General features: G+C 63.6%; 46 protein-coding genes. 32 read left to right on the top strand and 14 right to left on the bottom strand.

Annotated features, from left to right (window positions below; all coding sequences use genetic code 11):
• From P0D70_RS25680 to P0D70_RS25585, 20 genes are all read left to right on the top strand, one after another.
• On the top strand, nt 1–296 hold a 296-nt coding region (locus P0D70_RS25680; protein ID WP_408186524.1), incomplete at its 5' end, for a hypothetical protein.
• Between the two features lie 215 nt (nt 297–511).
• Entirely contained in the window at nt 512–4,606 is a 4,095-nt protein-coding gene (locus P0D70_RS25675; protein WP_091796752.1) for a DUF3683 domain-containing protein, read from the top strand.
• 34 nt (nt 4,607–4,640) lie between these two features.
• Nucleotides 4,641–5,069, top strand: coding sequence for an HIT family protein (locus P0D70_RS25670; RefSeq protein WP_408186523.1), 429 nt, complete (start codon nt 4,641–4,643; stop codon nt 5,067–5,069).
• A gap of 78 nt (nt 5,070–5,147) precedes the next feature.
• Nucleotides 5,148–5,561, top strand: a complete 414-nt coding sequence (locus tag P0D70_RS25665) for a gamma-butyrobetaine hydroxylase family protein (protein WP_091800814.1) — start codon at nt 5,148–5,150, stop codon at nt 5,559–5,561.
• Between the two features lie 66 nt (nt 5,562–5,627).
• Complete coding sequence (ubiE, locus tag P0D70_RS25660) at nt 5,628–6,359, top strand: bifunctional demethylmenaquinone methyltransferase/2-methoxy-6-polyprenyl-1,4-benzoquinol methylase UbiE (RefSeq protein WP_091796750.1); 732 nt, start codon at nt 5,628–5,630, stop codon at nt 6,357–6,359.
• Nucleotides 6,360–6,397: 38 nt separating this feature from the next.
• Entirely contained in the window at nt 6,398–7,393 is a 996-nt protein-coding gene (locus P0D70_RS25655) for a Tim44 domain-containing protein (protein ID WP_408186521.1), read from the top strand.
• 153 nt (nt 7,394–7,546) lie between these two features.
• Nucleotides 7,547–8,191 (top strand): ubiquinone biosynthesis accessory factor UbiJ, encoded by a 645-nt coding sequence (locus P0D70_RS25650; RefSeq protein ID WP_091796748.1) that lies wholly within the window; start codon nt 7,547–7,549, stop codon nt 8,189–8,191.
• A gap of 15 nt (nt 8,192–8,206) precedes the next feature.
• A complete protein-coding gene (gene ubiB, locus P0D70_RS25645; protein WP_091796747.1) occupies nt 8,207–9,784 on the top strand; it encodes a ubiquinone biosynthesis regulatory protein kinase UbiB in 1,578 nt (525 codons plus the stop codon).
• A gap of 23 nt (nt 9,785–9,807) precedes the next feature.
• A complete protein-coding gene (locus P0D70_RS25640; protein WP_408186520.1) occupies nt 9,808–10,431 on the top strand; it encodes a class I SAM-dependent methyltransferase in 624 nt (207 codons plus the stop codon).
• A 182-nt stretch (nt 10,432–10,613) separates the two neighbouring features.
• Nucleotides 10,614–11,000, top strand: coding sequence for an FmdB family zinc ribbon protein (locus tag P0D70_RS25635; RefSeq protein ID WP_408186519.1), 387 nt, complete (start codon nt 10,614–10,616; stop codon nt 10,998–11,000).
• Between the two features lie 75 nt (nt 11,001–11,075).
• A complete protein-coding gene (locus tag P0D70_RS25630) occupies nt 11,076–11,729 on the top strand; it encodes a DUF502 domain-containing protein (protein ID WP_091796744.1) in 654 nt (217 codons plus the stop codon).
• Nucleotides 11,730–11,792: 63 nt separating this feature from the next.
• Nucleotides 11,793–13,592, top strand: coding sequence for an aspartate--tRNA ligase (aspS, locus tag P0D70_RS25625; protein ID WP_091796743.1), 1,800 nt, complete (start codon nt 11,793–11,795; stop codon nt 13,590–13,592).
• A gap of 169 nt (nt 13,593–13,761) precedes the next feature.
• Complete coding sequence (gene nudB, locus P0D70_RS25620) at nt 13,762–14,265, top strand: dihydroneopterin triphosphate diphosphatase (protein ID WP_091796742.1); 504 nt, start codon at nt 13,762–13,764, stop codon at nt 14,263–14,265.
• The gene (gene clsB, locus P0D70_RS25615; protein WP_408186518.1) at nt 14,262–15,521 is read left to right on the top strand and encodes a cardiolipin synthase ClsB; all 1,260 of its coding nucleotides are present in this window, start codon (nt 14,262–14,264) and stop codon (nt 15,519–15,521) included. Before nudB ends, clsB begins: the two co-directional genes overlap by 4 nt.
• Before the next feature lie 283 nt (nt 15,522–15,804).
• Nucleotides 15,805–17,373 carry a tetratricopeptide repeat-containing glycosyltransferase family protein gene (locus P0D70_RS25610; RefSeq protein ID WP_408186517.1) on the top strand — a complete coding sequence of 523 codons (1,569 nt, stop codon included), beginning with the start codon at nt 15,805–15,807 and terminating at the stop codon, nt 17,371–17,373.
• Between the two features lie 423 nt (nt 17,374–17,796).
• Nucleotides 17,797–18,396 (top strand): TetR/AcrR family transcriptional regulator, encoded by a 600-nt coding sequence (locus tag P0D70_RS25605; protein WP_091796739.1) that lies wholly within the window; start codon nt 17,797–17,799, stop codon nt 18,394–18,396.
• 99 nt (nt 18,397–18,495) lie between these two features.
• A complete protein-coding gene (locus tag P0D70_RS25600; protein ID WP_408186516.1) occupies nt 18,496–20,283 on the top strand; it encodes an acyl-CoA dehydrogenase C-terminal domain-containing protein in 1,788 nt (595 codons plus the stop codon).
• Nucleotides 20,284–20,421: 138 nt separating this feature from the next.
• Nucleotides 20,422–22,857 carry a 3-hydroxyacyl-CoA dehydrogenase/enoyl-CoA hydratase family protein gene (locus P0D70_RS25595; protein WP_408186515.1) on the top strand — a complete coding sequence of 812 codons (2,436 nt, stop codon included), beginning with the start codon at nt 20,422–20,424 and terminating at the stop codon, nt 22,855–22,857.
• 186 nt (nt 22,858–23,043) lie between these two features.
• Complete coding sequence (locus P0D70_RS25590; RefSeq protein ID WP_408186514.1) at nt 23,044–24,243, top strand: acetyl-CoA C-acyltransferase; 1,200 nt, start codon at nt 23,044–23,046, stop codon at nt 24,241–24,243.
• A gap of 154 nt (nt 24,244–24,397) precedes the next feature.
• Complete coding sequence (locus P0D70_RS25585) at nt 24,398–25,168, top strand: enoyl-CoA hydratase (RefSeq protein WP_408186513.1); 771 nt, start codon at nt 24,398–24,400, stop codon at nt 25,166–25,168.
• 133 nt (nt 25,169–25,301) lie between these two features.
• On the opposite strand, the gene fdhD is transcribed toward P0D70_RS25585, so the two are convergent.
• Nucleotides 25,302–26,141 carry a formate dehydrogenase accessory sulfurtransferase FdhD gene (gene fdhD, locus P0D70_RS25580; protein ID WP_408186512.1) on the bottom strand — a complete coding sequence of 280 codons (840 nt, stop codon included), beginning with the start codon at nt 26,139–26,141 and terminating at the stop codon, nt 25,302–25,304.
• A 149-nt stretch (nt 26,142–26,290) separates the two neighbouring features.
• On the opposite strand from fdhD, the gene P0D70_RS25575 reads away from it, so the two are divergent.
• Nucleotides 26,291–26,767 carry a nitrate reductase associated protein gene (locus P0D70_RS25575; RefSeq protein WP_091796733.1) on the top strand — a complete coding sequence of 159 codons (477 nt, stop codon included), beginning with the start codon at nt 26,291–26,293 and terminating at the stop codon, nt 26,765–26,767.
• Nucleotides 26,768–26,998: 231 nt separating this feature from the next.
• On the top strand, nt 26,999–30,109 hold the full coding sequence (locus P0D70_RS25570) for a sensor domain-containing protein (RefSeq protein WP_408186511.1): 3,111 nt from the start codon (nt 26,999–27,001) through the stop codon (nt 30,107–30,109).
• Nucleotides 30,110–30,128: 19 nt separating this feature from the next.
• Here the strand turns inward: P0D70_RS25570 and P0D70_RS25565 are convergent, their stop codons facing one another.
• Nucleotides 30,129–30,743 carry a glutathione S-transferase gene (locus P0D70_RS25565; RefSeq protein ID WP_408186510.1) on the bottom strand — a complete coding sequence of 205 codons (615 nt, stop codon included), beginning with the start codon at nt 30,741–30,743 and terminating at the stop codon, nt 30,129–30,131.
• Nucleotides 30,744–30,902: 159 nt separating this feature from the next.
• Between P0D70_RS25565 and P0D70_RS25560 the strand changes: the two genes are divergently transcribed.
• Nucleotides 30,903–31,835: a LysR substrate-binding domain-containing protein gene (locus tag P0D70_RS25560; RefSeq protein WP_408186509.1), complete on the top strand. Its 933-nt coding sequence runs from the start codon at nt 30,903–30,905 to the stop codon at nt 31,833–31,835.
• 286 nt (nt 31,836–32,121) lie between these two features.
• Nucleotides 32,122–32,457, top strand: coding sequence for a DUF4148 domain-containing protein (locus P0D70_RS25555; RefSeq protein WP_091796729.1), 336 nt, complete (start codon nt 32,122–32,124; stop codon nt 32,455–32,457).
• Between the two features lie 103 nt (nt 32,458–32,560).
• Here P0D70_RS25555 and P0D70_RS25550 read toward each other — a convergent pair whose 3' ends face one another.
• Nucleotides 32,561–32,956 carry an acyl-CoA thioesterase gene (locus P0D70_RS25550; RefSeq protein ID WP_091796728.1) on the bottom strand — a complete coding sequence of 132 codons (396 nt, stop codon included), beginning with the start codon at nt 32,954–32,956 and terminating at the stop codon, nt 32,561–32,563.
• Nucleotides 32,957–33,240: 284 nt separating this feature from the next.
• Here P0D70_RS25550 and P0D70_RS25545 point away from each other — a divergent pair, with 284 nt between their 5' ends.
• The gene (locus P0D70_RS25545) at nt 33,241–35,130 is read left to right on the top strand and encodes an ABCB family ABC transporter ATP-binding protein/permease (protein WP_408186508.1); all 1,890 of its coding nucleotides are present in this window, start codon (nt 33,241–33,243) and stop codon (nt 35,128–35,130) included.
• Nucleotides 35,131–35,218: 88 nt separating this feature from the next.
• Here P0D70_RS25545 and murU read toward each other — a convergent pair whose 3' ends face one another.
• On the bottom strand, nt 35,219–35,944 hold the full coding sequence (murU, locus tag P0D70_RS25540) for an N-acetylmuramate alpha-1-phosphate uridylyltransferase MurU (protein WP_408186507.1): 726 nt from the start codon (nt 35,942–35,944) through the stop codon (nt 35,219–35,221).
• A 3-nt stretch (nt 35,945–35,947) separates the two neighbouring features.
• The gene (locus P0D70_RS25535; protein WP_408186506.1) at nt 35,948–37,039 is read right to left on the bottom strand and encodes an aminoglycoside phosphotransferase family protein; all 1,092 of its coding nucleotides are present in this window, start codon (nt 37,037–37,039) and stop codon (nt 35,948–35,950) included.
• Between the two features lie 222 nt (nt 37,040–37,261).
• Here P0D70_RS25535 and P0D70_RS25530 point away from each other — a divergent pair, with 222 nt between their 5' ends.
• The 4 genes from P0D70_RS25530 (at nt 37,262) to rsmA (ending at nt 43,065) form a co-directional block, all read left to right on the top strand.
• The gene (locus P0D70_RS25530; RefSeq protein ID WP_091796724.1) at nt 37,262–39,631 is read left to right on the top strand and encodes an LPS-assembly protein LptD; all 2,370 of its coding nucleotides are present in this window, start codon (nt 37,262–37,264) and stop codon (nt 39,629–39,631) included.
• A 67-nt stretch (nt 39,632–39,698) separates the two neighbouring features.
• Nucleotides 39,699–41,060, top strand: a complete 1,362-nt coding sequence (locus P0D70_RS25525; RefSeq protein ID WP_408186505.1) for a peptidylprolyl isomerase — start codon at nt 39,699–39,701, stop codon at nt 41,058–41,060.
• Nucleotides 41,061–41,065: 5 nt separating this feature from the next.
• On the top strand, nt 41,066–42,076 hold the full coding sequence (gene pdxA, locus P0D70_RS25520; RefSeq protein ID WP_408186504.1) for a 4-hydroxythreonine-4-phosphate dehydrogenase PdxA: 1,011 nt from the start codon (nt 41,066–41,068) through the stop codon (nt 42,074–42,076).
• 158 nt (nt 42,077–42,234) lie between these two features.
• A complete protein-coding gene (rsmA, locus tag P0D70_RS25515; protein ID WP_408186503.1) occupies nt 42,235–43,065 on the top strand; it encodes a 16S rRNA (adenine(1518)-N(6)/adenine(1519)-N(6))-dimethyltransferase RsmA in 831 nt (276 codons plus the stop codon).
• Nucleotides 43,066–43,103: 38 nt separating this feature from the next.
• On the opposite strand, the gene P0D70_RS25510 is transcribed toward rsmA, so the two are convergent.
• Entirely contained in the window at nt 43,104–44,039 is a 936-nt protein-coding gene (locus P0D70_RS25510) for a DMT family transporter (protein WP_408186502.1), read from the bottom strand.
• 349 nt (nt 44,040–44,388) lie between these two features.
• On the opposite strand from P0D70_RS25510, the gene P0D70_RS25505 reads away from it, so the two are divergent.
• The 3 genes from P0D70_RS25505 to P0D70_RS25495 all read left to right on the top strand — a co-directional run bounded on the left by P0D70_RS25505 (nt 44,389) and on the right by P0D70_RS25495 (nt 46,412).
• Nucleotides 44,389–45,510 (top strand): porin, encoded by a 1,122-nt coding sequence (locus tag P0D70_RS25505; protein WP_091796719.1) that lies wholly within the window; start codon nt 44,389–44,391, stop codon nt 45,508–45,510.
• Between the two features lie 87 nt (nt 45,511–45,597).
• Nucleotides 45,598–45,984 carry a lactoylglutathione lyase gene (gene gloA, locus P0D70_RS25500; RefSeq protein WP_095417469.1) on the top strand — a complete coding sequence of 129 codons (387 nt, stop codon included), beginning with the start codon at nt 45,598–45,600 and terminating at the stop codon, nt 45,982–45,984.
• A 29-nt stretch (nt 45,985–46,013) separates the two neighbouring features.
• A complete protein-coding gene (locus P0D70_RS25495; protein ID WP_091796717.1) occupies nt 46,014–46,412 on the top strand; it encodes a hypothetical protein in 399 nt (132 codons plus the stop codon).
• Nucleotides 46,413–46,482: 70 nt separating this feature from the next.
• Here P0D70_RS25495 and P0D70_RS25490 read toward each other — a convergent pair whose 3' ends face one another.
• The 8 genes from P0D70_RS25490 to P0D70_RS25455 all read right to left on the bottom strand — a co-directional run bounded on the left by P0D70_RS25490 (nt 46,483) and on the right by P0D70_RS25455 (nt 55,681).
• Nucleotides 46,483–47,385 (bottom strand): M48 family metallopeptidase, encoded by a 903-nt coding sequence (locus P0D70_RS25490; protein ID WP_408186501.1) that lies wholly within the window; start codon nt 47,383–47,385, stop codon nt 46,483–46,485.
• 44 nt (nt 47,386–47,429) lie between these two features.
• Complete coding sequence (locus tag P0D70_RS25485) at nt 47,430–48,188, bottom strand: lysophospholipid acyltransferase family protein (RefSeq protein ID WP_091796715.1); 759 nt, start codon at nt 48,186–48,188, stop codon at nt 47,430–47,432.
• 40 nt (nt 48,189–48,228) lie between these two features.
• Nucleotides 48,229–48,783, bottom strand: coding sequence for a D-glycero-beta-D-manno-heptose 1,7-bisphosphate 7-phosphatase (gene gmhB, locus P0D70_RS25480; protein WP_408186500.1), 555 nt, complete (start codon nt 48,781–48,783; stop codon nt 48,229–48,231).
• A gap of 10 nt (nt 48,784–48,793) precedes the next feature.
• A complete protein-coding gene (gene glyS, locus P0D70_RS25475) occupies nt 48,794–50,893 on the bottom strand; it encodes a glycine--tRNA ligase subunit beta (RefSeq protein WP_408186499.1) in 2,100 nt (699 codons plus the stop codon).
• A gap of 20 nt (nt 50,894–50,913) precedes the next feature.
• Nucleotides 50,914–51,921, bottom strand: coding sequence for a glycine--tRNA ligase subunit alpha (glyQ, locus tag P0D70_RS25470; RefSeq protein WP_408186525.1), 1,008 nt, complete (start codon nt 51,919–51,921; stop codon nt 50,914–50,916).
• A 218-nt stretch (nt 51,922–52,139) separates the two neighbouring features.
• Nucleotides 52,140–53,750 carry an FMN-binding glutamate synthase family protein gene (locus P0D70_RS25465; protein WP_408186498.1) on the bottom strand — a complete coding sequence of 537 codons (1,611 nt, stop codon included), beginning with the start codon at nt 53,748–53,750 and terminating at the stop codon, nt 52,140–52,142.
• A 213-nt stretch (nt 53,751–53,963) separates the two neighbouring features.
• Complete coding sequence (mnmA, locus tag P0D70_RS25460; protein ID WP_091796711.1) at nt 53,964–55,109, bottom strand: tRNA 2-thiouridine(34) synthase MnmA; 1,146 nt, start codon at nt 55,107–55,109, stop codon at nt 53,964–53,966.
• Between the two features lie 80 nt (nt 55,110–55,189).
• A complete protein-coding gene (locus tag P0D70_RS25455; RefSeq protein ID WP_408186497.1) occupies nt 55,190–55,681 on the bottom strand; it encodes an NUDIX hydrolase in 492 nt (163 codons plus the stop codon).
• Nucleotides 55,682–55,943 lie beyond the last annotated feature (262 nt).

Genomic DNA, 55,943 nt, shown 5'->3' with positions numbered 1-55,943 from the left:
GAGGCCATGCGGGTGGCGCGGTGCGCTTTGCGAGACGGGAAAGGGTCAATGATAGCGCCAACGGTGTACGCTCAGGCTTCCGGCTGATGCACCGAAGCGGCGCCGTGAAGTTTCGCCCGACCGTTCGGTCGGTCAATCGGGTGTTGCGGTTTCGTCGAGCGATTTACCGCGAAATTGCTCAAAGCCCCGGCGCAGATCTGATTTCACCCGTCAACGCGTGGTGGGATCATGCGGTAGAATTCCATTTTGGAATAAGGATCGGAAGATGCATTGGCAGCCTCGGATCGCCCACTTGATGCCCGCCCCGCGTGAGTCTTGCCCCGCGGCGGAGCGTCTCGTCCGCCACGCACGATCGTGTAGCTGTATCTGAGCGCCACGAAGCGACCGGTGTGGGTTGACCGTCGGTCGTGCTTCGCTCCCCTAGAAAATTTCCAGCATTGCGCGCCACGCGCACCGTCAGCCGGCGCCTCACCAATGAGCGCGCCGGGTTGACCCACCGAGTCGTCCAAACATGAACGCACCTCAAGTTTTCGATCCGCACGGGGCCGCCGCTGCGGTGGCCGCCGATCCCGAAGCGCGTCTGCGCGAAATTCCCTATAACTACACGTCATTCTCCGACCGTGAAATCGTTATCCGCCTGCTAGGCGACGCCGCCTGGGCCGCGCTTGCCGAACTGCGCGCGGAACGCCGCACCGGCCGTTCGGCGCGGATGCTGTACGAAGTGCTCGGCGACATCTGGGTGGTGCGCCGCAATCCGTATCTGCAGGACGACCTGCTCGACAACCCAAAGCGCCGCGCGATGCTGATCGAGGCGCTGCATCACCGTTTGAGTGAGATCGAGAAGCGCCGCCGCGCCGATCTGACCGAACACGGCGATGAAGCGGGCGTGGATCGCGCCGCGCGCGTCGAAACGCTGGTTCAGGCCGCGCGCCGCGCCGTCGACGAATTCGCTAGCGAATTCCAGAAGACCTACGATCTGCGCAAGCGCGCGACCAAGGTGCTGGGCAAGGTCACGGAAAAGGACAACATCAAGTTCGACGGACTGTCCCGCGTCTCGCACGTGACCGACGCGACCGACTGGCGCGTCGAATATCCGTTCGTGGTGCTCACGCCGGATACCGAAGCCGAGATCGCCGGCATGATCAAGGCGTGTTTCGAACTCGGCCTGACCGTGATTCCACGCGGAGGCGGCACGGGCTATACCGGCGGCGCGGTGCCGCTCACGCCGTTCTCGGCCGTCATCAATACCGAAAAGCTCGAACAGCTGGGCGCGGTCGAAATGACCGAATTGCCGGGCGTCGATCGTAAAGTCGCGACGATTTTCTCCGGCGCGGGCGTGGTCACGCGCCGCGTGACCGAGGCGGCCGAGCAGGCCGGCTTCGTGTTCGCCGTCGATCCGACCTCGCTGGATGCGTCCTGCGTGGGCGGCAACGTCGCGATGAACGCGGGCGGCAAAAAGGCGGTGCTGTGGGGCACGGCGCTCGACAACCTTGCCTGGTGGCGCATGGTCGACCCGGAAGGCAACTGGCTGGAAGTCACGCGCCTCGACCACAACATGGGCAAGATTCACGACATCGAAGTCGCGCGTTTCGAGCTCAAATGGTTCGACGGCAATTACGCGCCGGGCGAAAAGCTGCTGCGCACGGAAGCGCTCGACATCAAGGGCCGCGTGTTCCGTAAGGAAGGCCTCGGCAAGGACGTCACGGACAAATTCCTCGCCGGTCTGCCGGGCGTGCAGAAAGAAGGCTGCGATGGGCTGATCACGTCCGCGCGCTGGGTGCTGCACAAGATGCCCGCGCATACGCGCACCGTCTGCCTCGAATTCTTCGGTCAGGCGCGCGATGCGATTCCGAGCATCGTCGAAATCAAGGATTATCTGTTCGAGACGTCGAAGCAGGGCGGCGCGATTCTCGCGGGCCTCGAGCATCTGGACGAGCGCTATCTGCGTGCGGTCGGCTATGCGACCAAGAGCAAGCGCAACGCGTTTCCGAAGATGGTGCTGATCGGCGACATCGTCGGCGACGATGCGGACGCGGTCGCGCAAGCCACCTCGGAAGTCGTGCGCATGGCCAACGGCAAGAGCGGCGAAGGCTTCGTCGCGGTCAATGCCGAGGCGCGCAAGCGTTTCTGGCTCGACCGCAGCCGCACGGCGGCAATCGCCAAGCACACCAACGCTTTCAAGATCAACGAAGACGTGGTGATTCCGCTCGATCGCATGGGCGAGTACACGGACGGCATCGAACGCATCAACATCGAGCTGTCGATCAAGAACAAGCTGCAACTGGTCGACGCGCTCGAAGCGTTCTTCCAGGCCGGCAAGCTGCCGCTCGGCAAGAGCGACGACGCCAACGAAATCCCGAGCGCCGAACTGCTCGAAGACCGCGTGCAGCAGGCGCTCGATCTGCTCAAGCGCGTGCGCACGCGTTGGGAATTCCTGCGCGACAAGCTCGATCTGTCGCTTCGTGAAGCGCAGCACTATCTGGTCGGTCTCGGTTACGAAGCGCTGGCGGAGAAGTTCGCCGACCGCGCGGACGCGCAGCCCGATGCCACCGTGTTCCATGTCACGCAGGACCGTACGATCCGCGTGTCGTGGAAGCAGGAAATTCGCGCCGAACTGCGGCAGATCTTCAACGGCGGCGAGTTCAAGCCGATCCTCGAGGAAGCTCAGGCGATCCACAAGCAGGTGCTGCGCGGCCGCGTGTTCGTCGCGTTGCACATGCACGCGGGCGACGGCAACGTTCACACGAACCTGCCGGTCAACTCCGACAACTACGAGATGCTGCAGGACGCCCACACGGCAGTCGCGCGCATCATGAAGCTGGCGCGTTCGCTCGACGGCGTGATTTCCGGCGAGCACGGCATCGGCATCACCAAGCTCGAATTCCTGACGGAAGACGAGATCAGCGAGTTCCGCCAGTACAAGCAGCGCGTCGATCCGCATGGCCGCTTCAATGCGGGCAAGCTGCTCGAAGGCGCCGACCTGCGCAACGCCTACACGCCGTCGTTCGGCCTGATGGGCTATGAATCGCTGATCATGCAGCAGTCTGACATCGGCGCGATTTCCGAATCGATCAAGGACTGTTTGCGTTGCGGCAAGTGCAAGCCGGTGTGCGCGACCCACGTGCCGCGTGCGAACCTGCTGTACAGCCCGCGCAACAAGATTCTCGCCACCTCGCTGCTGGTGGAGGCGTTTTTGTACGAAGAGCAGACCCGCCGCGGCGTGTCGATCAAGCACTGGGACGAATTCAACGACGTCGCGGATCACTGCACCGTCTGTCACAAATGCGTGACGCCGTGCCCGGTGAAGATCGATTTCGGCGACGTCACCATGAACATGCGCAACCTGCTGCGCAAGATGGGCAAGAAGAAGTTCAATCCGGGCAACGCGGCCGGCATGTTCTTCCTCAACGCGACCAACCCGCAGACCATCAACCTCGCGCGCACCGCGATGATGGGCGTCGGCTACAAGGCGCAGCGCCTCGGCAACGAAGTGCTGAAGAAGTTCGCGAAGAAGCAGACGGCGCACCCGCCGGCAACGGTCGGCAAGCCGCCGGTCACGCAGCAGGTGATCCACTTCATGAACAAGAAGATGCCGGGCAACCTGCCGAAGAAGACCGCGCGCGCGTTGCTCGATATCGAGGACAACAAGATCGTCCCGATCATCCGCAATCCGAAGACGACCACCGCCGACACGGAAGCGGTGTTCTACTTCCCGGGCTGCGGTTCCGAGCGGCTGTTCTCGCAAGTGGGTCTCGCCACTCAGGCCATGCTGTGGGAAGCGGGCGTTCAAACCGTATTGCCGCCGGGTTATCTGTGCTGCGGCTATCCGCAACGCGGGTCGGGCCAGTTCGACAAGGCCGAGCAGATCGTCACGGATAACCGCGTGCTGTTCCACCGCGTCGCCAATACGCTGAACTACCTCGACATCAAGACGGTGGTGGTGTCGTGCGGCACGTGCTACGACCAGCTCGCCGGCTACGAATTCGAGAAGATCTTCCCGGGCTGCCGGATTATCGACATCCACGAGTTTCTGCTGGAGAAAGGCATGAAGCTCGACGGCGTGAACGGCGTTCGCTACATGTATCACGACCCGTGCCACACGCCGATCAAGACGATGGACCCGGTCAAGCTCGTCAATCAGCTGATGGGCTCGGAGAAAGACGGCTACAAGATCGAGAAGAACGATCGCTGCTGCGGCGAGTCCGGCACGCTCGCGGTCACGCGTCCTGACATTTCGACTCAGGTCCGCTTCCGCAAGGAAGAGGAGATCCGCAAGGGCGCGGCGAAGCTGCGCGGCATTCCTTTGGTGGCCGAAGCCGGCGCGAACGGGATCAATCCGGCCAATGCATCGGCCGGTTCGGCGGGCGCGCCGGACGGCTCCGTCCTGAAGGCCGGCGACGGTCCGCAGCCGAAGGGCGCCACCGACGTGAAGATTCTCACGAGCTGCCCGTCCTGCCTGCAAGGCCTGTCGCGGTACAACGAAGACGCGGGCATCGAGGCGGATTACATCGTCGTCGAGATGGCACGTCACGTGCTCGGTGAAGACTGGATGGTCGACTACGTGCAACGGGCGAACAATGGCGGAATCGAGCGCGTGCTGGTTTAATGGCACGACTGACGATTTTTGCCTGAGGACGACGATGGATTGCGTTTTTTGCCGTGAAGATGGCGGCGATGTGCTGTGGCACGACGACACCTTGCGTGTCGTCCTCGCCGACGAACACGATTACCCGGGCTTTTGCCGGGTGATCTGGAACGAGCACGTGGCCGAGTTTTCCGACCTCGACGGAAACGACCGTGATCGCGTGATGAAGGCCGTGTATGCGGTCGAGCGCGCGATCCGGCGCATCCTTCAGCCGGCGAAGGTCAACCTGGCGAGCCTCGGCAACCAGGTGCCGCACGTGCACTGGCATGTGATCCCGCGTTTTTCGAACGACGCGCATTTTCCACTGCCCATCTGGGCGCCGCGCCAGCGCACGGTGTCCGAAGCCATGCTGTCGTCGCGTCGCGCGCAAGCTACCTTGCTGCGTGAAGCGGTGCGACAGGAAATCGAACAGGCTCTTGGTTGAGCGCCCCTGAACCTGTTGCGTCGCGCGAGGCTCCTGAAGGGCAAGAAAACTCGCGGCGGCGTTCTCTATGAGGTCAACATGAGCGGATTGACTCCCGATACTCCGGTGCCGACCGGCGTGGTCGTGCATTCCAAATCGCGCGTACTCGAATTGCAGTACGCAAACGGCGAATCGTATCGCCTGCCGTTCGAACTGTTGCGCGTGTATTCGCCGTCGGCGGAAGTGATGGGCCACGGGCCTGGCCAGGAAACGCTGCAGACCGGCAAGCGCGAAGTGACCATCACGATGATCGAAGGCGTCGGCAACTATGCGCTGCAGCCGACTTTCTCCGACGGCCACGCCACCGGTATCTATTCTTGGGACCTGCTGTACGACATGGCGGTGCGCCAGGATGAACTCTGGGGCGCGTATCTCGCCAAACTTCAGGCGGCGGGCGTCGATCGCGATACGCCCATGGTCCAGGCCGGCGCTGCGCACGGGCACTGTCACTGATACGATTCGCACCATCGCCGCACTGATGCGGCGCAACATTTCAGAATACGCGAAAGGACAAGCGCGATGAGCAAAACCCACTTCGGCTTTCAATCGGTCGACGAACAGGACAAGGCGCAGAAGGTGGCGGGCGTGTTCCACTCGGTTGCCGCCAACTACGACTTGATGAACGACCTGATGTCGGGCGGGTTGCACCGGGCGTGGAAGATGTTCACGATCGCCCAGGCCAACGTGCGGCCGGGCTACAAGGTTCTCGATATCGCGGGCGGCACGGGCGACCTGTCGAAGGCGTTCGCGAAGCAGGCCGGCGAAACCGGCGAAGTCTGGCATACCGACATCAATGAATCGATGCTGCGGGTGGGCCGCGACCGCCTGCTGGACAAGGGCGTGATCACCCCTGCGCTGCTGTGCGACGCCGAGAAAATTCCCTTTCCGGACAACTACTTCGACGTGGTGACGGTGGCCTTCGGCCTGCGCAACATGACGCACAAGGACGTCGCGCTGGCGGAAATGCGGCGCGTGCTGAAGCCGGCCGGGCGTTTGCTGGTGCTGGAATTTTCGAAGGTGTGGGATCCGCTCAAGAAGGTCTACGACGTCTATTCTTTTAAGGTGTTGCCGTGGTTGGGCCAACGCTTTGCGAAAGATGCCGAGAGCTATCAATACCTCGCTGAATCGATCCGGATGCATCCGGACCAGGAAACTTTGAAAACAATGATGGAACAAGCGGGCCTGGACGGCGTCAAATATTACAATTTGTCAGCTGGCGTGGTAGCTTTACATGTGGGGACCAAATACTAGGGTTCCTAACCCATCGATTTTTAAAGGAAAGTACGAAAATGTCCGATTCAGGTGCGTTATCTCCCCGTAAGGTTAAGCGGTCGCTGGTGAGAAGAATCGGACTGATCGCGATGGTCGGCCTGATCATGGCCGGCTCCCTCGCTTCGCTCGATGCGGAAGCTCGCCGCATGGGCGGTGGCCGCAGTATTGGCCGTCAGTCGAATAGCGTGACGCAGCAATCCGCTCCGTCGCAACCTTCCCAAAGCAATCAGGCCATGCAGCAGCGCGCGCAGCCCGCACCGGCGCCCGCGCCGACGCCGGCCGCGCAGCCTAACCGTTCGCGCTGGCTGGGACCGATCGCCGGTCTGGCGGCCGGTCTGGGCATCGCCGCTTTGCTGTCGCACTTCGGTCTGGGCGGCGCGTTTGCCGGCGCCATGGCCAACATCATCGTGATTGCGATCATCGCGATGATCGGTATCTGGCTGATTCGCCGTTTCATGGGCCGCAAGCGCGACGCGGCGCAACCGGCGTACGCGGGCAGTTCGCCGTCGTTCAATTCGAGCGGCACGGGCTACTCTCCGCAGGAACCGCGTTATAACGCCCCGCCTACCGGCTCGTATCTCGAACCGCAAGGCAATCCGCTGAACACGCCGACCATCAACGCCGCGCCGGTCGTGCCGGCCGGCTTCGATTCGGAAGCGTTTCTGCGTAACGCGAAGGTCTATTTCGTGCGCCTGCAAGCCGCTTGGGACGTCGGCAACACGGAAGACATCCGCGAATTCACCACGCCGGAAATGTTCGCCGAGGTGAAGGTCGATCTGTCTTCGCGCGGTGCCGAGACGAATCAGACCGACGTGGTGCAACTGAACGCCGAGCTGTTGGGCGTGGAAGAGCGCGCCAACGAATACTTCGCTAGCGTGCGCTTCTCGGGCCTGATCCGCGAAGCGCCGGGCGCGGCGGCGGAACCCTTCGTCGAAGTCTGGAACCTGTCCAAGGCGAACCGCACCGGCGAAGGCTGGCTGCTGGCCGGCATCCAGCAGGTGGCGCAGCACTGAGACAACCGCGCGCCGGGGCCGCGGCAGGACCACCCCTCCTGACCGGGCTCCTCGCGTTGGCCGTTCGGCATAGCGAGCCGCGAAGCGAACGGACGTTACAATAGGAACCCGCGCGGGCACCTCGCTCGCGCGGGTTTTTTCTTGCCACTTTCAATGACCCTCGCCGCCAAGCCATTCGCTGCTGCTGTCAATCATCTGCTCGCCCGCGAATCGTGGGCTCGTGAGCGCCTCGCCCCCTACGCGGGCAAGACCGCGAAGCTGTCCTGTCCGCCGGTCGTGCTGATGCTGCTGGTGCAACCGGACGGCTATCTGAGCGCCGTCGCCGCTACCGAGGCGCAACAGTTCGACGTGACCATCTCGGTGCCTTCCGACGCGCTGCCCGCCTTCGTGCAAGGCGGCCAGGCGGCGGTGATGAAGCACGTCAAGATCGAAGGCGACGCCGAATTCGCCACCGTGATCGCCAAGCTCGCCGAACATCTGCGCTGGGAGCCGGAAGAGGATCTGGCGAAATTCATCGGCGACGGCCCGGCGTGGCGGGTGGCGTCAGTTGTGCGCACGGTCGGCGAACATGTGCAGCGCACCGGGCGCAACCTGCTCGATACCGCCGCCGAATATCTGCTCGACGAGAATCCGCAACTGGTGCGCCGCGCCGCGCTCGAGGACTTCAACGTCGAACTGGCCCGCGCACGCGACGCACTCGCGCGCGTGGAAAAACGCATCGAGCGTCTTGAACAGAAGGTCGAAGCCCGCGGCGCTCTTGCGCCGAGCGGCGCCGCCACGTCGCGCGGCACGCGCTAGTCACCGGGCACAACTATGCGTTTTCTGCGTTTCCTCAAGATTTTTTTCACGGTCATCCGCTTCGGTCTCGATGAGATGATGCTCAGCCGCGTCAATGACCGGCGCGTGCGTCTGTTGCTGCGTATCACGACCATCGGCCGCAAGTTCGACGCCCCGCCGGGCGTGCGTCTGCGGCTTGCGCTGGAAAGCCTCGGGCCGATCTTCGTCAAGTTTGGGCAGGTGCTGTCCACCCGGCGCGATCTATTGCCGGTGGATATCGCCAACGAACTGGCCAAGCTGCAGGATCAGGTGCCGCCGTTCGATTCGGCGGTGGCGATCGGACTGGTCGAAAAGTCGCTCGGCGCACCCGTCGACGTGCTGTTCGACGACTTCGAGCGAGTGCCGGTGGCGAGCGCCTCGATCGCGCAGGTGCACTTCGCCACGGTGAAGGCCGGGCAACACGCGGGCAAGGCTGTCGCCGTAAAGGTGCTGCGCCCGAACATGCTGCCGGTGATCGATTCCGACCTCGCGTTGCTGCGCGACATCGCCGTGTGGGCCGAGCGCCTGTGGGCCGACGGCAAGCGTCTGAAGCCGCGCGAAGTTGTCGCCGAATTCGACAAATATCTGCACGACGAGCTCGACCTGATGCGCGAGGCGGCCAACGGCAGCCAGTTGCGGCGCAACTTCGCCGGGCTCGATCTGCTGCTGGTGCCGGAGATGTACTGGGAGTTCTGCACGCCCACGGTGCTGGTCATGGAGCGCATGGTCGGCGTGCCGATCAGCCAGGTGGAAACGCTGCGCGCCGCCGGCGTGGATATTCCGAAGCTGGCGCGCGAAGGCGTCGAGATTTTCTTTACCCAGGTGTTCCGGGACGGCTTTTTCCATGCCGACATGCACCCGGGCAACATTCAGGTGAGTCTCGATCCGAAGCACTTCGGCCGCTATATCGCGCTCGACTTCGGCATCATCGGCGCGCTGTCGGACTTCGATAAGAACTACCTCGCGCAGAACTTCCTCGCGTTCTTCAAGCGTGACTACCATCGCGTCGCCACGCTGCATCTGGAGTCGGGCTGGGTGCCGCCCACTACCCGCGTCGAGGAACTCGAGAGCGCGATCCGCGCGGTCTGCGAACCGTACTTCGACCGCGCGTTGAAGGATATCTCGCTGGGCCAGGTCCTGATGCGGCTGTTCTCGACCTCGCGCCGCTTCAATGTCGAAATCCAGCCGCAACTCGTGCTGCTGCAAAAAACCATGCTGAACGTGGAAGGTCTCGGCCGTTCGCTCGATCCTGAACTGGATCTGTGGAAGACCGCCAAGCCCTACCTCGAACGCTGGATGAACGAACAGATCGGGCTGCGCGGCTGGTACGAGCGCCTGAAGATCGAGGCGCCGCAGTGGAGCAAGACGCTGCCGCAGTTGCCGCGCCTGATTCATCACGTGCTGGCCGAGCGCCACGACCACGCGCGCGGTGCAAACGACGAAATGATTCGCCAGATTCTGCTCGAGCAGAAACGCACCAACCGTTTGTTGCAAGGTTTGCTGCTGTTTGGCGTGGCGGTCGGCGTCGGCGCGGCGCTGGCGCGGGTATTTCTTGCGTTCGCCTACGGCGGTTGATTGCATTCTCAACGAGGTATTTGATGAGCGACCCGACCCAGCCTTCCGCGCCCGACTTCGAAACGCGCGATCCCAACTCGCCTGCTTTCTGGGACGAGCGCTTCGAGCGCCGTTTCATGCCGTGGGATCAGGCGGGCGTGCCGTCCGCGTTTCAGGCGTTCGCCGCTCGCCATAGCAACGCCGCCGTGCTGATTCCAGGTTGCGGCAGTGCATACGAAGCGCTTTGGCTGGCCGGGCAGGGCAACCCGGTGCGGGCCATCGACTTTTCGCCGGCCGCCGTCGCAGCGGCGCACGAGCAGCTGGGCGCGCAGCACGCGCAACTGGTGGAGCAGGCGGACTTCTTCGCGTATGAGCCGCCGTTCACGCCCGCGTGGATTTACGAGCGCGCGTTTCTCTGCGCGCTGCCACTGGCGCGCCGCATTGACTACGCACGCCGAATGGCGGAGCTGCTGCCTCACGGCGCGTTGCTCGCGGGATTCTTTTTCCTCGGCGCGACGCCCAAAGGGCCGCCGTTCGGCATCGAGCGCGCGGAACTCGACGCGCTGCTCTCACCGTACTTCGAATTGATCGAAGACGAAGCCGTGCACGATTCGATCGCCGTCTTCGCGGGACGTGAGCGCTGGCTAACCTGGCGCCGCCGCGCTTGAGGGCGTAGCTGCGACGCTCCCCGGCGGCGCGGGCCGCACTTGATTCAACCGCGGCTGCCCCCACTTGACTGGGCGGCGCCTACGTCGGGCGCTCGACCCCAAAATCCGGGGGAGGGGCATCGTTTGCGGCTATAATTCAAGGCTTTGCAAGCGTTTACAAGATTTCAGTAGGGAAAAGGATCATGCCGATCTACGCTTATCGTTGCGAATCATGCGGCTTCGGGAAGGATGTGCTTCAGAAGATGAGCGACCCCCAGTTGACGCAATGTCCCGAGTGCGGGAAAGACACTTTTCGCAAGCAGGTCACTGCTGCCGGCTTTCAGTTGAAGGGCTCCGGCTGGTACGTGACTGATTTTCGCGGCGGCAATGGCGGCACGAGCGCGCCTGCCAAGCCCGACGCCAATGGCGCCTCGAATGGCGCCGCCGGCGAAAATGCGGGCGCCAATAATGGCGCCGCAGCGCAAACCGACACGGCTTCGGCCGGTTCATCGAGCGCGGCCGCAACGCCGTCCGCGCCTGCTGCCGCACCGGCCGCTTCGGCGAGTTCGAGCGGTTCCGGCAGCGCCTAGTGGGACTGCCGCCCTGCGGGGCGGTGCACACGCCGCGCGTTGGGTCTCGGCCAGCGCGGCTTTCTGGCGGTACACATGACGACGAAAAAAACGACGCTCAAATCGGTGTTCCTGACTGGCCTGCTGGTGCTGGTGCCTCTGGCCATCACACTGTGGGTGCTCGGTCTGATCATCGGCACGATGGACCAGACCCTGCTGCTGCTGCCGCGCGCGTGGCAGCCGGAGCGCCTGTTCGGCTTCCGCCTGCCCGGCCTCGGAGCGGTGCTCACGCTGGCATTCATCTTTGTCGTTGGGCTGTTGACGCAGAACTTCATTGGGCAGAAGCTCGTGAAGTGGTGGGAAGTCGTGGTCGCCCACATTCCGGTGGTCGGCCCGATCTACACCAGCGTCAAGCAGGTGTCCGACACCCTGCTGTCGAGCAGCGGCAACGCGTTTCGCAAGGCGCTGCTGATCGAGTACCCGCGCCGCGGCTCCTATACGATCGCGTTTCTGACCGGTATTCCGGGCGGCGACGTGCTCAACCACCTGAAAGAAGATCACGTCAGCGTGTATGTGCCGACTACGCCGAACCCCACGTCCGGCTTCTTCCTGATGGTGCCCAAGAGTGAAGTGATCGAGCTCGACATGACGGTCGACGCTGCGCTCAAGTACATCGTCTCGATGGGCGTCGTGGCGCCGTCCGCGCCTCCGGCGCCGGTGCGCCGCACGACAGTCGAGCCTCCGCTGTAACGCGGCACGTAGCGTTTTAATGCCACGCGCCGTTCAACCAATGCAAAACGAAAGACAAACATCATGTCGATGAGATCTGAATACTGCGGTCTGGTGACCGAAGAACTGCTGGGCCAATCTGTCTCGCTGTGCGGCTGGGTGAGCCGCCGCCGCGACCATGGCGGCGTCATCTTCATCGACCTGCGCGATCGCGAAGGCCTCGTTCAGGTCGTGTGCGACCCCGACCGCGCAGAGATGTTCAAGGCGGCCGAAGGCGTGCGCAACGAGTTCTGCCTGCAGATCAAGGGCGTGGTTCGCGCTCGTCCGGAAGGCACCACGAACGCTGCGCTCAAGAGCGGCAAGATCGAAGTGCTGTGCCACGAGCTGATCGTGCTGAACCCGTCGATCACGCCGCCGTTCCAGCTCGACGACGACAACCTGTCGGAAACCACGCGTCTTACGCACCGCGTGCTGGACCTGCGCCGTCCGCAGATGCAGCACAACCTGCGTCTGCGTTACCGCGTCGCGATCGAGGCGCGCAAGTATCTCGACTCGCTGGGCTTCATCGACATCGAAACGCCGATGCTCACCAAGAGCACGCCGGAAGGCGCGCGCGACTACCTCGTGCCGTCGCGTACGAACCCGGGCCAGTTCTTCGCGCTGCCGCAATCGCCGCAGCTGTTCAAGCAGCTGCTGATGGTGGCGAACTTCGATCGTTACTACCAGATCGTCAAGTGCTTCCGCGACGAAGACCTGCGCGCCGACCGTCAGCCGGAATTCACGCAGATCGACTGCGAAACCTCGTTCCTGTCGGAACAGGAAATTCGCGATCTGTTCGAAGACATGATCCGTCATGTGTTCAAGGAAACGATCGGCGTCGCGCTGGACGAAAAATTCCCGGTCATGCTGTATTCGGAAGCCATGCGCCGCTTCGGTTCGGACAAGCCGGACCTGCGCGTGAAGCTCGAATTCACGGACCTCACGGATGCGGTCCGCGACGTCGACTTCAAGGTGTTCAGCGTGCCGGCCAACACGAAAGACGGCCGCGTCGCGGCCATTCGCGTGCCGAAGGGCGGCGAACTCTCGCGTGGCGATATCGACAGCTACACGGAATTCGTGCGCATCTACGGCGCGAAGGGTCTGGCGTGGATCAAGGTCAACGAAGTCGCGAAGGGCCGTGACGGTCTGCAAAGCCCGATCGTCAAGAACCTGCACGACGAAGCGGTCAAGGCGATCATCGAGCGCACCGGCGCGCAAGACGGCGACATCATTTTCTTCGCGGCGGATCGCGCGAAGGTGGTGAACGACAGCCTCGGCGCACTGCGTCTGAAGATCGGTCATTCGGAATTCGGCAAGGCGAACGGCCTGGTCGAGACCGGCTGGAAGCCGCTGTGGGTGGTTGACTTCCCGATGTTCGAATACGACGAGGAAGACAACCGTTACGTGGCCGCGCATCACCCTTTCACGAGCCCGAAAGACGAGCACCTCGAGTATCTGGAAACGGATCCGGCGCGCTGCCTCGCCAAGGCCTACGACATGGTGCTGAACGGCTGGGAAATCGGCGGCGGTTCGGTGCGTATCCACCGTGAAGAAGTGCAGAGCAAGGTGTTCCGTGCGCTGAAGATCAACGCGGAAGAAGCGCAAGCCAAGTTCGGCTTCCTGCTCGACGCGCTGCAATACGGCGCGCCGCCGCACGGCGGTATCGCGTTCGGTCTGGACCGCATCGTCACGATGATGGCCGGCGCCGATTCGATCCGCGACGTGATCGCGTTCCCGAAGACGCAACGCGCGCAGTGTCTGCTCACGCAGGCGCCGAGCGAAGTGGACGAGCGCCAGCTGCGCGAGTTGCACATCCGTCTGCGTCAGCCGGAACCGAAGGCGTAATGGATTGAAGGCAGTCGGTGCTGTCTGAAAACGACAGCAGAAGCAACCGGAAAAGGCGCTCATGCGCCTTTTTCGTTTTTTGCGTTACAGTCGATGCAACTGTGTTCGACCGCTCGTCGAACCACTCTCCGACCTGTACCGCGCAAGCGTTGCTCCCAGTTTTTACGCCATGCCGAAACCGCCGAAGATTCCGCAATCCGTACTCGTCATCATTCATACGCCCGCGCTCGACGTACTGTTGATCGAGCGCGCCGATCACGCCGGTTTCTGGCAGTCGGTTACGGGCTCCAAAGATCAACTCGATGAACCGCTCGTCGAGACGGCGGCGCGCGAAGTTGCCGAAGAGACCGGCATTGTGGTGGGCAGCGAGCGCGTGCCGCAGAGCGCGTTGTTCGACTGGCAGTATTCGATCGAATATGAGATTTACCCGGAGTTCCGGCATCGCTACGCCGAAGGCGTGATCCACAACACCGAACACTGGTTCAGCCTGCAGGTGCCCGAGCAACTCGAAGTCACGCTGGCGCCACGCGAGCACACCGCATTTCTGTGGCTGCCCTATGACGAGGCGGCATCGCGCTGTTTTTCCTCGTCGAATGCGGATGCGATCCTGCAGTTGCCTAAGCGGCTCGGTGCGCGTGCTGTCGCCGGGCATCCCACGGAGCGTGGCCGATGAGCGTCGGCGGCGCGCGCCGTTTCGCCCGACTGCGGCAAGCGCTGCTCGGCCGCCGCTATTGGCAACGCTACCGGTTCACCAGCGGTAACGACGTCAAGCTGCTGCGCTCCGGCGAAGAGTTCTTCAGCGCACTGATCGCACGGGTCGACGCCGCGCAGAGCGACGTGGTGCTCGAGACGTATATCTTCTGCTACGACAACGCCGGGCAGGCGGTCAGCGCGGCGCTAAAGCGTGCCGCCGAGCGCGGCGTCAAAGTGCGCGTGATCACCGACGGCATCGGCACCGCGCGCTTGCCGATGTTCAACGAGTGGCCCGACGCCGGCATCGACCATCGCATTTACAACCCGCATCTTTTCGGCCGCTTCGGCTTCTCGCGCACGCATCGCAAACTCGCGGTGATCGACGATCAGTTCGCCTACTGCGGCGGGATCAACATCGTCGACGACTACGAGAACAACGGCGAGAAGCTGCCGTATCGGCGCTGGGACTTCGCTGTCGAATTGCACGGGCCGGTGGTCGGCGATATCCGCCAGGCGTTCGAGGTGCAGTGGCGCCGGATTCGCCTCGGGCATCGGCCGCTCGAGTCCATGGCGCCGGATCTTGGGCCGAGCACCACGGCTTCGCTCGGCAGTCTGCGCCGGCGCCGCCGCCGTCGTAACGAGGAGTTGTGGGCGGGCGGTCAGCCCTGCGTCGCGTTCGTCGCGCGCGACAACCTGATCAATCGGCGCGCCATCGAGAAGGCCTATCTGGCGGCGATCGGGCAGGCGCGCAATGAAGTGCTGCTCGCCAATCCGTACTTCATGCCGGGGCGCAAGCTTCGGCGGGCGCTGGTGTACGCGGCGCGCCGCGGCGTGGAGGTGAAGCTCATTATCGGGCGCAAGGAATTCAAGGCGCTCGATTATGCGGTGCCGTTTCTGTATCGCTCGTTGCTCAAGGCCGGCGTGCAGATCGCGGAGTATGAGAAAACGCTGCTGCATGGCAAGGTCGCGGTGGTGGATTCGAACTGGGGGACGGTCGGCTCGTCGAACCTCGATGCGCTGAGCCTGATGCTCAACAACGAAGCCAATGTCGTGCTGGTGAACGACCCGTCGATCGACGCGCTGCGCGAGGCGATCCTCGTCGCCTTCAAGGACTCGCGCCGCATCGACGAGGCGCGCTACGACGCCCGCCCGGCCAGTGAGCGCGTGCTCAACTGGCTCGCCTACACGACCTACCGCGCGGTGATGAAGCTGCTCACGGTCGGCGGATATGACTGACTGCGTGGCAACGCGCTGAGCCACGCTCGGCAGGCTCAAGTGCAATGCTTGAGCCTTCTTGCCATGCATCGACGCACGGCATGCCACGTTTCGGAACGGTCCTAGAGACGGGCCGCCTCTCTGGCAAACATAATCTGCGCTCCTTATCGATCGGGCGACCCGGCGAATTGCACGCGCCACCCAACTCCCCCCTCGTCAAGCCTCGTTGCCGTTTCGACTGCGCGCTCACGGCAACCGGATCGGCGGCGTAATGCTTACGCATCCGGATACGCATTCGCCAAACATGTCCACTTTCCCTTCATCGCAGGCAGTCGACCTTTCGAGTCTCCATGACGAGGCCGTGCACGCCTATCAAACAGGCCGCCACGATGTGGTGCAGACACTCGTCGAGCGGATCCTCGCCGAGGACGCGGAGCATGTCGGCGCCATTCACTTGCGAGGCCTGCTCGCGCTGGCGTCCGGCGAGGCGCACGACGCGCTGCGCTGGCTCGAACGCGCGATCCGGATTCGGCCGGAGCCGATTCTGTTCAACACGCTCTACGCGATTCGGCTGAACCTGGGAGATTTCGCCGGCGCGGTGCAGACTATTCGGCAGGGACTCGCGATCCAGCCTGACTTTGCCGCGTTCCACTACAACCTGGCGTTGACGCTGCAACATCTCGGTCATATCGAGGACGCCGCGGTGGGCTATCGGCGCACGCTCGAACTCGATCCGGACAACTCGGCGGCGCATAACAATTTGGGTCGCGTTTGCGCGGACCTCGGCGCAATGGACGAAGCCGAGCGTCACTACCGGCGCGCGATCGAACTGGCGCCCGCCAACCTCGTCGCGCGTAATAACCTTGCTATGGCTTTGCTTGCGACCGGCCGCTACGACGAAGCGTGGCCGTATTTCGAGGATCGCTGGGTCAGTTTCAAGCTGCCCGATGGCCGCCCCGCGCCCGCGCCGGTGGAGGTGCCGCTGCCGCGCTGGTCGGGCGAGAGCGTCTCTCACATCCAGGGCGCGCAAGCGGCGGGCGCATCGGCGCAATGCCTTCTCGTGCTTCACGAGCAAGGCTTGGGCGACAGCTTGCAGTTCGTGCGCTACCTGCCGCTGGCGCTTGCGCACTTTGCCCGGGTCGGCTATGTGTGCCCGCCGGCCTTACGGCGCCTCTATGAACGGTCATTGTGTTCACGCTGGCCGGGCCTCGTGTTGCTCGACGCTGTGCCCGTCGATCTGGCGCAGTGGGACCGCCATATTCCGATGATGTCGCTGCCAATGGCGTTCGCCACGCAAGTGGCGACAATCCCGGCCGCGCTGCCCTACCTCCATGCCGACGCCCGGCTCGCCGCCGCCTGGCGCGCGCGGCTCGAAGCGCTGCCGGCCCCGCAGCTGCCGCGCGTTGGCGTCGTGTGGGCGGGCGGTCATTCCGGCATTGCCGTGGACCGTTTGCGCAGCCTCGCTGCCGCGCAAATCGCACCCTTGCTGGCGATGCCTCACGTGCGCTGGATCAGTCTGCAAAAGACCGACGATCCCGCCAAGCTTCCCAACGCCGCCGCACGGGCGCACCTGATCGACTGGACCGATGAAATCGTCGACTTCGCGGACACCGCGGCGCTGATCGACAACCTCGATCTGGTGATTTCGGTCGATACCTCGGTCGCCCATCTCGCCGCGGCAATGGGCAAGCCGGTCTGGCTGCTCAACCGTTTCGCGGGTTGCTGGCGCTGGCTGTATGGCCGGGACGACAGCCCGTGGTATCCCGGATTGCGTCTTTTCACGCAGACGAGGCGCGCCGATTGGCATGACGTGCTGGCGCGGGTTGCCGCCGCTCTTATCCAGACTTTCCCACGGCAAGACAACGCGTCCTGATGCGGTGCATTCCCTTCCCGTATGGTCCTGGCGAGCGACCCTGAGCCGGCAGCCGAAGCAGCGGCAACACTGTGTCGGGCCGACGTCTCACGGAACGATCGCCGGTCGTTGCGCGCTGCGATTCACCCTGTCGCCGCGGCCTTCCTATACTCGTGATATGCCGAATCCTTCTGGATTCGCGCCGACTTGCTGCATGATATCGGCCGGCTGTACTAATCCGGGAAGCGAGCCTTTCGGCAGGCAAAGACCGCCTCAAGGCAAACGCCTCTAAAAAATCTCATTCCTCTGATTGACGGATGCCGCAGAATTGAAACCAGGTTAGAAACCGGTTTCTAATAAAGTCCTTGTTTCGCGGACGGCAGCACTCAATAATAGTACGGCCGTTCGATTTTCTTTCGGTCACATTAGAACGGTAAAAAAGCTATGCGAAAAGGCGAACAGACGCGAGCCGCAATTCTCGAAGCAGCACTTGATCTGGCCAGCCGCGACGGACTCGAAGGTCTGACGATCGGCTTGCTGGCTGAGCGCATGCAGATGAGCAAAAGCGGTGTGTTCGCGCATTTCGGGTCGCGCGAGGATTTGCAGGTTGAAGTCGTGCGCGAATATCACCGTCGTTTCGAAGACGAGGTGTTCTTCCCGAGTTTGCGCGAGCCTCGTGGATTGCCGCGCTTGCGCGCGATGATTTCCCGCTGGATCGAGAAACGCATTCAGGAAGTCACTACCGGCTGCATCTATATCAGCGGCGCCGTCGAATACGACGACCGCGCGGATAACCCGGTGCGTGAACAACTGGTGTCGAGTGTGACGATCTGGCGTGCGGCGCTCACTCGCGCGATTTCGCAAGCAATGGAAGAAGGGCATCTGCGCGCCGACACCGATCCGCAACTGATGCTGTTCGAACTGTACAGCTTCACGCTCGGTCTGCATCACGACGCGCGCTTCCTGCACTTGCCGGATGCGGTGCGTCTCACGTGGGCCGCGCTGGAAAAATTGATTGTTTCGTATCAGAGCGAAAGCCGTTAGCGGCGTCGCCGCCAACTAAGGCGGATTCAGCGGCGCAGAAAGTTCCGATCCACGGACTCAGCTAACGGCCTGGCTTCTTGTCAAACTTGGGAGAGAGTCATGGGACAGTACGCCGCGCCGCTGCGCGACATGCAATTCGTGTTGCACGAACTGCTTAACGTCGAAGCTGAAATCAAGCAGATGCCGAAGCACGCGGATCTCGATGCCGACACGATCAACGCGGTGCTCGAAGAAGCCGGCAAATTCTGCTCCGAAGTATTGTTCCCGCTCAACCACAGCGGCGACCAGGAAGGCTGCACATACGTCGGCGACGGCGTCGTGACCACGCCGAAGGGCTTCAAGGAAGCCTATGCGCAGTACGTCGAAGCCGGCTGGCCCGCGTTGGGCTGCGATCCGGAATACGGCGGCCAGGGTCTGCCCGCGTTCGTCAATAACGCGCTGTATGAAATGCTGAACTCGGCGAATCAGGCGTGGACCATGTATCCGGGTCTCTCGCACGGCGCGTACGAATGTCTGCATGCGCACGGCACGCCGGAATTGCAGCAACGCTATCTGCCGAAGCTCGTCGCCGGTGTGTGGACCGGCACGATGTGTCTGACCGAGCCGCATTGCGGCACGGACCTCGGCATTCTGCGCACCAAGGCCGAACCGAACAGCGACGGCTCGTACGCGATCAGCGGCACGAAAATTTTCATCTCCAGCGGCGAACACGATCTCGCGGAGAACATCGTTCACCTGGTGCTCGCGCGTCTGCCGGATGCGCCCAAGGGCACCAAGGGCATTTCGCTCTTCATCGTGCCGAAGTTCGTGCCCAACGAAGCCGGCGAACCCGGCGAGCGCAACGGCGTGAAGTGCGGCTCCATCGAACACAAGATGGGCATTCACGGCAACGCCACCTGCGTGATCAATCTGGACAACGCCAAGGGTTGGCTCGTCGGCGAGCCGAACAAGGGCTTGAACGCCATGTTCGTGATGATGAACGCCGCGCGCCTGGGCGTCGGCATGCAGAGCCTGGGTCTGACCGAAGTCGGCTATCAGAACTCGTTGGTATATGCGAAAGAGCGTCTGCAGATGCGTTCGCTGACCGGCCCGAAGGCGCCCGAAAAGGCGGCTGATCCGATCATCGTGCATCCGGACGTGCGCCGCATGCTGCTCACGCAAAAGGCCTACGCCGAAGGCGCGCGCGCTTTCTCGTACTGGTCCGCGCTGCACATCGACAAGGAACTGTCGCACGCTGACGAATCGGTGCGCAAGGAAGCCGCCGACCTCGTCGCGCTGCTCACGCCGATCCTGAAAGCGTTCCTGTCGGACAACGCGTTCGAGAGCACCAACCACGCCATGCAGATCTACGGCGGCCACGGCTTCATCGCCGAGTGGGGCATGGAGCAGTACGTGCGCGACGCGCGCATCAACATGATTTACGAAGGCACCAACGCGATTCAGGCGCTCGACCTGCTCGGCCGCAAGATCCTCGGCGACATGGGCGCGAAGATGAAGAAGTTCGGCAAGCTGGTGTCCGAATTCGTCGAAGCCGAAGGCGTGAAGCCGGAGATGCAGGAGTTCATCAACCCGCTCGCCGACATCGGTGAAAAGGTGCAGAAGCTGACGATGGAAATCGGCATGAAGGCCATGCAGAACCCGGACGAAGTCGGCGCCGCCGCCGTACCGTATCTGCGCACGGTCGGCCACCTCGTGTTCTCGTACTTCTGGGCGCGCATGGCACGCATCGCGCTGGACAAGGAAGCATCGGGCGATCCGTTCTACAAGGCGAAGCTCGCCACGGCACGCTTCTACTTTGCGAAGCTGCTGCCGGAAACGGCCATGACGATCCGTCAGGCGCGTGCCGGCTCGAAATCGATGATGGAAGTCGACGAAGCGCTGTTCTAAGTCGCTGTTTTCAGGCGTCAGGCAATCCCATCAAGGCAGGCGCCGCGCGTGTCGAACTCGCGGCGTCTCTCCTCAAACACACAACGCGAAGCGTCCATCGAAGCTTCGCGACCTCGCATAACTCTCCGGAGGAACGACGTGAGCAATCTGATCATTCGCAAGGTAGCCGTGCTCGGCGCCGGCGTGATGGGCGCGCAGATCGCCGCGCACCTGATCAACGCCAAGGTGCCCGTGCTGCTGTTCGATCTGCCGGCAAAAGAAGGCCCGAAGAATGCGATCGCGCTGAAGGCGATCGAGAATCTGAAGAAGCTGTCGCCGGCGCCGTTCGGCGTGAAGGACGACGCGCAATACATCCAGCCCGCGAACTACGACGACGACATCGAGAAGCTCGCCGAATGCGACCTCGTGATCGAAGCGATTGCCGAGCGCATGGACTGGAAGCACGACCTGTACAAGAAGGTCGCACCGCATCTCGCGCCGAACGCGATTTTCGCGACCAACACGTCGGGTCTGTCGATTACCGAGCTGTCGAATGGTTTCTCGGATGAGCTGAAGGCGCGCTTTTGCGGCGTGCACTTCTTCAATCCGCCGCGCTACATGCACCTGGTCGAACTGATCCCGACCGCGACCACGCGTCCGGAAATTTTCGACCAGCTCGAGTCGTTCCTGACCAGCGTGGTCGGTAAGGGCGTTGTGCGTGCGAAAGACACGCCGAACTTCATCGCCAATCGCGTGGGGATTTTCTCGATTCTCGCCGTCGTGACCGAAGCCGCGAAATTCGGCCTGCGTTTCGACGAAGTGGACGATCTGACGGGCGCACGTCTGGGCCGCGCGAAGTCGGCCACCTTCCGCACCGCCGACGTGGTCGGTCTGGACACGATGGCGCACGTCATCAAGACGATGCAGGACACGCTGAAGGACGATCCGTTCTATCCGGTCTACGAAACGCCGGCCGTGCTGGCCGAACTCGTGAAGAAGGGCGCGCTGGGTCAGAAGACCGGCGGCGGCTTCTACAAGAAGGAAGGCAAGGCGATCAAGGTGCTCGACGCGAAGACGGGCGAGTACGTGGACGGCGGCGCTAAGGCGGACGAACTGGTCGGCCGCATCCTCAAGCGCCCGCCGGCGGAGCGTCTGAAGCTGCTGCGCGAATCGCAGCATCCGCAGGCGCAGTTCCTGTGGGCGATTTTCCGCGACGTGTATCACTACATCGGCGTGCATCTGGAGTCGATCGCCGACAACGCGCGCGACGTCGATCTGGCGATCCGCTGGGGCTTCGGCTGGAACGAAGGTCCGTTCGAAGGCTGGCAGACGGCCGGCTGGAAGCAGGTCGCCGAGTGGGTGCAGGAAGACATCGCGGCCGGCAAGGCGCTCTCGAACGTGCCGTTGCCGTCTTGGGTGCTGGAAGGTCCGGTGGCCGAGAAGGGCGGCGTGCATACGAACGAAGGTTCGTGGTCGCCGGCTTCGAAGACGTTCGTGCCGCGCTCGTCGCTGTCGGTGTACGACAAGCAGGTGTTCCGTGCGCCGCTGGTCGGCGAAACCGCGGCTGATCCGAAGACCTACGGCAAGACGCTGTTCGAAACCGACGCCGTGCGCGCATGGGTCGACGATCGCGCCGGCGAGAACGACGTGCTGATCGTGTCGTTCAAGAGCAAGATGAACACGATCGGACCGTCGGTGATCGACGGTCTGACGCAGGCGATCGAACTGGCCGAAAAGGAGTACAAGGGCCTGGTGGTGTGGCAGCCGACGTCGCTCAAGCTCGGCACGCCGGGCGGTCCGTTCTCCGCGGGCGCCAACCTCGAAGAAGCGATGCCGGCCTTCATGATGGGCGGCGCGAAGGGCATCGAGCCGTTCGTGAAGAAATTCCAGCAAGGCATGCTGCGCGTGAAGTACGCGAGCGTGCCGGTGATCTCGGCCGTGTCGGGCATCGCGCTCGGCGGCGGTTGCGAACTGGCGCTGCATAGCGCGAAGCGGGTCGCGCACATCGAAAGCTATATCGGTCTGGTGGAAGTCGGCGTGGGTCTCGTGCCGGCGGGCGGTGGCCTGAAGGAAGCGGCGCTACGCGCGGCGGAAGCGGCGACGCAAGTCGGTGCGACCAACGACCTGCTGAAGTTCGTGCAGAAGTCGTTCGAAAACGCGGCGATGGCGAAGGTCTCGGCCTCCGCGCTCGACGCCCGCGCAATGGGCTACCTGAAGCCGTCCGACACGATCGTCTTCAACGTATTCGAACTGCTCGACGTCGCGAAGAAGGAAGCGCGCGCGTTGTCGGCGGCGGGTTACCGTCCGCCGCTGCGGGTCACGCAAGTGCCGGTGGCCGGCCGCTCGGCGATCGCGACCATCAAGGCGTCGCTCGTCAATATGCGCGATGGCCGTTTCATCAGCGAGCACGATTTCCTGATTGCTAGCCGTATCGCGGAAGCGGTGTGCGGCGGTGACGTGGAAGCGGGCAGTCTGGTCGATGAAGAGTGGCTGCTGCAACTCGAGCGTCGCGCGTTCGTCGATCTGCTCGGCACGCAAAAGACGCAGGAACGGATCATGGGCATGCTGCAAACCGGCAAGCCGGTGCGCAACTGAGCGACCAACGCGATAAGACTGCATGGGACCGGAGTAAGCGCTGAAGCGCTAACTCCGGTCGACCGCGATAAGGCTGCATGGGACCGGAGTAAGCGCTAAAGCGATAACTCCGGTCGACCGCGATAAGACTGCATGGGACCGGAGTAAGCGCTAAAGCGCCAACTCCGGTCGACAAAGGAGATTCAGATGGCAAAGCAACTGCAAGACGCATACATCGTCGCCGCGAGCCGCACGCCGATCGGCAAGGCGCCGCGCGGGATGTTCAAGAACACGCGCCCCGACGAACTGCTGGTGCACGCGATCAAGTCGGCCGTGGCGCAAGTGCCCGGCCTCGACACCAAGGTGATCGAAGACGCGATTATCGGCTGCGCGATTCCGGAAGCGGAACAAGGCCTGAACGTGGCGCGCATGGGCGCGCTGCTGGCCGGCCTGCCGAATACCGTCGGCGGCGTGACGGTGAACCGCTTCTGCGCGTCGGGCCTGACGGCGCTGGCGATGGCGGCGGACCGCATCCGCGTCGGCGAGTCGGACGCGATGATCGCGGGCGGCTGCGAGTCGATGAGCATGGTGCCGATGATGGGCAACAAGCCGTCCATGTCGCCGCATATCTTCGATCGCAATGAAGACATCGGCATTGCGTATGGCATGGGCCTGACGGCCGAGAAGGTCGCCGAGCGCTGGAAGATCAGCCGCGAAGCGCAGGACGCGTTCTCGGTCGAATCGCACCGCCGCGCGATCGCCGCGCAGCAAGCCGGCGAGTTCAACGACGAAATCGCCGCCTACACGATCACCGAGCGCTTCCCCGATCTCGCAACCGGCGAAGTCCGCGTGAAGACCCGCGAAGTCTCGCTCGACGAAGGTCCGCGCGCGGAAACCTCGCTCGAAGGTCTGGCCAAGCTGCGCGCGGTGTTCGCGAACAAGGGTTCGGTGACGGCGGGCAACAGCTCGCAGACCTCGGACGGCGCGGGCGCGCTGATCGTGGTGTCGGAAAAAATGTTGAAGGAATTCAACCTGACGCCGCTCGCGCGTTTCGTCAGCTTCGCCGTGCGCGGCGTGCCGCCGGAAATCATGGGCATCGGCCCGAAGGAAGCGATTCCCGCCGCGCTGAAGGCCGCCGGCCTGAAGATCGACGACCTCGACTGGATCGAGCTGAACGAAGCGTTCGCCGCGCAATCGCTGGCGGTGATTCAGGACCTCGGTCTGGATCCGGCGAAGATCAACCCGCTCGGCGGCGCGATCGCACTCGGCCACCCGCTGGGCGCGACGGGCGCGATTCGTGCGTCGACCGTGGTGCATGGTTTGCGCCGCCGTAACTACAAGTACGGCATGGTGACGATGTGCGTCGGCACGGGCATGGGCGCAGCGGGCATCATCGAGCGGCTGTGAGCGTGCTCGCCGCAGTGTTCAGTCCGGCATTCGCTTCGGTCTATACGGCGAGGCTCGGGGCGACCCTCGGGGCGGCCCGTTAGGCACCGCGCAACGGTTCGCAGGCCATCCGGCTTGCGAACCGTTTTTACATTCTGAGCAGGAGTACGAGGAGATGACGATGGATATTCTGGTCGAGCGCGCCGACGGCGTGCTGACGATTGCCTTCAACCGGCCCGACAAGAAGAACGCGATCACGGCAGCGATGTATCAGACAATGGCCGATGCGCTAGTCGAAGCGCAAGGCGACGCCGCGGTGCGCGCCATCCTGATTCGCGGCAGCGCGGGCATTTTCAGCGCCGGCAACGATCTCGAAGATTTCATGAAGACGCCGCCGATGGGCGAAAACGCGCCGGTGTTCCAGTTCCTGCGCGCGATCAGTTCGGCGGAGAAGCCGGTGGTGGCGTCGGTGGCGGGCCCGGCGGTTGGGATCGGCACGACCTTGCTGTTGCATTGCGATCTGGTCTACGCCGCCGACACGGCGAGCTTCTCACTGCCGTTCGCGCAACTCGGCCTGTGCCCGGAAGCGGCGTCGAGTCTGCTGTTGCAGCGTGTGGGCGGCTATCAGGCGGCGGCGGAGAAACTGCTGCTCGGCGAAGCGTTCGACGCCACCGAGGCACAACGCATGGGCTTCGTGAATCGCGTGCTGCCCGCCACCGAAGTCGACGGGTTCGCCGCTTCGCAAGCCGCGAAGCTGGCCGCGCTGCCGGCCTCGTCATTGCGCGTGACGAAGAGCCTGATGAAGCGCGCGAGCCACCAGGAACTGCAAACGCAGATGTCGGAAGAAGCCGTGCATTTCGGCAAGATGCTGCTCGCGCCCGAAGCACGCGAGGCGTTCAAGGCGTTCTTCGAGAAGCGCAAGCCGGACTTCCGGCAGTTCGACTGAGCGACGCGCCGGAGCGCTTGAACCACTTCGGGCGCGAGCGCTGAGGCGTAGAACGGACTTGCCAGCTTGGGCGGCCTCCAGCTTTTTTGCACGGCTGGACCTTCGCCCGCTCGCAGGTCTGGCGCGTCGCCGTTCAAAGCTGCGTCGGCTGCAGCGTGTCGTAGTCGACGTAGCTCTTCTCGCGGCAGAAGCTCACCAGCCGCACGCCCGCCTTGCGGGCAATCGCAATCGCCAGCGACGACGGCGCCGAGATCGTCGCGACCATCGGCACGCCAACGCGCGCGGCCTTGCGCACCAGCTCATAGCTCGCGCGGCTCGACAGAAACACGAAACCCTCTTTGGTATCCACGCGATCGAGCACGAGCCGGCCGATCAGCTTGTCGAGCGCATTGTGGCGGCCCACGTCCTCGAACGCATAGCGGATCGCGCCTGCCGCGTCGCACCATGCGGCGGCGTGCAGGCCGCCGGTCAGCTGCGTCAATGCCTGATGCTCGGGCAGTTCGCGGGCGGCGCGCGCAATCGCATCCGGTGCGAGCCGTTGCAGGAAACCGGTGTCCGGCACGCGCTCCGGTTCCAGATCCAGCAGATCGATGCTTTCGATGCCGCACACGCCGCAGCCGGTGCGCCCGGCGAGCGCACGGCGCTTTTCCTTCAGCGCGACGAACGCCTGCTGCACGACCTGCAATTGCACTTCGGCGTGCGGCAATTCACCGTCGTCGTGCAGTTCGACCTCGATATCCTGAATGTCGCTGCCGCGTTCCACGATCCCTTCGGAAATCGCGAATCCGACCGCGAACGCTTCCAGATCGCGCGGCGTGCACATCATCACCGCATGCGAAATGCCGTTGAAGACCAGCGCGACCGGCCATTCCTGACCGACGTGGTCGGTCACGGTCTCGACTTCGGCGCCGCGATGCCGGCGCACCTGGCGCTCCACCGCGCCCGGTTGCCCGCCTGTTTCCAGTTCGTCCAAGCTTGTCACTCCTTTGCCATGCCGCGCGCGCCTGAGCGGCAGGTGGGCTCGCGGGTTGCCGCCAGGCCGTGCCGCCGTCGCGCGAATAAGGTTCTAAAATACCTCAAGCTGGGCTTGAGCGTTGCCCGCCATCCACGAGGGACACTGTCATGGGACTCAACGAAGCGCCGCTTCTGTTCAACTTCGAGGTCGAGTCTTCGGAGAATTTCACTTACATCCCGATGTCGGTGCGCTTCAACCTCGACCGGTTCGGGCTGCGCATCTCGCTTCAGCAATGGCAACTGCTGCCGCTGGAAGACCGCAAGCTGCTGGCGCGTTTCCCGGTCGAGGAAGACGCGGAGATCGAGCCGAACTTCGATCACGCCCTGTTCGAAATGCTGCGCACCCATGCGAACGTCGAGCCGGAGTGGTTCACGCCCGAGGAAGCGCCGGCCTGGCGCCGCACGGATAGCGTGCCGGAGGGCATCGCGCATCAGGCGCAACTGGCCGGCATGGTCGCGCCGGGTGTGGCCCGATGGGCCGAACTCGATCCGTTCAAGCGCTACGTGCTCGCCAAGCTGTCGCGCAAGCCGGAGGCCAACCACGACTTCGTCCCGGCCATGAAGGAGTTCGGTGCGGCCGGCTAGGTGCGGCCGGCTAGGTGCGGCCGGCTAGGTGCGACCGGCCCGGTTGCGGTCGGTCAACCGCACCGGCCACGAGTTGCCGGCCACGTTTTTTTCATTCACCACCCTCAACCTGTTCCGAACGCTGCCGTTATCCATGGGTTGGCGCGTAAAGAAAATCCGTATCGATGCGGCCCGATGCATCGAAATCGACCGCGCGCTCCCCGCCCGCAGAACGATTGACGTTCGGAACCCATGACTCCTTTTCTATCGAAGCGGCTGCTGATCAACATCGCGGTCGTCGCCGCGGCGGTCGGCGCGAACGCGTTCGTCGCCTACACGCAGATTTGCGGCCAACGCGACGCGGACGCGCGCATGCTGCGTTCGACGAGCGTGCGCCAGAACCTCGACGCCTACCAGTCGGCGCTCGACGGCGGTCTCGCCGCGCTCGGCCGCTTCGAGGCGTCGGGCGAGTCCGCGCCGGCAGGTTCCGCTGCCGCGATGGTCACGACGCTTGCGCGTCTGGAGCGCGACCTGCGCAGTGAATTTGCCGGCGAACCCGCCATGCTCGACGCGCTCGCCAGGCTGAGCGCGGACAGTCATGCGTTGCAACACGATATCGACGACGCGCTGCTCAGGAGCGCCGGCGCCGGGCCGAACGCCTCGCGCGCGTGGGCGGCGTCGACCTACACCCATCTCGGGCTCGGGCTGGATCGTGTGGAAGCCGCGCTGGCCTCGTTGCGCGGCGAGGAGAATCGCGCCTTGCGGGCCTCGCTCGCGGCGTCGGCAAGCGAAACCCAGCGGGCCATGTTCCTGCTGATCGTGACGATGCTGGCCGGCAGCGTGCTGCTGATCTACACGTTCGGCGTTCGCGAAAACAGCGCGCGCGAGAAGCTGCGCAGCGTGCGCGCGCTCGGTCGCCACGACGAACGCTTTCGCGGCCTATTCGACGAACATCCGGTGCCGATGTACATCGTCGATCGCGAGACGCTGCGCTTTCTCGCCGTCAACGCGGCCGCAATCCAGCAATACGGCTATTCCGAAAGCGAATTTCTCGGCATGACGATTCGCGCGATCCGGCCGCAAGCGGAAATCTCGCGTCTCGAATCGCATCTGCAGCGCAGCGACGCCAGCCAGCATGGCCGTACCATGGCGGGCATCTGGCATCACCGGCGCAAGGACGGCTCGACGATCAGCGCCGACATTTCGTATCACGCGCTGAATTTCATGGGCCGCGGCGCGTTCTTCGTGCTGGCCGACGACGTCACCGACCAGATCAACGCCGAAGCCGAAGCACACCGTTCGAACCAGATGCTCGAAGCGGTGATCGACAATATTCCGCAGCGCATTTTCTGGAAGGACATGGAGTCGCGCTACCTCGGCTGCAACATGGCGTTCGCGCGCGATGCGGGACTCGCGTATCCCGAGCAGGTGGTGGGCAAGAGCGACGCCGACATGCCGTGGCGCGACTTCTCCAGCCTGCTGGGCGACCATGACCGGGAAGTCGTGAGCACCGGCGTGCCGAAGATGAACTTCGAGGTCGATCTGGTGATCGACGGCGTGCACCGCACCACGGTCACGAGCAAGCTGCCGTTCACCGACGGCGACGGCCGCGTGATCGGCGTGCTCGGGTCGTACACGGACATCACCGAGCGCAAGCGCGCCGATCTGGCCTTGCGTCTGCAAAGCCGCGCGCTCGATGCCAGCGTCAACGCGATTCTGATCACGGCGCCGTCGCCCACGGGCAATCTGATCGAGTACGTGAACCCCGCGTTCATGCGCATTACCGGCTACGACGCCGCCGAGGCGATCGGTCACGATTGCCGCCTGCTACAGCGCGACGACCGCGACCAGGAAGGCGTCGCGCTGATCCGTCAGGCACTCGCGGCGAACCGTGAGGTGAGCGCGGTGGTGCGCAATTATCGCAAGGACGGCGCACTGTTCTGGAATCAGCTCTTCATCGCGCCGGTGCCGAATCAGGACGGCGTGATCACGCATCACATCGGCGTGATCAACGACGTGACGGACCTGATGCGCTATCAGGAGCAGCTCGAATATCAGGCCAACTACGACAGCCTGACGCGCCTGCCGAACCGCAATCTGCTGCGCGACCGTCTGCAGCATGCGTTGGTCGTCGCGCAACGGCATCACAAAGGCGTCGCGGTCGTGTTCATCGATCTGGACGGCTTCAAGAACGTCAACGACAGCCTCGGCCACAGTGTCGGCGACCGCTTGTTGAGCGTGGTTGCCGAGCGCCTTGCCCGTTGCACGCGCACGAGCGATACGGTGGCGCGGCACGGCGGCGACGAGTTCGTGATCGTGATGACCGATACCGTCGACGAACAGTCGCTGATCGCGTGGATGGAGCGCGTGCGCGTGTCGATCTCCGAGCCGGTCTGGCTCGACGGCACCGAACTGTATGTCGGCTGCAGCATGGGCGCGAGCCTCTTCCCGCAAGACGGCGAAGATGCCGAAACGCTGATGAAGAAGGCCGATCTCGCCATGTATCGCGCCAAGGACATGGGCCGCAACACGTTCCAGTTCTATCAGCCGGAAATGAACGCGAGCGCGGGCACGCGACTGAATCTCGAACGGCGTTTGCGCCGCGCGTTGCGCGACAACCAGTTCCTGCTGCACTACCAGCCGCAGGTGGACATCGAGAGCGGACAGATCGTCGGCACCGAGGCGCTGGTGCGCTGGTGCGATCCGGAAGTCGGCCTGGTGCCGCCGTCGTCCTTCATTCCGGTGGCGGAAGAAAGTGGGCTGATCGGGCCGCTCTCGGAGTGGGTGTTGCGTGAAGCGTGCCGGCAGAACAAGGCGTGGCAGGACGAAGGCCTGCCACCGGCGCGTGTCTCGGTGAATCTGTCGGCGCGGGTGTTCCAGCAGCGCGATATCGCCAAGCTCGTCATGCAGGTGCTGGCCGAGACCGGCCTCGCGCCGCAATATCTCGAACTCGAGCTGACCGAAAGCACCATCATGCGCAACGCCGAAGAGGCCGTGTCGATGCTCAACGAACTGCACGCGCTCGGCATCGGCCTTGCCATCGACGACTTCGGCACCGGCTATTCGAGTCTCAGCTATCTGAAGCGCTTCCCGGTGGATCGCCTGAAGATCGACCGCTCGTTTGTCTCCGACATTGGCGTGTCGGGCGACGACGAGACCATCACCTCGGCGATCATCGCGCTCGCGCACTCGCTGAAATTGCAGGTGATCGCCGAGGGCGTGGAGACGTCCGCGCAGCTCGACTTCCTGAAAGAGCGCGCATGCGACGAGATGCAGGGCTTTTACTTCGCGAAGCCGTTGTCGACCGACGCGATGTCGGAACTGCTGCAGGGTGGCGTGGGGCGCGAACTGGCGATGGTTTGAGCGTTCGCGCCCGGCGCGCTCACTGTGCCGGCGTGCTCAGGAAAACCGGCAGGTCTTCCGCCATGTCGGAAAACGACTGCAGGAAGGGATGGGCAGTCTTGCTCACCGTGCCTGGCAACATCATCTGCGTGAATTGCCAGGCCACCGCCACGGTGACGTCAGCCGCGTCGAACTGGTTGGCTTCGATCGGCAGCGCCGTTGCCGCGAGGTCGCGTTCGAGTTCCGCGTAAGCGGCGGATAACTGCGTGCTTACGCGGTCGATCCATGGCTCATGTTGCTTTTCCACCGGACGCAGATTGCGCTCGTAGACGATCTGCACGGTTTTCTCGCACGCGGCAAGCGCGAGTCCAGTGAGATGGGCGGTGCGCAAGGCGGCCTCGGGCTGGGTCGGGAAAAGTCGCTGGTCCGGCCCGGCGAGCGTGGCGAGGTACTGGAGAATCACCGTCGAGTCCATCACGGTCTGGCCGTTGTCGGCGATCAGCGTGGGCGCCTTGACCACGGGGTTGATTCTCGCGAACTGGTCATAGGTGCGGAACACCGAGATCGCCTCGTGCTCGAACTCCAGCTTCAGCAATTTGAGGCAGATAGCGACCCGGCGTACGTAGGGCGAATCCAGCATTCCGATCAGTTTCATCTCATTCCCGTTAGAACATCTATCATGAGGCGCCCGGCTCCGCGGCTCCCACGGTTCCCCTGTCTGTAAGGGATAAGGGCGCGTTGAGCCAATAGATTAAGCATCTACGGGCAGCAAAAAAAGCGACAATTAACGACGATTTACGTCAGAATTTCTTACATGAAGCCAATCCCGCCTTTGACCGCGTTACGCTGCTTCGAAGCCGTCGCCCGCCTGGGTGGCGTGACGCAAGCCGCGCGCGAACTGCATGTCACGCACTCGGCGGTGAGCCAGCAAATCAAGGTGCTGGAAGATTCGATGGGCATCGCGCTCTTCATGCGCGAGGCGCGCGGGCTGCGGCTGACCGAGGAAGGGCGGCTTTACGCGCTCGATATCCGCATGGCGCTGCGCGACATCACGCATGCCACGCGCCGTGCGCAGGCCCGCCCGCACGAAAGCGAACTGGTGATCACGACCTTGCCGTCGTTCGCTCAGCATTGGCTCGTGCCGCGCCTCGCTAGTTTTCGCGAGGCGCATCCGTACTACCGGATCCGGCTGCTGACGAGTTTGCAGGTGGAGGATTTCCGCCAGGGCGTGAGCGATATCGGCATCCGCATGGGGCAGGGGCATTGGCCCGACGTCGCGCAGCAGAAGCTGTTCGACGACGACATGGTGGTGGTCGCCGCGCCCCATTTCGCGCTCGCGCCGAACGGCCGCTTTCCCGTCACCGCCCCGGACGTGATGGCCTGTCCGTTGATCTCGAGTCCCGATACACCGTGGCATGACTGGTGTCAGGCGGCGCAGGTGGCGGAGCCGGCCGACGGGGCTGTGGTGTTGTCGGCGAGCGATTCGAATATCGTGATCGGCGCCGTGCTGCATGGCCAGGGTGTCGCGCTGGAACGGCGCAGCCTGGTCGCGAATGCGCTGGCGCGGGGCGACCTGCTGCAGATCACCGATATTCGCGTGCCCTATCGTTACCCGTACTGGCTGGTGTGGCAGCAACGCGAAATTCTCGATGCCTCGCAGGCGCATTTCGCGCAGTGGATCGAAGGGCAGGTCGACGTCTATCTGCGCGGTAGCGGGGCAGCGGTGGTGGCGAATCGTGCCGGTTAGCCCGCGTGGGTTCGCGCTGAGCAGGTCATGACGCCTGGGCTCCGATGCGTGGGCAGTGATGCGCGAGCTTCGACGCACCGCCTTCGACGCTGGCGTTTCGAAAATGCGACGCTTGTAACGACGTTTTCGAAAAGCGCCTCGTCGGATATATTGATGTTTCCCATCTCAGACCGCGCTGGGAACCACGAAGCACCGATTCACGTGGCGTTGCGCCCGCCTTTCGCTGCTTGCACCGGGTGATGGGCGTTTCGCCATCGACTATTCGCCAATCCGACTGGAGAGAACAATGACGTCGTCACCTGCAAAGAAACTGTCTGTGTTGCTGGCATCGGTTGTATTGAGCGTGGCGTGTGCCGCGCCGGCGTTCGCGCAAAGCGGCGGCGGTGGTGGCCCGGCGGGGAACGATTCCGACGCGGCGATACCGTCGGCCGCATCGAAAGCGGCTCCGTCCACCAAGGCTGAGCGCAAGGCCGCGCGCAAACAGGCGCGGGCGAAGAAAAACGCCGAGTTGAAAAAGTTGGAGGCCAACGGCTATCAGCCGTCGCGTAACGATCCGAACTATCCGAACGATATTCAGAACGCGCAGAAGAAGGCGGGAATCGGCGCGGCGGCGAGCCAGTAAGCAGGTTCAGCGCATGACGGTGCAACCGAGGTAGAAGCCAAAGCCAAAGCCAAAAGACAACGAGGCGCTAAAAGCGCCTCGTTTTTCGTTTACCGCGAGCCGCTCAATCCAGCGCCGGCAACGCGCGCGGACGCCGGTCGCTGTCTGTCGCGACATAGGTCAGCGTGGCTTCGGTGACCTTCACGAGGTCTTCGGTCAGGCTCATGCGCTGCGCGTAGACCTCGACCTCGACGGTGACCGAAGTATTGCCCGTCTTGACGATATCCGCGTAAAAGCTGAGCAGATCGCCGACGAACACCGGCTGTTTGAACACGAACGAATTGACCGCGATGGTCGCCACCCGCCCGTTGGCGCGGCGGCTTGCCGGGATCGAGCCGGCAATGTCCACTTGCGCCATGATCCAGCCGCCGAACACGTCGCCGTGGACGTTCGCATCCGAAGGCTGCGGCACCACGCGCAGCGCGCAGTGCTTTTGCGGGAGTTGAAGAAGATCGGTCATCGGGGCACCCTTGAGAAACGTGTTGGTTCGGTCGGCTGGACCAGCGGGCGGGGCAATTCACGACAACGGTACGGCACGCACCGCGCGGCTAACGTGCCACCTACGGCCGGACAACCCATGAAAAGCGGCGCCAGCCGGCTTCTGCGACAATAGAAAGATCAGGAATTGTACGGGAAAGCGCCCAGCCGGGTCGCGCGACAAAATGCAGTGTGCCGGGTCGGCATGCGGCGGTCGGCGCGCCGCTGCGAACTCCGGCCTTTCCACACTCTCCCCAGCCGATCCCCATGCGCCGCTCGCCCTCGTCCGAACCTTCTCCGATCTCCACCCAGCCGCGCAACGACTGGCAGACGATTCTTTCGCTGCTGCCGTACCTCGCCACGTATAAATGGCGAGTCGCCTTCGCGCTGAGCTGCCTGATCGGCGCGAAGGTCGCCAATCTGGGGGTCCCGATCGTCATGAAGCGGATCGTCGACAGCCTCGCCTCGGTGCAGCATCTCACCGCGCTCGGCCGCGCCAACGATTCGCCGGCCATCGTTCTGCTGGGCGGCGTCGGCCTGCTGGTGGTCGCGTATGCGGTGGTGCGGTTGTCCACGTCGCTGTTCACCGAGCTGCGCGAGATTCTGTTTTCGAAGGTGACCGAGAGCGCGGTGCGCCAACTGGCGCTGAAAGTGTTCCGCCATCTGCATGCGCTGTCGCTGCGCTTTCATCTCGAACGGCAGACGGGCGGCATGTCGCGTGATATCGAGCGCGGCACGCGCGGCATCACGCAACTGATCTCGTATTCGCTGTACAGCATTCTGCCGACGCTCGTCGAAGTCGGCCTCGTGCTCGGCTTTTTCGTCGTCAAATACGAGGCGTATTACGCGGTGGTCACGTTCATCGCGCTGGCGGTGTACATCGTCTTCACGGTGAAAGTGACGGAGTGGCGCACGCATTTTCGCCGCACCATGAATGATCTCGATTCGAAGGCGAATTCACGCGCGATCGATTCGCTGCTGAACTACGAGACCGTCAAGTACTTCGGCAACGAAGAGTGGGAAGCGAGCCGTTACGACGAAAACCTGAAGCGCTATCGCACGGCGGCGATCAAGTCGCAGCGCTCGCTGTCGGCGCTGAATTTCGGGCAGCAGGCGATCATCGGTACGGGGCTGGTGTTCATTCTGTGGCGCGCCACGCAAGGCGTGATGGCCGGGCGTCTCACGCTCGGCGATCTGGTGTTGATCAACACCTTCATGCTGCAGCTTTATATTCCGCTGAATTTTCTCGGCGTGGTGTACCGCGAGTTGAAGCAGAGCCTCACCGATATGGACCGCATGTTCACGCTGCTCGGCGCGGCGCGGGAAGTGCCGGACGTGGACGGTGCGCCCGCGCTGCGCGTGAACGGCGCGCAGGTGCGCTTCGAACATGTGAACTTCGCGTACGAGCCGGCGCGGCAGATTCTGCACGACGTGAGCTTCACGATTCCGGCGGGGACCACGACGGCGGTGGTCGGCCATAGCGGCTCGGGGAAGTCGACCCTCGCGCGGCTCATGTTCCGCTTCTACGATCTGGACCGCGTGACGGGCGGCGCGATCACCATCGACGGTCAGGATATTCGTGACGTCACGCAGGATTCGCTGCGCGCATCGATCGGCATCGTGCCGCAGGATACGGTGCTGTTCAACGACTCGATCTATTACAACATCGCTTACGGCCGGCCATCGGCGACGCGCGAGGAAGTGATCGCGGCGGCGCGCGCGGCGCATATTCACGAGTTCATCGAGGGGCTGCCGAAGGGCTATGAGACGCCGGTCGGCGAGCGCGGTCTGAAGTTGTCGGGCGGTGAAAAGCAGCGCGTGGCGATTGCGCGGACCATCCTCAAGAATCCGCCGATCCTGCTGTTCGACGAAGCGACCTCGGCGCTCGATTCACGTTCCGAGCGCGCCATTCAGCACGAGCTCGATCTGATCGCCCGCGAGCGCACCACGCTGATCATCGCGCACCGGCTTTCGACCGTCGTGCATGCACAGCAGATCATCGTGATGGACAAAGGGCGTATCGTCGAGCGCGGCACGCATGCGGAGTTGTTGCGCGCAAACGGCCTGTTCGCGCAGATGTGGGCTTTGCAGCAGCAGCGCGCAAGTGAGGCGCCGGAACAGGTGGAAACGGTCGATGCGGGAGGGCGTGGGCGATAGGCTTGGGTGACGCGTGTTGCGTTGCCGCCTGGCAATTGGCGCGGAGTTAAGGTCGAGAGTTGAGAGCCAAACGCCAAACGCCAAACGCCTAGCGCGCCCCAGCCAGCGCGCGCAAACGCTGATCCAGCTCGCCTAACTGCGCGGGCGTGCCGACGTTCTCCCACAGACCCTCGTACAGCTCACCGCTCGCCAGACCGCGTGCAATGGTGTCGCGATAATACGGCGTGAGCGCGCGCCGCGTGCCGTGCGGCAGATCGCGGAACATGCGGGTGTCGTATAGGCCGATGTTGCCGAACGTGAAGCGCGGCTCGCCCTCGAGCGACAGCGCGCCGTCGGCCAGGCCGAAGTCGCCGGCCGGATGAAACGCCGGATTCGGCACCATCACGAGATGCATGCCCGGCTCGGGCAAGGCCGCGAGTTGTTCCGCGCGAGCATTCAGCGTGGCGTAGTCGAAGTCGGCGTACACGTCGCCGCTGACCGCGACGAACACTTCGCTCGCGCCGTTATCTTCCAGCAACGGCAACGCCTGCACGATGCCGCCCGCGGTTTCCAGCGCCTCGCGTTCGGCCGAGTAGCGCAACGCCACCTGCCAGCGCGAGCCGTCGCCGAGCGTGGCCTCGATCTGCTCGCCGAGCCACGCGTGATTGATCACGATGGTGCGAAAGCCCGCCTGCGCGAGCCGTTCGATCTGCCAGACGATCAGCGGCTTGCCGCCCACTTCGAGCAAAGGCTTGGGACGCGTATCGGTCAATGGACGCATGCGCTCGCCGCGTCCGGCGGCGAAAATCATCGCTTTCTTCAGGGACATCGTCATCGGTCAGAAGGTGTAGCCGACTTCATTCGCGCGGCCTTCGAGATCGTCGAGCAGCTTCGCGAACGGACGCAGTGGTGCATAACGATCGGCCACCTTGCGCGCATAGCCGATGAAACGCGGCAGGTCTTTCATGTAATGCGGTTTGCCGTCGCGGTAGTTGATCCGGCAGAAGAGGCCCAGCACCTTGATGTGCCGTTGCAAACCCATCCACTCCACCTGGCGGTAGAACTCGCCGAAATCGGCATCCACCGGCAGGCCGGCTTTTTTCGCCCGCTCCCAGTAGTACACGAAGCAATCCAGCTCGAACTCCTCGTCCCAGCTCAGGAACGCGTCGCGCAACAGCGAGGCGACGTCGTAGGTGATCGGGCCGTACACCGCGTCCTGGAAGTCCAGCACGCCGGGGTTGACCGCGGGGTGTCCAGGCTCCGGCCCGGTTGCGATCATCAGATTGCGCGGCATGAAGTCGCGCAGCATGAACACCTGCGGCTGCGCGCGGGCGCTCGCGATCAGCAGCGCGAAGGTGCGATCCAGCACGCCGCGGGTCTTTTCGTCGGCCTCACGGCCCAGATGCCGGCCGAGAAACCATTCCGGCATCAACTCCATCTCGCGGCGCAGGAACGCTTCGTCGAAGGGCGGCAGCACGTCTTCGCGCGACGTGAGCTGCCAGCGGATCAACGCGTCGAGCGCGTCACGCATCAGCGTGCGGGCGCGGCGCGAGTCGCCTGCGCTTTGCGCTTCGGTCAGCGCGCCGAGGTACGACGCGGTGCCCAGATCCGTGACCAGCATGAGGCCGGCCTCGAAATCGACCTCCAGCACGCGCGGCACGTACACGCCGGCGGCCTCGAGCAACTGCGCGACCTGCACAAATTCGCGGCACTTTTCGGGCGGCGGAGCGTCGACGGCGATCAGGGTGGCGCGGCTTTCGCCTTCCGCCGCCTTACCGGCGAGCCGGAAATAACGCCGGAAACTGGCGTCTGACGAAGCCGGAACGAGGGTGTCGAGCTCGAGCGCATAGCGCGCCGCATGGCCTTTCAGCCAGGCTTTGAGCAGTTCGAGACGGGGATCGGTGGAGTCTTGGAGTGGGGGCAGCGTCATGAAAACCGGCGGCAAATTCAGAGGGGCAACGTCTTGCCATATAATACCCCACGACTTTTTTGACGCGGCTCACGCCGGCTTTCGCGACTTCCGCTTTACCGCCCGCCTCATCGTTCGACAGATTGTAAATATTGATGTGCAGCCGACTGTCACGGTCGGGGTGTGCAGGCGGTAGACCGTGACTGCAGAAGCTGACGGACGAGCCGATTCGCCAAACGATACATGCCGCCTAGACAGCTTTCCCAAACGATTCCCTCTTGTGCCCCAGCGCCGCGCAAAAGGCGGCTCGTCGCGGCGTTGATCGCCGTTCCGGGCCTGATGCCCGCGCTTGCGCACGCCCAGCTGGTGGGGGAAGCTGCGCAGCCGCAACCCATCGACGCGCCCTGGGGCATGCAGCTCGCCCCGCAGCTCGAAGAGCGTCCGTTGCAGCCGGGCCAGAAGCCGGCCACGTTCGTGCTCGGCGATACGACGAGCGGCACGACCGACCAGGACATGGCTGCCAAGGGTTCGGCCGAGGTGCGCCGCAATACGGTCGTGATCAAGGCCGACGCGCTGCACTATGACCAGGACACGGACATGGCCGACGCGTACGGCTCGGTCCACGTGGTCAACAACGGTAATTCCTTCGTCGGGCCGGAAGCGCATATGCGCGTGGATTCGAGCGAAGGCTTCATGACCGCGCCGAAGTACCACTTCAACGTGACGGGCGGCTCGGGCAGCGCGGAGCGCGTCGACCTGCTCGACAACGAGCGCTCGGTTTTCACGAAAGGCACCTACACGGCCTGCGCATGCGCGGACGATCCGGCCTGGTACATCAAGGGCAGCGAGTTCGATTTCGACACCGGCGCGGACGAAGGCGTCGCCCATAACGGCGTGCTGTTCTTTCAGGGCTTTCCGGTGTTCGCCTCGCCGTGGCTGTCGTTCCCGCTTTCGGGCGAACGGCGCAGCGGGATTTTGCCGCCCACGTTCTCGGTGAGTTCGTCGAACGGCTTCGAACTGTCGGTGCCGTATTACTTCAACATCGCGCCGAATCGCGATCTGACGCTCACGCCGCGTCTGATCTCCAAGCGCGGCGTGCAGTTGCAGTCCACGTTCCGTTATCTGTCGCCCACGTATTCCGGCTCGATCACCGGCGAATTCCTGCCTGACGATCACCTGACCAAGACCAACCGCTACGCGCTGTACATCCAGCACAACCAGAACTTCGGCAACGGGTTCGGCGGCTACATCTACTACAACAAGGTTTCGGACAACACGTATCCGGAAGACCTGTCGTCGTCGGTCAATCAGTTCATGAACGGCACCCAGCTCCTGTATCAACAGGAAGCCGGGTTGACCTACAACAACGGCCCGTGGTCGGTGCTCGCGCGCGAACAGCACTGGCAGACGCTCACGCCGTCCGTGGCGCCGTACGGCCGCGAGCCGCAGTTGAACGTGAAGTACGCGAAGTACAACGTCGGCGGCTTCGACTACGGCGCGGAAGCCGACTACACGAATTTCCGCATCACCACCGCGGACATGACCGAAGGTCAGCGGGTGATGTTCAACCCGTACCTGTCGTATTCGGTGGTCGGGCCGGGTTACTTCGTCACGCCGAAGGTGCAATGGCACTTTGCGTCGTACAACCTGAACCACCTGAGCGCCGCTGACGTCGCGGCCGGCACGCCGAAAAACTTTACCGAATCGATCCCGACGCTCTCCTTCGATACGGGACTGATCTTCGACCGCTCGGTGCGGCTCTTCGGTCAGGATTACATCCAGACGCTCGAACCGCGCCTGTACTACGTGTACACGCCGTATCGCAACCAGCAGTCGGCGCCGCTGTTCGACACGGCCGAGTCCGACTTCGGGCTCGCGGAAATCTTCACGCCGAACACCTTCGTCGGCAACGACCGGATCGCCGACGCGAACCGTCTGACGGCCGCCCTCACCACGCGTTTCATCGACGCGGCCACGGGCGACGAACGGGCGCGTTTCGTGATCGCGCAGCAGTATTACTTCCAGGATCAGCGGGTCACGCTACAGTCGACCCAGACCAGCGCGCAGGCCACGCATTCGGACCTGATCGCGGGTGCGTCCTTCAAGCTCGGCGCGGGTTTCGCTTCGGAAACGGCGTTCCAATATAATGCCGACAACAACCAGTTGGTGAAAACGAGCGTCGGCTTCGGATTCAGTCCGGCGACCGGCAAGGTGATCAACGTCGCGTATCGCTACACCCGCGCGAACACCACGCTGGACAACACGCCGATCAACCAGGTGCTGATTTCGGGGCAATGGCCGCTCGCCCACCGGGTGTACGGGGTGGGCCGTTTCAATTACGACCTCGGCGGACATCGGATCGTCGACGGTCTGGTCGGCCTGCAGTACGACGCCGACTGCTGGACGCTCGGCGCGGGGATTCAACGCTATGCGAACGGCCTGAACACCTCGGGGCAGAATCAGTCGAGCACGCGGTTTCTCGCGCAGTTGACGTTCAAGGGCTTGTCGAGCGTCGACAACGGGCTGATGACCGCCTTCCGCAGCAGCGTGGCGGGCTATACGCCGTTGCCGCCGCCGCCGGCGCCGGAATCGCGTTTCACCAACTACGAATGACGCTCACCCGATCATTCATAAAGTGCGAAAAGACGGGCCAGGCGCGCCCGACATCATTGGAGTATCTGTGGCAATCATGAAAAAGCTTCGCTTGGCAACGCTTGCGGCCGGTCTTGCCGCCGCGGCGTCTTTCCTGTCGGTTGCGCCGGTGCAGGCGCAGGCGCTCTCCGGCAGTGGCGGCCAGACGGTCGACACCATTGCCGCAGTGGTCAACAACGGTGTCATCACGCGGCGCGAACTCGACGAACGCATGGGCCTGATCACCCGCCGCCTGAACCAGCAGAACGCGCCGGTCCCGCCGATCGATCAGCTGCGCCAGCAGGTGCTCAACCAGATGGTGCTGGAGCGCATCCAGTTGCAGAAGGCGAAAGAAGACGGCATCAATATCGACGACGCCACCGTGCAAAGAACGCTCGAACGGCTTGCCGCGGCGAACAACCTGACGCTCGACGTGTACCGCTCGCGGATCGAAGCGCAAGGCGTGCCCTGGAGCACCTTCACCGGCGACGCGCGGACCGAGCTCACGCTCTCGCGCCTGCGCGAGAAGGAAGTGGACAGCAAGGTCACGGTCTCGGACGCCGAGGTCGCGAACTACATCGCCAGCCAGCGCGGCCCGAACGCCGGCCAGACGAGCGACCTGCATCTGCAGCACATTTTCATCAAGGCGCCGCTGAACGCGTCGGAGACCGATATCGAGGCGGCGCAGAAAAAGGCGCAGGCCCTGCTTGCCGAAGCCAAGGGCGGGGCCAACTTCGAAAAGCTGGCGAAGTCGAATTCGCAGGCGCCGGATGCATCGAAAGGCGGCGATACGGGTTTCCTTTCGCCGGCCAAGTTGCCGCCTGAATTCGTCACGGCTGCCGCGACATTGCGCCCCGGCCAGATCAATCCGGATCTGATCCGCACCAACGACGGTTTCGAAATCGTGCGTCTGGTCGATCGTCGCGCCGGGCAGGGCACCAGTTCGGATGCGCCGAAGCTCGTGCAAACGCACGTGCGCCACATTCTGCTGCGCGTCGGCGACGGCATGTCGGAGCCGCAAGCGCGTCAGAAGCTGCTCGAAATCAAGAACCAGATCGCCGCGGGCGGCGACTTCGCCAAGTTCGCGCACACCTACTCGCAAGACGGTTCGTCGTCGCAAGGCGGTGACCTCGGCTGGATCAGCCCGGGCGAGACGGTGCCGGAATTCGAGCGCGCCATGAACAGCCTGCAGGACGGCCAGATCAGCGACCCGGTTCGCAGCGAATACGGCTACCATCTGATTCAGGTGCTGGGCCGCCGCGAATCCGAAGGCTCGGTTTCGCAGCAAATGGATCTGGCGCGCCAGGCCATCGGTCAGCGCAAAGCGGAACAGGCCTACGCCGACTGGTTGCGCGCACTGCGCGACACTGCCTATGTGGAAGTGAAGCCCACGCTGTCGAGCACGCAATAACCGTTATGACAACCGCCGCCCAGTCCGCCCGCCCACCGTTGCAGATCGCGATCACGACCGGCGAGCCCGCTGGCGTCGGCCCCGAGCTGACGGCGCAGGCGCTCGCCGGCGCGGCGGCGCACTGGCCGCACGCGCAGTTCACCGTGCTCGGCGACGCGGACCTGCTCGCCGAACGCGCGCGCGCCGTGGGCGTCGATTGGAGCGCGCTGGTGGCGGATGGCAAGCGCGTGCGTCTGCAACACCGGCCGCTTGCGGCGCCTGCTGTCGCGGGCAAGCTGGACGCGGCCAACGGCCGCTACGTGCTCGATCTGCTCGACAGCGCAATAGACGGAGCGCTGGCCGGCACGTTCGACGCGATCGTTACCGCGCCGCTGCAAAAGAGCACCATCAACGACGCCGGCGTGCCGTTCACCGGCCACACGGAGTATCTGGCCGAGCGCACGCACACGCCGCGCGTGGTGATGATGCTGGCCGGCACCGGCAAGCGCCCGTTGCGCGTCGCGCTGGCCACCACGCATCTGCCGCTCAAGGATGTCTCCGCGGCGTTGTCGATTGAAGGCATTCTGGAGACGCTGCGCATCATCGATCACGATTTGCGGCATCACTTCGGTTTGCCGGCGCCGCGCATTCTCGTGACCGGGCTGAATCCGCACGCGGGCGAAAACGGCTATCTTGGCCGCGAGGAAATCGAGGTCATTTCACCGGCGCTGAAGCTCGCGAACGAGCAGGGCATCGACGCGCGCGGTCCCTACCCGGCTGACACGCTGTTCCAGCCGCGTTACCTTGAGCAGGCCGACTGCGTGCTGGCCATGTTCCACGACCAGGGCCTGCCGGTGTTGAAGTACGCCACGTTCGGCGAAGGCATCAATATCACGCTCGGTTTGCCGATCATCCGCACCTCGGTCGATCACGGCACCGCGCTCGATCTGGCCGGCACGGGGCGTGCCGACGCGGGCAGCCTGATTGCCGCGATCGAGACAGCGGTGTCGATGGCGCAGCACCGCCGCGCGGGCTGATCCGGCGCCACCGCACGGGCTTCTTGCGCGCGCCTGGCGCGTTTTTTACCATGTGCGCTGCCGCCGGCAGCGGGCGCGGCATGGCGGGCGCCCGCGAGAAAGCGCGTCGGGCAGCAAGTTCCTTTTCTTAAGCAGTTCTCTTTCTTAGCGTTTCTTCGATGTCCACCAGCAGACAGCAACAGGGCCGGCACCAAGGTCATATCGCGCGCAAGCGTTTCGGTCAGAATTTTCTGGTCGACATGGGCGTGATCGACTCGATCGTCGACGTCATCCGGCCGCAGCGCGGCGAGCGCATGGTCGAGATCGGACCGGGCCTCGGTGCGCTCACCGAACCGCTGATCGAGCGTCTGGCGACGCCGGAAGCGCCCTTGCACGCGGTCGAACTGGACCGCGATTTGATCGGCCGCCTGAAGACGAAATTCGGCGACCTGCTCGAACTGCATGCGGGCGACGCGCTCGCGTTCGACTTCGGCTCGCTGGCCGCGCCGGGCGACAAGGCGTCGCTGCGCATTGTCGGCAATCTGCCGTACAACATTTCGAGCCCGCTGCTGTTTCATCTGACTTCGTTCGCGCATCGCGTGATCGATCAGCATTTCATGTTGCAGAACGAAGTGGTCGAGCGGATGGTGGCGGAGCCAGGCACCAAGGCGTTCAGCCGTCTCTCGGTGATGCTGCAATACCGTTACGTGATCGACAAGCAACTCGACGTGCCGCCCGACGCATTCAACCCGCCGCCGAAAGTCGATTCGGCGATCGTGCGCATGATCCCGTACGAACTGCATGAACTGCCGCCCGTCGACGAGCGTGTGCTCGGCGAAGTGGTGACGGCCGCGTTCTCGCAGCGCCGCAAGATGCTGCGCAACACGCTCGCTGCGTATCGCGATTCGGTGGATTTCGAAGCGCTCGGCTTCGACCTGCAGCGCCGCGCCGAAGACGTGCCGGTGGCCGAATATGTGCGCGTCGCGCAGATCGTGGCGGGCAAGGCCTGAGCGCCAAAGCCAAAGCCAGGCCCTGGTAAACTCGAACGCTAGGCCGTCACACGCTTTGCCGGTGCATTGACCAGCGCGATGCCGGTCAGCACCAGCACTGCGGCCATCAGAAAGCGCACGCTGAATGACTCGCCGAGCAGCAGCACGCCGAAGCTCACGCCGAACAGCGGCGTGAGAAACGAGAATACCGACAGGCGTGACGCGATATAGCGCGTCAGCAACCAGAACCACACCAGATAGCTGACGAACGCCACAATCACGGCCTGATACGCGAGGCTCACCACCGCCAGCGGCGTGACGGTTTCCACGCGCGCCTGGCCAAGCCCGAGGGCAAGCGCGAGCAGGACTACCGCCGACACCGTCAGTTGATAGAACAGCGTCTTGCTGGCGCTCGATTGAGCGAGGCGCGAGGCGCGCACCACCACGGTCGTCGCGGCCCACGCAATACCGGCCAGCACGCCGAGCGCGTCGCCGGCGACGCCCTTCAGCACCGAACCTTGCGCGGCGTGGCCATGCAGGAAGCCGTCCGCGAAAGCGAGCGCCATGCCCGTGAACGCGACGAAGATACCGAGCCACTGAATGCGCCGCATGCGCTCGCCGTCGACGAACCAGTGCAGGCCGAGCGCCGTGAAGCACGGCGCGGTGTAAAGAAAGACCGCCATGCGCGACGCACTGGTCAGCGTCAGGCCGAGAAAAATGCACACGAACTCACTGGCGAACAGCACGCCCGCGAGCACGCCGGCGGCCAGGGTGCCGTCGTCGCGAAAGAGCGGCGTGCCGCGTGAGCGCGCCCAGCCCCACACGAGCACGGCCGCGATCGCCGAGCGCACGCCGGCCTGAAAGACCGGCGGCAGCGCTATGTTGGTGCTCTTGATCGCGACTTGCTGAAGCCCCCATATCGCGCACAGGCCGATCATCAAGAGGATGGCGAAGCTATCCGGGGCGCGACGTGCGGGCAGGGCGGAGGTGCTCATGGGCTGAGTGGAGGCGGGGACAGGTCGTACGATAGCAAACCCGTCCGCTCAGCCGCCCGATGACCCCACTGCCTACGCGTGCTTCTTACAGGCCGCAAGTTTTTTGCCGATTTCACGACACCCGCGCAACACCCAGGTCAGACTAATTTCGCACTATTGCCGTTTCGCGCTAAGGTTCAGCCACTACCGTTTCGTCAGGACATTCGCGCCGGCTGTATGCGGTGCGGCGCAAGGCTTCTCAGTACGAAGAATGCGAAGAACAGGCGGACAGCGTAACGGACTGATTCGTTGCTCCGCCGAAGCAGACTGACCCTCTCCGCGCAACGCGGAACCTGTACGAGGAAAAGCGATGAAGAACGTAGGCAGGTGGGCAGCGGGCGCAGTGCCCGCGGCGTTGGCGTCGTTGGCGTGCCAGATGGCGCACGCGCAATCCAGCGTGACGCTGTACGGCGTGGTCGATGAGAGCGTGCGCTATCTGACTCACGTCAACGCGGCCGGCGATTCGTCGATCGGACTCGGCAACGGTGGCATGACGCAAAGCCGTTGGGGCCTGAAAGGCGTCGAAGATCTGGGCGGCGGCTGGTCTACTTTCTTCAAGCTCGAAAACCGCATCTATATCAACAGCGGGCAAAGCGATCCCACGCTGCCGTTCTTCAACGAAGCGCAGGTCGGCGTGCGTTCGGACTCCTACGGCCAGATCATCCTCGGCCGTCAATACAACGTGGTGATCGAAGGCGTCACGGTGGCCGGCTACGGCAGCAACTCCTGGATCCCGTACGACTTCAGCTTTCAACCTGAAGTGACAATGACGGGCGGCATCTGGACCAGCAACCAGGTGCAATATCAGGCGAGATATAACGGCTTTACGTTCGCGGCCGGTTACGCGTTCGGCGGCAACGCGGGCAATTCCTACGGCAGCCAGATCGGCGCGGCCGCGGCTTATAAACCGGAAGGCGGGCCGTTCAGCGTGGGCGGCGCGTACGAAGAGTCGAAGGACTCTGTCAACGGCGCGGCCGCGAAGACATGGACATTCGGCGGCGCGTACACCTGGAATCTCACGCGCTTTTCCGCCGGCTACATCGTCAACCAGAACGATGCGGGCTTTTCGAATTTCGCCAACGGGCCGTTCACCGCACCGGTGCTGGCCGCGCTCAAGTACACGGACTTTGCGCGGCGCCGCATGATCCTGGGCGGCATCACGCAGCAGGTCAGCAACAAGTGGCACTTCGCCGCGAATGTCTGGCGCACGCTGCAGGACGGCAAGACCGCCGCGCAGGACGGCTCAGCGTGGCAGTATCAACTGGTCGCCGACTACAACCTCTCCAGACGCACCGACATCTATCTGGAAGGCGACTATGCGATCTATCGGGGCGGTCTGATCGGAGCGCAACTGCAAGGCGTCAACGGCGTCGGGCTCGCGCAGAAGGGCACGCAGATCGGCTTGATGGCAGGCGTGCGGCATCAGTTCTGAGCATCGGTTCACGAGCGGCGCGCTCTGCAGCGGTGCGTGATTCCGGGTACATTGACGGTCTCGCTATCATGCAACAGGGAGTGCACCATGCGCCTGCTTCACACCATGCTCCGGGTCGGCGACCTGGATCGTTCCATTGCCTTCTACACCGAACTGCTCGGCATGAAACTGCTGCGCCGCGAAGATTATCCGGACGGCAAATTCACGCTGGCATTCGTCGGTTACGAAGACGAGCGCGACGGCACCGTGCTCGAACTCACGCACAACTGGGACACGCCCTCGTACGATCTCGGCACCGGTTTTGGCCACCTCGCCGTCGAAGTGGACGACGCCTATGCCGCATGTGACAAGATCAAGGCACAAGGCGGCACGGTCGTGCGCGAAGCGGGCCCGATGAAACACGGCACGACCGTGATCGCATTCGTTACCGACCCGGACGGCTACAAGATCGAGTTCATCCAGAAGAAGAAATAAGAGAGCAGGCCGTGGGGCGAGGTTAGACGATGAATAACAGCAATCCCTACTTCAACGAACTCGACGAGATCCACGTCGAAATCGAGGCCCTGTTCGACGGTTCCGCGGATGAAGGCGCGCTGCAAAGAATCATGGCGCGCTTCGCTCCGCAGTTCACGCTGGTCATGACTTCGGGTGCCGCACTCGATCACGCCGGTTTGCGCGAGACATTTTCGAAGCTGCGCGGCGCGCGCCCAGGCGCGCACATCACCATTCGCGACAAGGAGATCGTCGCCGAATACCCGTCAGGGGCGGTGGTGAAATATCGCGAGTATCAGCGCGACAACACCGGCAACGCGAACGTGCGGCGCTCCACGGCGGTGATGGATCTCGACGCGCACGGCAAGGTGACGTGGCGTCATTTGCAGGAAACTTTCTGCTCGGAGTGAGCGGAAGAATGTGACAAGCCGGCGCTTCAGTCTGAAACTGAAGCGCCGGTTTCAATGCGCAAGGAAGGGGCTAAAGCGTCGGCAGCAATTCCGGCGGATGCGACTTCAACGTCTGCCGCGCCTCGCGGAATTCCGGAAAAATCGATTCGACTGTTTGCCAGAAACGCGGGCTGTGATTCATTTCACGCAGATGCGCGAGTTCGTGAGCGACGACGTAATCGATGATGGAAAGCGGAAAGTGAATCAGCCGCCAGTTCAGGCGAATCTTGCCGTCACTCGAACAACTGCCCCAACGCGTGGCCGCTGAAGAAAGCGCATACGCGCGATAGTTCACGCCCAGCTTCTCCGCGTAGATCGCAAGGCGCTCGCCGAACAGGCGCTTCGCTTCGCCTTGCAGCCACCCTTGCACGCGGTCCTTGATCTGCTGCGGGTCCGCTTGCAACGGCAGCGGCACTTGCAGCGCCGCGTCGTTCGCGCTGAACGCGAGCGTGCCTTGCGGCGAGCCGAGCTTCACGCGCACGGGCTGTCCCAGATAAGGCACCTCGGCGCCATCTTTCCAGTCGACCTTCGGCAACGCGCGTTGCTCGACACGCGTTTGCCATTCGATCAGCTTCGTGAAAATCCAGCGCTGTTTTTCGGTGATCGCGGTTTCGATATCGGCGAGCGTAACCCAACGCGGTGCCGTGATCGTGAGACCCGTGCTGTCGATCGCAAAGCCGATCGAGCGTCGAGCCGAACGCTTGAGCACGTAATGCAGCGTGCGTGAGCCGATCGCGAGGCTGCGCAGCTTGCTGCCATCTGGCGCGAGCAGCACGGCCGGTTGCTGGCTCCCCGGCGAGCCCTGCAAAGAGCCAGGCGACGGTGCGGAAGGTGAAGGGGACGACGACGTCGACCCCGGCTCGGCAAAGAGCGGGAGATCGAGCTGCCGGTTATCGAGCGCCGCAGCGTGCTGCGGCGTAGGAGACTTCTGCATCGGATTCGGCTTCGCGCTAATACGCCTTCTAGGGCGTGGGCGCGTCAGATTGGTGCGGCGGCGGAACTGCTTTCCGCCGCGCGGTACGCGGTAGGATCGATGCGACGCATTTCAGCTTCGATCCACCGTTCGACGCGCGTGTTCACTTCATCGGGCGTGAGCCCCGTCGTGTCGATCGGCTTGCCGATCGACACTGTGACTATACCCGCATATTTGAGAAACGAGTTGCGCGGCCACACGCGTCCTGCGTTGTGCGCGATCGGTACGACCGGCGCGCCGGTTGCCGTCGCGAAGCGCGCGCCCCCGGTTTTGTACTTGCCTTGCTTGCCGGTCGGCGTGCGCGTGCCTTCCGGAAACATGATGACCCAAGCGCCTTCCGCCATGCGCGCTTTGCCTTGTTTGATGACTGATTCGAACGCGTACTTGCCTTCCTTGCGATCGATGTGAACCATCTTCAGCATGCCGAGCGCCCAGCCGAAGAACGGTACATACAGCAGTTCGCGCTTGAACACATAGCACAGCGGCCGGGGCATGAGCGCCGGAAACGCCAGCGTTTCCCATGCCGACTGATGCTTGGACAGCAGCACGGCGGGACCGTTGGGCAGGTTCTCCATGCCCTCGATCCGGTAGCGGATGCCGTTGAGCCAACGCACCGTATGCAGCGTCGCGCGGCACCAGCCGGCCGCCATCCAGTAGCGCTTGTCGGCGCGCATGAACGGAAACGCGATGAAGCATGCCGTCGCGTACGGCACCGTGAAGAGAACGAAGTAGATCAGCAGAAGCAAAGAACGGATGAAGCGCATCGGCGTGGTCAGTGAGGGATGGGGACGCGCGTGGCGCGCGTCACTCTTGAGCGTCGGCGAGGAAGTCGAGCGCGAAGGCACGCAGATCGTCGTGCACGATCGTGCCTTCTGGCAAGTTGCCGGCCGCGAGCGTTTTGCGACCCTTGCCGGTCAGCACCAGATGAACCGGATGGCCGAGCGAAGCGCCCGCTTGCAGATCGCGTTTGGAGTCGCCGACCACCGGCGTATGTTCCGGATCGACTTCGAAACGTTCGGCGATCATCTTCAGCATGCCGGGCTTCGGCTTGCGGCACTCGCAGTGGTCTTCCGCCGTGTGCGGGCAGAAGAACACCGCGTCGATGCGCCCGCCGACCGCGGCCGCCATGCGGTGCATCTTCAGATGCATCGCATTGAGCGCGTTCATGTCGAACAGGCCACGGCCGATGCCCGACTGGTTGGTCGCGATCGCCACGCGATAGCCCGCCTGATTCAGACGCGCGATGGCTTCCAGCGAACCGGGCAGGGCAACCCATTCGTCCGGCGACTTGATGAACGCGTCGGAGTCGACGTTGATCACGCCGTCGCGGTCGAGGATCACCACTTTTTTGGTCGGCATGGCGCGGTGCTCAGGCGGCGAGTCGGGAAATGTCGGCGACGCAGTTCATCTGCTGATGCAGTGCGCCGAGCAGGGCCAGACGGTTGGCGCGCAACGCCGGATCTTCGGCGTTGACCATCACGTCGTTGAAGAACGTGTCGACCGGTTCGCGCAACGCGGCGAGCGCGGTGAGCGCACCCGTGTAGTCGCGTGCGGCCAGTTGCGATTGCACGCGCGGCGCGACCTGTTCGAGTTGCGCATGCAAGGCTTTTTCCGCCGCTTCGACGAGCAGCGTGACTTGCACACCGCCGGTCGCCGCGCCTTCCGACTTCTTCAGGATGTTCGAGATGCGCTTGTTGGCCGCCGCGAGCGAAGCCGCTTCAGCCAGCGACGCGAATTCGCGCACGGCATCCAGACGCGCGACGATGTCGTCCAGACGCGTGGGATTCAGCGCCAGCACCGCGTCGATTTCGCCGGCTGCATAGCCACGCTCGCGCAGCAGACCGCGCAGGCGGTCCATGCTGAACTCGTAGATCGCTTGCGTCGAATCGGCGACGTTCGGCACCGCGGCGAATTGCGCGTAAGCCGTGCGCAGCAGTTCGACCAGATCGACCGGCAGTTGCTTCTCGACGAGAATGCGCAGCACGCCGAGCGCGTGACGGCGCAGCGCGAACGGGTCTTTCTCGCCGGTGGGTTGCAGGCCGATCCCCCAGATGCCGACCAGCGTTTCGAGCTTGTCGGCGAGCGCGACGACGGTGCCGGTTGCGGTGGTGGGCAACGCGTCGCCGGAGAAACGCGGCTGATAATGTTCTGAGCACGCGAGCGCGACTTCTTCCGGCTCGCCGTCGTGGCGCGCGTAGTACGTGCCCATCGTGCCTTGCAGCTCGGGGAATTCGCCCACCATGTCGGTGATCAGGTCGGCCTTGGCCAGACGCGCGGCGCGCTTTGCAAGCGCCACGTCCGCGCCGATCAGTTCGGCAATCGCGCCGGCCAGCGCTTCGACGCGCTCCACGCGTTGCAGCGCCGAGCCCAGTTTGTTGTGATACACCACGTTCGCGAGCAGCGGCACGCGATCGGCGAGCGTCTTCTTCTTGTCCTGCTCGAAGAAGAACTTCGCGTCGGCCAGACGCGGACGCACCACGCGCTCATTGCCTTCGACGATATCGCCCGGCGTGGCCGTCTCGATATTCGATACGATCAGGAAGCGCGAACGCAGCTTGCCGTGCGCATCGGTCAGCGCGAAGTACTTCTGATTGGTCTGCATGGTGAGGATCAGGCATTCCTGCGGCACTTGCAGGAATTCGTCCTCGAAACGGCACGCGTAGACCACCGGCCATTCAACCAGCGAGGTCACTTCGTCCAGCAGCGATTCCGGCATCACCACTTGGTCGCCGTTGGCTTGCGCGAGCAGATGCGTGCGGATGGTGGCCTTGCGGTCGGCGAAATTCGCGACCACGCGGCCTTTGTGCAGCAGCGTCTCGGCGTACGAATCCGCGTGCTGGATCTGCACGAAGCCTTCGGTGAGGAAGCGATGGCCGAGCGTGGTGTCGTCGGCGTCGATGCCGAGCGCGCTCACCGGCACGACCTGTTCGCCATGCAGCGCGGTCAGGCGATGCGCCGGACGCACGAACTGCACATTGGTGCCGTCCGGGCGCTGATAGGTCATGACCTTCGGAATGGGCAGCTTGGCGAGCGTTTCGTCGAGCGCGCCTTGCAGGCCTTCGGCGAGCGTGGCGCCGGGCGCGGCGTAACGCAGGAAGAAGGCTTCGGCCTTGCCGTCCTGCGCGCGCTCCAGGTCGTTCACCGAGAAATCGGGGAAGCCGAGCGCGGCCAGTTTCTTGGCGAGCGGCGCGGTGGGCTGGCCGTCATTATCCAGCGCGACAGAAACCGGCAGCACTTTTTCGCGCAGGTGTTTTTCCGGCGCGACCGCGCGCACGTTTTTGATCGTGACTGCGAGGCGGCGCGGCGTGGCATAACGTTCGAACGACAGTTCGCCTTCGACCAGGTCGCGCGCCGCGAGGCGCTGCGCAATGCCTTCGGCGAAGGCGTCGCCGAGACGCGCGAGCGCTTTGGGCGGCAGTTCTTCGGTCAGCAGCTCGACGAGCAGGGTAGCTTGATGGGGTTGAGTCATTTCCTGGTGTTCTCGTCTCGTCAGTCTTGGTCGATCTTGCGTTCGACTTTCAGCGGCGGCGCCCATGCGGGCATCGCGGCGTCCTGTTCGTCAGTCGTGAGGCCCGGCACGCCGTGCACGGGATTGCCGAGCATCGGGAAGCCGAGCTTTTCGCGCGAGTCGTAATAAGCCTGGGCGACCAGCTTCGACAGTGCGCGAATGCGGCCGATATACGCCGCGCGTTCCGTGACCGAAATGGCGCCGCGTGCGTCGAGCAGGTTGAACGTGTGGCCGGCCTTTAGCACGAGTTCATACGCCGGCAGCGCGATCTGCGCTTCGATCATGCGCTTGGCTTCGGCTTCGTAGCTGTTGAAGATCGAGAACAGCAACTCGACGTTCGCGTATTCGAAGTTGTAGGTGGACTGCTCGACTTCGTTCTGATGGTAGACATCGCCATAAGTCAGGCGACGCAGTTCCGGGCCGTTCGGGCCTTGCTCTTCCCACTCCGTCCAGACGAGGTCGTAGACGTTCTCGACCTTCTGCAAATACATGGCGAGGCGCTCGAGGCCGTACGTGATTTCGCCGAGCACTGGCTTGCAGTCGAGACCGCCGACCTGCTGGAAGTAGGTGAACTGGGTCACTTCCATGCCGTTCAGCCACACTTCCCAGCCGAGGCCCCAGGCGCCGAGCGTGGGATTTTCCCAGTCGTCTTCGACAAAGCGCACGTCGTTCTGCTTCAGGTCGAAGCCGAGGGCTTCGAGCGAGCCGAGGTACAGGTCGAGGATATTTTCCGGCGCCGGCTTGAGCACCACCTGGTACTGGTAGTAATGCTGCAGACGGTTCGGGTTCTCGCCGTAGCGGCCGTCTTTCGGGCGGCGCGACGGTTGCACGTATGCCGCGCGCCACGGCTCGGGACCGACCGCGCGCAGGAAAGTATGGACGTGGGAGGTGCCCGCGCCGACTTCCATGTCGATCGGCTGGAGCAATGCGCAACCCTGCTTGTCCCAGTAGGACTGCATTGTCAGGATGATTTGCTGAAACGTGAGCATGAAGTGCCTTTCGGGCATGGGGCCGCGCCGTGAGCGCCGAAGCGCGCCGGGCTGGCCGTGGAGCGAAGTGCTAAACCAGAGATTTTAACGGAAAGGGAGGGGGGTGTCCGTTTTGCGGGGTCGGACGGGAGTTCAACGGTTCTCTGAATGACGAAGGGCCGCGTGGTGCGGCCCTTCGTCAATAGTGTCGCGTCATAGCGCGCGCATCGGCAGGCCGGTCACGTCGCCGCCAGCTCCACCTTCGGCGAGAACGAATCGCTTTGCGCCACCGGCCAGTACTTTTCGAACAGCGAGTAACGGTAATTGCCGTTGAGCAGGTCGTTCGGATCGAGATACTTCAGCAAGTCCGACATGAGGCGCACCTCATGCGACGACACGCGCCGCACGATGTGATGCGCGCGCAGTTCCGCCGGATGCTTCAGGCCCGCGGCCTGAATGATTTCCTTCAGCGCATGCAGCGTGTTGTGATGGAAATTGAAAACACGGTCGGCCTTGTCCGGCACCACCAACGCGCGCTGGCGCACCGGGTCTTGCGTCGCGACGCCGGTCGGGCAACGGCCCGTGTGGCAGGTCTGCGCCTGAATGCAGCCCACCGCGAACATGAAGCCGCGCGCCGCATTGACCCAATCGGCGCCGATGGCGAGCGTCTTGGTGATATCGAATGCGCTGATCATCTTGCCGCTGGCGCCGATGCGGATGCGCTGGCGCAAGCCGATGCCCACCAGCGTGTTATGCACCAGCAGCAGGCCCTCTTGTAACGGCACGCCGACGTGGTCGGTGAATTCCAGTGGCGCCGCGCCGGTGCCGCCTTCAGCGCCGTCCACCACGATGAAGTCCGGCAGGATGCCCGTTTCCAGCATCGCCTTCGCAATGCCGAAAAATTCCCATGGGTGCCCGATGCACAGCTTGAACCCGGTCGGCTTGCCGCCCGACAGCGTGCGCAGACGGTCGACAAATTCGAGCAGACCGCGCGGTGTGGAGAACTCCGAGTGCGTGGCCGGCGAGATGCAGTCGCGGCCCATCGGCACGCCGCGCGTTTCGGCGATTTCCGGCGTGATCTTGGCCGCCGGCAGCACGCCGCCGTGACCCGGCTTCGCGCCTTGCGAGAGCTTCACCTCGATCATCTTCACTTGCGGCTCGGCGGCCTGTTTCGCGAACTTCTCCGCGCTGAAAGTGCCGTCGTCGTTGCGGCAGCCGAAGTAGCCCGAAGCGATTTCCCAGATGATGTCGCCGCCATGCTCGCGGTGATACTTCGACATCGAACCTTCGCCGGTGTCGTGCGCGAAGTTGCCTTTCTTCGCGCCGAGGTTCAGCGCCATGATCGCGTTCGCCGACAGTGAGCCGAAGCTCATTGCCGAGACGTTGAAGATCGACATCGAATAAGGCTGCGCGCGGTCCGGTCCGACGACGACGCGAAAGTCGTGGTGATCGAGCACGGTCGGCGCGAGCGAGTGGCTGATCCATTCGTGCGAGACGGCCTTGACGTCGAGCTCGGTGCCGTACGGTCGGCTGTCGACGTCGTTCTTTGCGCGCTGGTAGACGATGCTGCGTTGGGCGCGCGAGAACGGCTTTTCGTCGGTATCGCCTTCAACGAAATACTGACGGATTTCCGGCCGGATGAATTCGAACAGGAAACGGAAGTGCCCCCACAGCGGATAGTTGCGCAGGATCGCGTGACGCTGCTGCGTCAGGTCGAACAGGCCCAGCGCCACGAGCGCGAGCGGTACGATGATCCAGAACCACGAAATGTGATGCGTGGCGGCGAGCGCCGCGCAGACCGCGAGTAGCGCGGCTGCGCACCACATGGCGAGATAACGTCGAGAAAACATGGGGACTCCGTTGCGGTGAGGATCGTCACGGCGGGATCGCCAACGCCGTTGGCGCAGGCGGAATCCGTCGTGAAGGAAAACGGGCGACTGCTTGTCATGGCGAAGCGGGCTGCCGTTGGAAGTGCGAACGCATGAATGCCGCGACCGGGTTCAGACGTGAACGTACGGCGCGTACGGCGACGCGCTGTATGACTCATCGATTGAAAGCATGGATCAGCGGGTGGTCAGCAATGCCGCTTGTTGCGGCTGGCGCGAGACCGGCTGGCCGGTTACCGCATGTTCGATGATGCCGCCGCCCAGGCACACGTCGCCATCGTAGAGCACGGCGGATTGCCCCGGTGTGACAGCCCATTGCGCCGTGTCGAAATTCAGCTCGAAGAGGCCTTCGCCGGCCCCCGCCGAACTGAACGTGCACGGCGCGTCCGCTTGCCGGTAGCGGGTCTTCGCGCCGCACGCGAAGCCGTCCGCCGGCGGCTCGCCTGCCACCCAGCTCGTGTTGCCCGCGGACAGCGTATGGCTCAGCAGCCACGGATGATCGTGGCCCTGCGCAACGTACAGCGTGTTCGACGGGATGTCCTTGCCGGCCACGAACCACGGCTCGCCGCTGCCGTCCTTGCTGCCGCCGAGGCCGATGCCCTTGCGCTGGCCGAACGTGTAGAACGCGAGGCCGATGTGTTCGCCGACCACTTTGCCTTCGGTGGTTTTCATCGGGCCGGGCTTGGTCGGCAGATAGCGGTTCAGGAAGTCGCGGAACGGCCGTTCGCCGATAAAGCAGATGCCGGTCGAGTCTTTCTTCTTCGCATTGGGCAGCGCGATCTGTTCGGCGATTTCGCGCACCTTGGTTTTCGGAATCTCGCCGAGCGGAAACAGCGTTTTCGACAACTGCGCCTGATTCAACCTGTGCAGGAAGTAGGACTGATCTTTCGTATGGTCGAATGCCTTCAGCAGTTCGAAGCGGCCATTGTTCTCGCGCACGCGAGCATAGTGGCCGGTTGCGATGGTTTCCGCGCCGAGCGACATGGCGTGATCGAGGAACGCCTTGAACTTGATTTCGGCGTTGCACAACACGTCCGGATTCGGCGTGCGGCCGGCCGAATATTCGCGCAGGAATTCGGCGAACACGCGGTCCTTGTATTCGGAGGCGAAGTTGACCGCTTCGACGTCGATGCCGATCAGGTCCGCCACCGAGACCACGTCGATCCAGTCCTGCCGCGTCGAGCAGTACTCGCTGTCGTCGTCGTCTTCCCAGTTTTTCATGAACAGGCCGACCACGTCGTAGCCCTGTTCCTTCAGCAGCCACGCGGTAACCGACGAATCGACGCCGCCCGACATGCCTACTACGACTTTCTGCTTGCTCATAAGGTGCTCACTGGGTGCTGCGTGACTTCATGGATCGTGGGTAGGCCGCTCGTGACGGCTGCCGCGATATTTACTGTTTTTTACTGTTTAGGCCCGACCGAATGCGTGTGCACGAAGTCAAGCGGGAAACGCCGGCCCGCGAGGTAGTCGTCGAGACATTGCATGACGAGCGGCGTGCGGTGCCGTTCGGGACAGGCGCGCAATTCGTCGGCGCTCATCCACAACGTGCGGACGATGTCGGGGTCGAGCGCGCGCTCCGTGTCCGGTTCGCCGCCCGGGCCGCAATAGGTGAAGCGCAGGTAGGTCACCCCGCCTGCCGCGCCGTCGCTGCCGGGACGCTCGAAGTGGGTCATATACATGCCCACCAGTGCCACGGGCACGAACGGATGGGCGGTTTCCTCGAGCGTTTCGCGGATCACGGCTTCAAGCAGCGTTTCGCCCGCTTCCAGATGGCCCGCGGGCTGATTCAGGCGCAGGCCCTCGGCGGTATGTTCCTCGACCACGAGGAAGCGCCCGTCACGTTCGACGATGGCCGCGACGGTGACGTGCGGCAGCCAGGTTTCCGGTTTCATGGGTGCGCATTTTACCGTTTATGGGCTTCGCTTGCCGGGAAGCTGGCGGCGCGCGGCGCCCGGTCTTGGCCATTCGTGGCCCGCCACGACGCAGCCTGCATCCGCCAAGGCCCCCCGCATTGTCCCCGATTTCGGCGCGGCGTCCGTTTCGGTTAAAGTGAGGCGTTAGCCGTTGCACTTGCAAGCCGGCGTGCCTCGTCGGCGGATCTGTCGTAAAACAGGAAGTCGAGGAGGAACAACGATGCACATCGGAGTGCCAGCC

The sequence above is a fragment of the Paraburkholderia sp. RL17-381-BIF-C genome (assembly GCF_046026435.1).
GTDB lineage: Bacteria > Pseudomonadota > Gammaproteobacteria > Burkholderiales > Burkholderiaceae > Paraburkholderia.
Note: the sequence above shows the minus strand (reverse complement) of the source record. Positions and strands in the feature narration are given on the sequence as shown.

What these genes read in the sequence shown, in the direction of transcription:
- P0D70_RS25605 (WP_091796739.1), top strand. Translation starts at nt 17,797, where the DNA reads ATGCGAAAAGGCGAACAGACGCGAGCCGCAATTCTCGAAGCAGCACTT.
- pdxA (WP_408186504.1), top strand. Translation starts at nt 41,066, where the DNA reads ATGACAACCGCCGCCCAGTCCGCCCGCCCACCGTTGCAGATCGCGATC.
- P0D70_RS25490 (WP_408186501.1), bottom strand. Translation starts at nt 47,385, where the DNA reads ATGCAGAAGTCTCCTACGCCGCAGCACGCTGCGGCGCTCGATAACCGG.
- mnmA (WP_091796711.1), bottom strand. Translation starts at nt 55,109, where the DNA reads ATGAGCAAGCAGAAAGTCGTAGTAGGCATGTCGGGCGGCGTCGATTCG.
- P0D70_RS25535 (WP_408186506.1), bottom strand. Translation starts at nt 37,039, where the DNA reads ATGACGCTGCCCCCACTCCAAGACTCCACCGATCCCCGTCTCGAACTG.
- P0D70_RS25560 (WP_408186509.1), top strand. Translation starts at nt 30,903, where the DNA reads ATGAAGCCAATCCCGCCTTTGACCGCGTTACGCTGCTTCGAAGCCGTC.
- ubiE (WP_091796750.1), top strand. Translation starts at nt 5,628, where the DNA reads ATGAGCAAAACCCACTTCGGCTTTCAATCGGTCGACGAACAGGACAAG.
- clsB (WP_408186518.1), top strand. Translation starts at nt 14,262, where the DNA reads ATGAGCGTCGGCGGCGCGCGCCGTTTCGCCCGACTGCGGCAAGCGCTG.
- P0D70_RS25640 (WP_408186520.1), top strand. Translation starts at nt 9,808, where the DNA reads ATGAGCGACCCGACCCAGCCTTCCGCGCCCGACTTCGAAACGCGCGAT.
- P0D70_RS25455 (WP_408186497.1), bottom strand. Translation starts at nt 55,681, where the DNA reads ATGAAACCGGAAACCTGGCTGCCGCACGTCACCGTCGCGGCCATCGTC.
- nudB (WP_091796742.1), top strand. Translation starts at nt 13,762, where the DNA reads ATGCCGAAACCGCCGAAGATTCCGCAATCCGTACTCGTCATCATTCAT.
- P0D70_RS25650 (WP_091796748.1), top strand. Translation starts at nt 7,547, where the DNA reads ATGACCCTCGCCGCCAAGCCATTCGCTGCTGCTGTCAATCATCTGCTC.
- P0D70_RS25635 (WP_408186519.1), top strand. Translation starts at nt 10,614, where the DNA reads ATGCCGATCTACGCTTATCGTTGCGAATCATGCGGCTTCGGGAAGGAT.
- P0D70_RS25465 (WP_408186498.1), bottom strand. Translation starts at nt 53,750, where the DNA reads ATGTTTTCTCGACGTTATCTCGCCATGTGGTGCGCAGCCGCGCTACTC.
- P0D70_RS25585 (WP_408186513.1), top strand. Translation starts at nt 24,398, where the DNA reads ATGACGATGGATATTCTGGTCGAGCGCGCCGACGGCGTGCTGACGATT.
- P0D70_RS25495 (WP_091796717.1), top strand. Translation starts at nt 46,014, where the DNA reads ATGAATAACAGCAATCCCTACTTCAACGAACTCGACGAGATCCACGTC.
- aspS (WP_091796743.1), top strand. Translation starts at nt 11,793, where the DNA reads ATGTCGATGAGATCTGAATACTGCGGTCTGGTGACCGAAGAACTGCTG.
- P0D70_RS25600 (WP_408186516.1), top strand. Translation starts at nt 18,496, where the DNA reads ATGGGACAGTACGCCGCGCCGCTGCGCGACATGCAATTCGTGTTGCAC.
- P0D70_RS25530 (WP_091796724.1), top strand. Translation starts at nt 37,262, where the DNA reads ATGCCGCCTAGACAGCTTTCCCAAACGATTCCCTCTTGTGCCCCAGCG.
- P0D70_RS25630 (WP_091796744.1), top strand. Translation starts at nt 11,076, where the DNA reads ATGACGACGAAAAAAACGACGCTCAAATCGGTGTTCCTGACTGGCCTG.
- P0D70_RS25485 (WP_091796715.1), bottom strand. Translation starts at nt 48,188, where the DNA reads ATGCGCTTCATCCGTTCTTTGCTTCTGCTGATCTACTTCGTTCTCTTC.
- P0D70_RS25565 (WP_408186510.1), bottom strand. Translation starts at nt 30,743, where the DNA reads ATGAAACTGATCGGAATGCTGGATTCGCCCTACGTACGCCGGGTCGCT.
- P0D70_RS25545 (WP_408186508.1), top strand. Translation starts at nt 33,241, where the DNA reads ATGCGCCGCTCGCCCTCGTCCGAACCTTCTCCGATCTCCACCCAGCCG.
- glyS (WP_408186499.1), bottom strand. Translation starts at nt 50,893, where the DNA reads ATGACTCAACCCCATCAAGCTACCCTGCTCGTCGAGCTGCTGACCGAA.
- glyQ (WP_408186525.1), bottom strand. Translation starts at nt 51,921, where the DNA reads ATGCTCACGTTTCAGCAAATCATCCTGACAATGCAGTCCTACTGGGAC.
- P0D70_RS25610 (WP_408186517.1), top strand. Translation starts at nt 15,805, where the DNA reads ATGTCCACTTTCCCTTCATCGCAGGCAGTCGACCTTTCGAGTCTCCAT.
- P0D70_RS25590 (WP_408186514.1), top strand. Translation starts at nt 23,044, where the DNA reads ATGGCAAAGCAACTGCAAGACGCATACATCGTCGCCGCGAGCCGCACG.
- P0D70_RS25655 (WP_408186521.1), top strand. Translation starts at nt 6,398, where the DNA reads ATGTCCGATTCAGGTGCGTTATCTCCCCGTAAGGTTAAGCGGTCGCTG.
- P0D70_RS25550 (WP_091796728.1), bottom strand. Translation starts at nt 32,956, where the DNA reads ATGACCGATCTTCTTCAACTCCCGCAAAAGCACTGCGCGCTGCGCGTG.
- P0D70_RS25505 (WP_091796719.1), top strand. Translation starts at nt 44,389, where the DNA reads ATGAAGAACGTAGGCAGGTGGGCAGCGGGCGCAGTGCCCGCGGCGTTG.
- P0D70_RS25570 (WP_408186511.1), top strand. Translation starts at nt 26,999, where the DNA reads ATGACTCCTTTTCTATCGAAGCGGCTGCTGATCAACATCGCGGTCGTC.
- gloA (WP_095417469.1), top strand. Translation starts at nt 45,598, where the DNA reads ATGCGCCTGCTTCACACCATGCTCCGGGTCGGCGACCTGGATCGTTCC.
- P0D70_RS25510 (WP_408186502.1), bottom strand. Translation starts at nt 44,039, where the DNA reads ATGAGCACCTCCGCCCTGCCCGCACGTCGCGCCCCGGATAGCTTCGCC.
- murU (WP_408186507.1), bottom strand. Translation starts at nt 35,944, where the DNA reads ATGACGATGTCCCTGAAGAAAGCGATGATTTTCGCCGCCGGACGCGGC.
- rsmA (WP_408186503.1), top strand. Translation starts at nt 42,235, where the DNA reads ATGTCCACCAGCAGACAGCAACAGGGCCGGCACCAAGGTCATATCGCG.
- P0D70_RS25670 (WP_408186523.1), top strand. Translation starts at nt 4,641, where the DNA reads ATGGATTGCGTTTTTTGCCGTGAAGATGGCGGCGATGTGCTGTGGCAC.
- P0D70_RS25575 (WP_091796733.1), top strand. Translation starts at nt 26,291, where the DNA reads ATGGGACTCAACGAAGCGCCGCTTCTGTTCAACTTCGAGGTCGAGTCT.
- ubiB (WP_091796747.1), top strand. Translation starts at nt 8,207, where the DNA reads ATGCGTTTTCTGCGTTTCCTCAAGATTTTTTTCACGGTCATCCGCTTC.
- P0D70_RS25555 (WP_091796729.1), top strand. Translation starts at nt 32,122, where the DNA reads ATGACGTCGTCACCTGCAAAGAAACTGTCTGTGTTGCTGGCATCGGTT.
- gmhB (WP_408186500.1), bottom strand. Translation starts at nt 48,783, where the DNA reads ATGCCGACCAAAAAAGTGGTGATCCTCGACCGCGACGGCGTGATCAAC.
- P0D70_RS25665 (WP_091800814.1), top strand. Translation starts at nt 5,148, where the DNA reads ATGAGCGGATTGACTCCCGATACTCCGGTGCCGACCGGCGTGGTCGTG.
- P0D70_RS25675 (WP_091796752.1), top strand. Translation starts at nt 512, where the DNA reads ATGAACGCACCTCAAGTTTTCGATCCGCACGGGGCCGCCGCTGCGGTG.